Annotated in this window: 61 protein-coding genes (1 of these 61 running past the window's edge); 11 read left to right on the forward strand and 50 right to left on the reverse strand. The window is 44.3% G+C overall.

Annotated features, from left to right (window positions below; translation table 11 throughout):
- Positions 1 to 417: 417 nt before the first annotated feature.
- From B0E43_RS04195 to cysS, 5 genes are all read right to left on the reverse strand, one after another.
- Complete coding sequence (locus B0E43_RS04195) at positions 418 to 3,861, reverse strand: ThuA domain-containing protein (protein ID WP_077346969.1); 3,444 nt, start codon at positions 3,859 to 3,861, stop codon at positions 418 to 420.
- Between the two features lie 96 nt (positions 3,862 to 3,957).
- Complete coding sequence (gene galK / locus B0E43_RS04200; RefSeq protein ID WP_077346971.1) at positions 3,958 to 5,124, reverse strand: galactokinase; 1,167 nt, start codon at positions 5,122 to 5,124, stop codon at positions 3,958 to 3,960.
- A gap of 94 nt (positions 5,125 to 5,218) precedes the next feature.
- Positions 5,219 to 6,250 (reverse strand): LacI family DNA-binding transcriptional regulator, encoded by a 1,032-nt coding sequence (locus tag B0E43_RS04205; protein WP_077346973.1) that lies wholly within the window; start codon positions 6,248 to 6,250, stop codon positions 5,219 to 5,221.
- A 74-nt stretch (positions 6,251 to 6,324) separates the two neighbouring features.
- Entirely contained in the window at positions 6,325 to 7,305 is a 981-nt protein-coding gene (locus tag B0E43_RS04210) for a M28 family peptidase (protein WP_077346975.1), read from the reverse strand.
- Positions 7,295 to 8,788, reverse strand: coding sequence for a cysteine--tRNA ligase (cysS, locus tag B0E43_RS04215; RefSeq protein WP_077346977.1), 1,494 nt, complete (start codon positions 8,786 to 8,788; stop codon positions 7,295 to 7,297). Before cysS ends, B0E43_RS04210 begins: the two co-directional genes overlap by 11 nt.
- 167 nt (positions 8,789 to 8,955) lie before the next feature.
- Here cysS and B0E43_RS04220 point away from each other — a divergent pair, with 167 nt between their 5' ends.
- A complete protein-coding gene (locus B0E43_RS04220) occupies positions 8,956 to 10,494 on the forward strand; it encodes a family 43 glycosylhydrolase (protein WP_077346979.1) in 1,539 nt (512 codons plus the stop codon).
- Between the two features lie 29 nt (positions 10,495 to 10,523).
- On the opposite strand, the gene nudK is transcribed toward B0E43_RS04220, so the two are convergent.
- The 11 genes from nudK to B0E43_RS04280 all read right to left on the reverse strand — a co-directional run bounded on the left by nudK (position 10,524) and on the right by B0E43_RS04280 (position 18,275).
- The gene (nudK, locus tag B0E43_RS04225) at positions 10,524 to 11,162 is read right to left on the reverse strand and encodes a GDP-mannose pyrophosphatase NudK (RefSeq protein WP_217349135.1); all 639 of its coding nucleotides are present in this window, start codon (positions 11,160 to 11,162) and stop codon (positions 10,524 to 10,526) included.
- Positions 11,163 to 11,244: 82 nt separating this feature from the next.
- Entirely contained in the window at positions 11,245 to 11,463 is a 219-nt protein-coding gene (locus tag B0E43_RS04230) for a type II toxin-antitoxin system HicB family antitoxin (protein ID WP_077346983.1), read from the reverse strand.
- A 37-nt stretch (positions 11,464 to 11,500) separates the two neighbouring features.
- Entirely contained in the window at positions 11,501 to 11,755 is a 255-nt protein-coding gene (locus B0E43_RS04235) for a hypothetical protein (protein WP_217349136.1), read from the reverse strand.
- A 60-nt stretch (positions 11,756 to 11,815) separates the two neighbouring features.
- Entirely contained in the window at positions 11,816 to 13,342 is a 1,527-nt protein-coding gene (gene purH, locus B0E43_RS04240) for a bifunctional phosphoribosylaminoimidazolecarboxamide formyltransferase/IMP cyclohydrolase (protein ID WP_077347119.1), read from the reverse strand.
- 273 nt (positions 13,343 to 13,615) lie between these two features.
- On the reverse strand, positions 13,616 to 13,996 hold the full coding sequence (locus B0E43_RS04245) for a GNAT family N-acetyltransferase (protein ID WP_217349137.1): 381 nt from the start codon (positions 13,994 to 13,996) through the stop codon (positions 13,616 to 13,618).
- A 719-nt stretch (positions 13,997 to 14,715) separates the two neighbouring features.
- On the reverse strand, positions 14,716 to 15,297 hold the full coding sequence (locus B0E43_RS04255) for a YdeI family protein (RefSeq protein ID WP_077346989.1): 582 nt from the start codon (positions 15,295 to 15,297) through the stop codon (positions 14,716 to 14,718).
- Between the two features lie 67 nt (positions 15,298 to 15,364).
- The gene (locus B0E43_RS04260) at positions 15,365 to 15,769 is read right to left on the reverse strand and encodes a GNAT family N-acetyltransferase (RefSeq protein ID WP_077346991.1); all 405 of its coding nucleotides are present in this window, start codon (positions 15,767 to 15,769) and stop codon (positions 15,365 to 15,367) included.
- 144 nt (positions 15,770 to 15,913) lie between these two features.
- Positions 15,914 to 16,519: a glyoxalase superfamily protein gene (locus B0E43_RS04265; RefSeq protein ID WP_077346993.1), complete on the reverse strand. Its 606-nt coding sequence runs from the start codon at positions 16,517 to 16,519 to the stop codon at positions 15,914 to 15,916.
- The gene (gene purN, locus B0E43_RS04270) at positions 16,520 to 17,077 is read right to left on the reverse strand and encodes a phosphoribosylglycinamide formyltransferase (protein WP_077346995.1); all 558 of its coding nucleotides are present in this window, start codon (positions 17,075 to 17,077) and stop codon (positions 16,520 to 16,522) included.
- 139 nt (positions 17,078 to 17,216) lie between these two features.
- On the reverse strand, positions 17,217 to 17,648 hold the full coding sequence (locus B0E43_RS04275; protein WP_077346997.1) for a VOC family protein: 432 nt from the start codon (positions 17,646 to 17,648) through the stop codon (positions 17,217 to 17,219).
- A 24-nt stretch (positions 17,649 to 17,672) separates the two neighbouring features.
- Complete coding sequence (locus tag B0E43_RS04280) at positions 17,673 to 18,275, reverse strand: hypothetical protein (protein ID WP_077346999.1); 603 nt, start codon at positions 18,273 to 18,275, stop codon at positions 17,673 to 17,675.
- A gap of 167 nt (positions 18,276 to 18,442) precedes the next feature.
- Here B0E43_RS04280 and B0E43_RS04285 point away from each other — a divergent pair, with 167 nt between their 5' ends.
- Together B0E43_RS04285 and B0E43_RS04290 are read left to right on the forward strand one after the other, a co-directional pair.
- Positions 18,443 to 18,982, forward strand: coding sequence for a hypothetical protein (locus B0E43_RS04285; RefSeq protein WP_077347001.1), 540 nt, complete (start codon positions 18,443 to 18,445; stop codon positions 18,980 to 18,982).
- Positions 18,983 to 19,367: 385 nt separating this feature from the next.
- Positions 19,368 to 20,522 (forward strand): endo-1,4-beta-xylanase, encoded by a 1,155-nt coding sequence (locus B0E43_RS04290; RefSeq protein ID WP_077347003.1) that lies wholly within the window; start codon positions 19,368 to 19,370, stop codon positions 20,520 to 20,522.
- On the opposite strand, the gene B0E43_RS04295 is transcribed toward B0E43_RS04290, so the two are convergent.
- The 15 genes from B0E43_RS04295 to B0E43_RS04365 form a co-directional block, all read right to left on the reverse strand.
- Positions 20,473 to 20,757: a hypothetical protein gene (locus tag B0E43_RS04295; RefSeq protein ID WP_077347005.1), complete on the reverse strand. Its 285-nt coding sequence runs from the start codon at positions 20,755 to 20,757 to the stop codon at positions 20,473 to 20,475. The genes B0E43_RS04290 and B0E43_RS04295 overlap by 50 nt on opposite strands.
- 181 nt (positions 20,758 to 20,938) lie before the next feature.
- Positions 20,939 to 21,265, reverse strand: a complete 327-nt coding sequence (locus tag B0E43_RS04300; protein WP_077347007.1) for a multidrug efflux SMR transporter — start codon at positions 21,263 to 21,265, stop codon at positions 20,939 to 20,941.
- Between the two features lie 37 nt (positions 21,266 to 21,302).
- Positions 21,303 to 21,656 carry a DUF86 domain-containing protein gene (locus B0E43_RS04305; protein WP_077347009.1) on the reverse strand — a complete coding sequence of 118 codons (354 nt, stop codon included), beginning with the start codon at positions 21,654 to 21,656 and terminating at the stop codon, positions 21,303 to 21,305.
- Positions 21,646 to 21,939, reverse strand: coding sequence for a nucleotidyltransferase family protein (locus B0E43_RS04310; protein ID WP_077347011.1), 294 nt, complete (start codon positions 21,937 to 21,939; stop codon positions 21,646 to 21,648). Before B0E43_RS04310 ends, B0E43_RS04305 begins: the two co-directional genes overlap by 11 nt.
- 108 nt (positions 21,940 to 22,047) lie before the next feature.
- Positions 22,048 to 22,962, reverse strand: coding sequence for an alpha/beta fold hydrolase (locus tag B0E43_RS04315; RefSeq protein WP_077347013.1), 915 nt, complete (start codon positions 22,960 to 22,962; stop codon positions 22,048 to 22,050).
- Positions 22,959 to 23,309, reverse strand: a complete 351-nt coding sequence (locus B0E43_RS04320; protein WP_077347015.1) for an MmcQ/YjbR family DNA-binding protein — start codon at positions 23,307 to 23,309, stop codon at positions 22,959 to 22,961. The genes B0E43_RS04315 and B0E43_RS04320 overlap by 4 nt, the downstream gene beginning before the upstream one ends.
- A gap of 750 nt (positions 23,310 to 24,059) precedes the next feature.
- Entirely contained in the window at positions 24,060 to 25,781 is a 1,722-nt protein-coding gene (locus tag B0E43_RS04325; RefSeq protein WP_077347017.1) for an ATP-binding protein, read from the reverse strand.
- The gene (locus B0E43_RS04330; protein ID WP_077347019.1) at positions 25,782 to 26,906 is read right to left on the reverse strand and encodes a universal stress protein; all 1,125 of its coding nucleotides are present in this window, start codon (positions 26,904 to 26,906) and stop codon (positions 25,782 to 25,784) included.
- Positions 26,906 to 28,003 (reverse strand): porin, encoded by a 1,098-nt coding sequence (locus tag B0E43_RS04335; RefSeq protein ID WP_168171889.1) that lies wholly within the window; start codon positions 28,001 to 28,003, stop codon positions 26,906 to 26,908. The genes B0E43_RS04330 and B0E43_RS04335 overlap by 1 nt, the downstream gene beginning before the upstream one ends.
- Position 28,004: 1 nt before the next feature.
- Positions 28,005 to 28,565 (reverse strand): K(+)-transporting ATPase subunit C, encoded by a 561-nt coding sequence (locus B0E43_RS04340; RefSeq protein WP_077347021.1) that lies wholly within the window; start codon positions 28,563 to 28,565, stop codon positions 28,005 to 28,007.
- A 12-nt stretch (positions 28,566 to 28,577) separates the two neighbouring features.
- A complete protein-coding gene (kdpB, locus tag B0E43_RS04345; RefSeq protein ID WP_077347023.1) occupies positions 28,578 to 30,608 on the reverse strand; it encodes a potassium-transporting ATPase subunit KdpB in 2,031 nt (676 codons plus the stop codon).
- An 18-nt stretch (positions 30,609 to 30,626) separates the two neighbouring features.
- Entirely contained in the window at positions 30,627 to 32,312 is a 1,686-nt protein-coding gene (gene kdpA, locus B0E43_RS04350; protein WP_077347025.1) for a potassium-transporting ATPase subunit KdpA, read from the reverse strand.
- A gap of 118 nt (positions 32,313 to 32,430) precedes the next feature.
- The gene (kdpF, locus tag B0E43_RS31370) at positions 32,431 to 32,508 is read right to left on the reverse strand and encodes a K(+)-transporting ATPase subunit F (protein ID WP_077347123.1); all 78 of its coding nucleotides are present in this window, start codon (positions 32,506 to 32,508) and stop codon (positions 32,431 to 32,433) included.
- Position 32,509: 1 nt separating this feature from the next.
- A complete protein-coding gene (locus tag B0E43_RS04360; protein ID WP_077347027.1) occupies positions 32,510 to 32,848 on the reverse strand; it encodes a hypothetical protein in 339 nt (112 codons plus the stop codon).
- Positions 32,849 to 33,192: 344 nt separating this feature from the next.
- Positions 33,193 to 34,536 (reverse strand): sigma-54 dependent transcriptional regulator, encoded by a 1,344-nt coding sequence (locus tag B0E43_RS04365; protein WP_077347029.1) that lies wholly within the window; start codon positions 34,534 to 34,536, stop codon positions 33,193 to 33,195.
- Positions 34,537 to 34,764: 228 nt separating this feature from the next.
- On the opposite strand from B0E43_RS04365, the gene B0E43_RS04370 reads away from it, so the two are divergent.
- From B0E43_RS04370 to B0E43_RS04380, 3 genes are read left to right on the forward strand one after another with little or no spacing between them, the layout of a single operon-like run.
- Positions 34,765 to 35,301: a DUF2975 domain-containing protein gene (locus B0E43_RS04370; RefSeq protein ID WP_077347031.1), complete on the forward strand. Its 537-nt coding sequence runs from the start codon at positions 34,765 to 34,767 to the stop codon at positions 35,299 to 35,301.
- 3 nt (positions 35,302 to 35,304) lie between these two features.
- Positions 35,305 to 35,514 carry a helix-turn-helix transcriptional regulator gene (locus B0E43_RS04375; RefSeq protein ID WP_077347033.1) on the forward strand — a complete coding sequence of 70 codons (210 nt, stop codon included), beginning with the start codon at positions 35,305 to 35,307 and terminating at the stop codon, positions 35,512 to 35,514.
- Between the two features lie 43 nt (positions 35,515 to 35,557).
- A complete protein-coding gene (locus B0E43_RS04380) occupies positions 35,558 to 36,286 on the forward strand; it encodes a class I SAM-dependent methyltransferase (RefSeq protein WP_077347035.1) in 729 nt (242 codons plus the stop codon).
- Positions 36,287 to 36,498: 212 nt separating this feature from the next.
- On the opposite strand, the gene B0E43_RS04385 is transcribed toward B0E43_RS04380, so the two are convergent.
- From B0E43_RS04385 to B0E43_RS04405, 5 genes are all read right to left on the reverse strand, one after another.
- Positions 36,499 to 37,569: an alkaline phosphatase gene (locus B0E43_RS04385; RefSeq protein ID WP_077347037.1), complete on the reverse strand. Its 1,071-nt coding sequence runs from the start codon at positions 37,567 to 37,569 to the stop codon at positions 36,499 to 36,501.
- A gap of 167 nt (positions 37,570 to 37,736) precedes the next feature.
- Positions 37,737 to 38,030 carry a hypothetical protein gene (locus B0E43_RS04390; protein WP_077347039.1) on the reverse strand — a complete coding sequence of 98 codons (294 nt, stop codon included), beginning with the start codon at positions 38,028 to 38,030 and terminating at the stop codon, positions 37,737 to 37,739.
- Complete coding sequence (locus B0E43_RS04395; RefSeq protein ID WP_077347041.1) at positions 38,027 to 38,422, reverse strand: hypothetical protein; 396 nt, start codon at positions 38,420 to 38,422, stop codon at positions 38,027 to 38,029. The genes B0E43_RS04390 and B0E43_RS04395 overlap by 4 nt, the downstream gene beginning before the upstream one ends.
- A 107-nt stretch (positions 38,423 to 38,529) precedes the next feature.
- The gene (locus B0E43_RS04400; protein WP_077347043.1) at positions 38,530 to 39,033 is read right to left on the reverse strand and encodes a heme-binding domain-containing protein; all 504 of its coding nucleotides are present in this window, start codon (positions 39,031 to 39,033) and stop codon (positions 38,530 to 38,532) included.
- On the reverse strand, positions 39,033 to 39,428 hold the full coding sequence (locus B0E43_RS04405; RefSeq protein ID WP_077347045.1) for a heme-binding domain-containing protein: 396 nt from the start codon (positions 39,426 to 39,428) through the stop codon (positions 39,033 to 39,035). The genes B0E43_RS04400 and B0E43_RS04405 overlap by 1 nt, the downstream gene beginning before the upstream one ends.
- A gap of 751 nt (positions 39,429 to 40,179) precedes the next feature.
- On the opposite strand from B0E43_RS04405, the gene B0E43_RS04410 reads away from it, so the two are divergent.
- The 3 genes from B0E43_RS04410 to B0E43_RS04420 all read left to right on the forward strand — a co-directional run bounded on the left by B0E43_RS04410 (position 40,180) and on the right by B0E43_RS04420 (position 43,254).
- Entirely contained in the window at positions 40,180 to 40,863 is a 684-nt protein-coding gene (locus B0E43_RS04410; RefSeq protein WP_254423359.1) for a flavodoxin reductase, read from the forward strand.
- An 11-nt stretch (positions 40,864 to 40,874) separates the two neighbouring features.
- Positions 40,875 to 41,756, forward strand: a complete 882-nt coding sequence (locus tag B0E43_RS04415; RefSeq protein WP_077347047.1) for an alpha/beta fold hydrolase — start codon at positions 40,875 to 40,877, stop codon at positions 41,754 to 41,756.
- Positions 41,757 to 42,129: 373 nt separating this feature from the next.
- A complete protein-coding gene (locus B0E43_RS04420; protein ID WP_254423360.1) occupies positions 42,130 to 43,254 on the forward strand; it encodes an FAD-binding oxidoreductase in 1,125 nt (374 codons plus the stop codon).
- Between the two features lie 78 nt (positions 43,255 to 43,332).
- Here B0E43_RS04420 and B0E43_RS04425 read toward each other — a convergent pair whose 3' ends face one another.
- The 11 genes from B0E43_RS04425 to B0E43_RS04475 form a co-directional block, all read right to left on the reverse strand.
- Positions 43,333 to 44,094, reverse strand: coding sequence for a hypothetical protein (locus B0E43_RS04425; protein ID WP_077347051.1), 762 nt, complete (start codon positions 44,092 to 44,094; stop codon positions 43,333 to 43,335).
- Between the two features lie 117 nt (positions 44,095 to 44,211).
- Positions 44,212 to 44,673, reverse strand: coding sequence for an SRPBCC family protein (locus B0E43_RS04430; protein WP_077347053.1), 462 nt, complete (start codon positions 44,671 to 44,673; stop codon positions 44,212 to 44,214).
- A gap of 169 nt (positions 44,674 to 44,842) precedes the next feature.
- Entirely contained in the window at positions 44,843 to 45,232 is a 390-nt protein-coding gene (locus B0E43_RS04435; RefSeq protein ID WP_077347055.1) for a VOC family protein, read from the reverse strand.
- Positions 45,233 to 45,299: 67 nt separating this feature from the next.
- Complete coding sequence (gene arr / locus B0E43_RS04440; protein WP_077347057.1) at positions 45,300 to 45,710, reverse strand: NAD(+)--rifampin ADP-ribosyltransferase; 411 nt, start codon at positions 45,708 to 45,710, stop codon at positions 45,300 to 45,302.
- A gap of 50 nt (positions 45,711 to 45,760) precedes the next feature.
- Complete coding sequence (locus B0E43_RS04445; RefSeq protein WP_077347059.1) at positions 45,761 to 46,321, reverse strand: AraC family transcriptional regulator; 561 nt, start codon at positions 46,319 to 46,321, stop codon at positions 45,761 to 45,763.
- A 260-nt stretch (positions 46,322 to 46,581) separates the two neighbouring features.
- Complete coding sequence (locus B0E43_RS04450) at positions 46,582 to 47,199, reverse strand: DUF4142 domain-containing protein (protein WP_077347061.1); 618 nt, start codon at positions 47,197 to 47,199, stop codon at positions 46,582 to 46,584.
- Between the two features lie 72 nt (positions 47,200 to 47,271).
- Complete coding sequence (locus B0E43_RS04455) at positions 47,272 to 47,835, reverse strand: hypothetical protein (RefSeq protein ID WP_077347063.1); 564 nt, start codon at positions 47,833 to 47,835, stop codon at positions 47,272 to 47,274.
- A 259-nt stretch (positions 47,836 to 48,094) separates the two neighbouring features.
- A complete protein-coding gene (locus B0E43_RS04460) occupies positions 48,095 to 48,670 on the reverse strand; it encodes a ferritin-like domain-containing protein (RefSeq protein WP_077347065.1) in 576 nt (191 codons plus the stop codon).
- 60 nt (positions 48,671 to 48,730) lie between these two features.
- Entirely contained in the window at positions 48,731 to 49,714 is a 984-nt protein-coding gene (locus B0E43_RS04465) for a manganese catalase family protein (protein WP_077347067.1), read from the reverse strand.
- A gap of 519 nt (positions 49,715 to 50,233) precedes the next feature.
- The gene (locus tag B0E43_RS04470; RefSeq protein ID WP_077347069.1) at positions 50,234 to 50,599 is read right to left on the reverse strand and encodes a DUF2200 domain-containing protein; all 366 of its coding nucleotides are present in this window, start codon (positions 50,597 to 50,599) and stop codon (positions 50,234 to 50,236) included.
- Between the two features lie 21 nt (positions 50,600 to 50,620).
- Positions 50,621 to 51,013: a DUF1801 domain-containing protein gene (locus B0E43_RS04475; protein ID WP_077347071.1), complete on the reverse strand. Its 393-nt coding sequence runs from the start codon at positions 51,011 to 51,013 to the stop codon at positions 50,621 to 50,623.
- Between the two features lie 313 nt (positions 51,014 to 51,326).
- On the opposite strand from B0E43_RS04475, the gene B0E43_RS04480 reads away from it, so the two are divergent.
- Both B0E43_RS04480 and B0E43_RS04485 read left to right on the forward strand, forming a co-directional pair.
- Positions 51,327 to 52,367: an AraC family transcriptional regulator gene (locus B0E43_RS04480; RefSeq protein ID WP_077347073.1), complete on the forward strand. Its 1,041-nt coding sequence runs from the start codon at positions 51,327 to 51,329 to the stop codon at positions 52,365 to 52,367.
- Positions 52,368 to 52,450: 83 nt separating this feature from the next.
- A complete protein-coding gene (locus B0E43_RS04485) occupies positions 52,451 to 53,560 on the forward strand; it encodes a type 1 glutamine amidotransferase domain-containing protein (RefSeq protein WP_077347075.1) in 1,110 nt (369 codons plus the stop codon).
- Between the two features lie 9 nt (positions 53,561 to 53,569).
- Here B0E43_RS04485 and B0E43_RS04490 read toward each other — a convergent pair whose 3' ends face one another.
- The 3 genes from B0E43_RS04490 to B0E43_RS04500 form a co-directional block, all read right to left on the reverse strand.
- Positions 53,570 to 54,448: a hypothetical protein gene (locus B0E43_RS04490; protein ID WP_077347077.1), complete on the reverse strand. Its 879-nt coding sequence runs from the start codon at positions 54,446 to 54,448 to the stop codon at positions 53,570 to 53,572.
- A gap of 159 nt (positions 54,449 to 54,607) precedes the next feature.
- The gene (locus B0E43_RS04495) at positions 54,608 to 55,015 is read right to left on the reverse strand and encodes a hypothetical protein (RefSeq protein ID WP_077347079.1); all 408 of its coding nucleotides are present in this window, start codon (positions 55,013 to 55,015) and stop codon (positions 54,608 to 54,610) included.
- 26 nt (positions 55,016 to 55,041) lie between these two features.
- A protein-coding gene (locus B0E43_RS04500; protein WP_077347081.1) for an alpha/beta hydrolase crosses the window boundary here: on the reverse strand, positions 55,042 to 55,817 show its 3' portion. It continues 172 nt past the right edge of the window; 776 of the gene's 948 nt are visible here — the last part of the coding sequence; the start codon falls outside the window, past its right edge; its stop codon occupies positions 55,042 to 55,044.

A 55,817-nucleotide genomic window follows, 5' to 3' on the forward strand; every position in this document is an offset into this window, starting at 1 on the left:
AAAAAAAGAAATATGTTCTCAAGCTTGCAGCAGAAATGAATATGGAAGTATACCAGACAAAATAAACATTCGATAATTGAATAAAATCAAAATAAATATTATCTCGTCATTGGTAGCGGAGTCGAAGTCTTCGGTATTCGAGATTCATCATTCGATGTTCGATATTTGAAGAATTTGAATAGTGAAAGCATAGGGATGATGTTTAAAAGTTTAAGATAGGTCAACCCAAATCAGAGCTTGTAATTCCCTGTTCGAGATTCGATATTTTGCAAACCAGAAACTTATCGCCAACCCAATCGCAAGACAATTCAATCGTATTTCAAATCAGAAATCATATTTACTAAGTCCGAACCCGAATCAATAAAAAAGCCACCCCGAAATTTCGAGGTGGCTTTTGGCTTATAACACTTTCCCGAATTATCTCGGATTGAATGTCATGTTGGCAAGGATAAAGGTACCGGGATCGCCTTCCCCGTTTTGCTTGGAAACAAAGTAGAGGTTATGCAGCTTTCCGTCTGATTCACCGGTGATATTGATGGTGAATGGGGAATAGATCGGAGTGGCCTCATTCGGTCCGAGAGGTCTTTGTTTGAAAGTACCTTCACCAACTTTGGTACCGGTAGGGCTGTCCAAATAAACTTCAAATACAAATTCCTGTGTTACCGGAGCGATGGATACAGTGACCACTGATATTGAACTGATTCCAGTGAGGTCAATATTTGGAAGGGAGAAGCTTCCCTGTCCTTTTGGAACCATCACCAAATTAGCTCCATCGTAACTCATGGACGAGTATTCCGCAAAGTTGCCGGCATAGGTCATGTCCATGGAATTGTTGCTCAAGATAGTTGAACCTGAACCGGTCAACGGCTTGATGCTTTCACCGCCCTTATCTGTATAAGACGCTGACAGAACCAATACTCCGTTTGGAGCTGGAGCCTTGCCTTGGGTTGGATCCACAGTTCCTTTGGCTGGAAGAGAAGGCTTAGCCGCTTCTCTCAGTGAAAGGATATAAGTGACCAAAGCATTGGCGTCAGAGGCTTTCAGATCAGGATTTGCAGGCATAACCGTTTCTCCCCAAACTCCTCCGCCACCGGTTTTGATCTTGTTGAGCAGGTAATCACGGTCTCTTTCGCTGTACTTTTTAGCTACTTCAGTATAGGCTGGCCCGATTGAGACCTCTGCTTCTTTGTGGCAGGTTTTACAGGTCAATGATTGAACCAAGGCTTTTCCATTCATTGCCTCACTCATGATTTTGTGCCCCATGTCAGCCTCCGCTTTGTCCACTCCTTCGAGATAATCAGCAGATACAAACAGGGTGCTTAAGTCAGAGCCAGCATCAGGGTGATCCTCATCTGAAACGGATACCGAGTAAGCTACTTTTTTGCCTGGGAAATAGAAGGATTTATTTCCTTCGATCAGGAAAGTCACCACTGGGGCAACGTTGCCTGAATAGACCGATACCGGTGCACTGACACCAGTCAATCCAGCTTGGTCAGCAGCGGTTACCTTGATTTCATATTCTCCAACTCCGTTGAAGGTATGGGTCAAGGTTGGTTCTGTGGTGGATTTGGTTTCACCGTTGCCCAAATCCCAGGTATAGGTCAAGGATTCTTTTTCAGGATCGGAAGAAGTTGCTGTGAAAGTCACAGTCAGAGGATTGGTGCCCGAAGTTTTGTCAACTGCAAGTGCAGAAACCACTGGAGCACGATTGCCTCCATTGAAATCGATTCTGGATAGACCTGAATCCGGGTTTTTGGAAAACCATCCATTTCCGTATTCAAGAATGTAGATTTTTCCGTCAGGACCCATTTCCATATCAATCAGCGCATTGAATTTAGTGCCAGGCATAAACGGCTCCATCTTGTCAAAATCACCGTTTTCTTTCATAGTAACCACTTTGATCCAACCTCTGATCCATTCATAAATGAACAGTTTCCCATCAAAGTAATCCGGGAATCTGGTTTCGGTAGGATACATGTCGGAGTAATAAACCGGCCCAGCCATGGCATTTCTTCCTCCCGTTCCGACTTGAGGGAACTCAGGTGAAGCACCGTATGGATACCAAATAAATGCTGGCTGTACAGGAGGCAATTGCTTCAAACCTGTATTGTTTGGTGAATTGTTGACAGGTCCGGCCAGGTCAAAGGCAGGGCCGATTTCCCCGGTTTCGTAATTGAATTCACGGTATTGGTAATTGTTTCCGATGGTATATGGCCAGCCAAAGTGCCCTGCTTTTCTTGCCTGATTGACTTCGTCGTAGCCCATAGGCCCTTTAAGATCCAAGGAATCATTTCTTGCGTCGGGCCCGACTTCACCCCAATAGAGGTAATTATTTTTTTGATCGACAGAGATTCTGTATGGGTTTCTCAGACCCTGTACAAAAATCTCCGGACGTGTTCCTTCTGTTCCGGTAGGATAAAGGTTTCCTTCAGGGATGGTATAGGTACCGTCCTCGGCAACTTTGATTCGGATGATTTTTCCTCTCAGATCATTAGAGTTGCCGGAGCTTCTTCGGGCATCCCATTGCTTTCTACCTTCTCTTCCGTCTAATGGGGCATAGCCGCTGAGTCTAAATTGGGAGTCATTTTGGTTGAAAGGTGTCGAGTTGTCTCCTGTGGAAAGGAAAAGGTTTCCGTCTTTGTCAAAGGCAATTGATCCACCGGTGTGGCAGCAAATTCCTCTTTGGGAGTAAAGCTCCAAAATTACTTTCTCGGAAGCCATATCCCAGACTCCGTCCTTAAATACAAATCGGGAAAGTCTGTTGATCTCTTGGTCTCCAGTAGGAGCATAATAGGCAAACACAAAATTGTTGGTGGCATAATTTGGATCTTTCTGGATACCCAGGAGACCCTCTTCAGCATTGACGCCTTTTACGTCGGTTTTCCAATACACATCCAGCTTGGCGACCTCTTTCAATTCCTGGGTTTCGTTGTCAAAAAGGAGAATTTCACCTCTTCTTTGCGCAACTAATATGTCAAGATCCGGAAGGATTGTCATTTCAACCGGTTCAGTAAACTGTCCGTAAGAAAGTGTGGTTTTGGTAAATCTGTTCTCTTCAGGGACACGCTTGGACTTTGCCTTTGTGTAATCAAGTGCCTCATTTTCACCGATTGAATATTGGATTCCGGCAAGCAAATGCTTCAGGAAATCCTTTTCTTCAAAAGACTCATTGGTGTGGCCTCCACCGGTGTAATAAGCGCGGCCTCCGTCAAAATCATGATACCAGGCAATCGGGTGTTCGCCCATATCCATACCGCCCTGATAGGAAGCTTCGTCCAGCATCAGCAGTTTCTTGGTATCTGGGTTTACGTTTTTGTAGCTGTACCATTCGTCTGTCCTTTCCCAGCTGTCGGGCAAGAAGTCAACTGATGGATGTTTTTCACCAGTTTTGGTGATTTTTCCGGGCTGAACATTCGGATTCGGATCATTGATGCCCGGGTGGTCGGAGAAATAGCCACCGACCAGTCGGTTGTACCAACCCCATTCATATTCAGTATCAGCAGCGGCATGGATTCCCAAGAACCCCCCGCCGGACTGGATATAGCGCTCAAAATCAGCTTCCTGATATTGATTGAGGACATCTCCGGTAGTACTCAGGAAAATAACCGCAGCATACTGGGATAGATTTTCCTCGTTGATGTTTTCCGCATTTTTGGTGGTGTCCACCTCAAAGCCGTTTTCGGCTCCCAACTTCTGGATTGCGGCGATTCCAGCGGGAATTGATTCATGGTAAAATCCAGCTGTTTTGCTGAAAATCAGGACTTTTGGATTGCCTTCCCGCTTTTTTGAACAAGCAGAAAGGCCCAGTCCGATTACCAGCAACAACAGTAGCAGACTACGTAGGGTTTTGGGTAAATGCATATGGGTTTGAAATTTTTGGGAAAATAGGTAAAAATTGAAGACGCTAGGATAAGTGTCTGAAATTCGGATGTTTTTCAGGATGAATATTCTGAAAAACTAATCCGCTAATGATATTTCTTCTAAAATTGAACTGCCTGAGCCGATCTTTACAGGAATAAAATCGGGAATGATACCGAATTTTTCCAAGTAGGCAGCTTCAATTTTCTTTTCAAAAATTGCGATTTCGGATGTTTTCACCAAGTTGAGCGTGCAGCCTCCAAAGCCACCACCCATCATTCGCGAACCCAACACTCCGTCGATTTTCCAGGAAGTTTCAGCCAGAAAATCCAACTCCTCGCAACTCACTTCATAGTCTTTGCTCAGACTTGCATGTGAGGCTTTCAAAAGAGTGCCAAAGGTTTGCAGTTCACCTGATTTTAAAGCCTTGCCTGCCAAGTGAACCCTGGCGATCTCAGTGATCAGGTGTTTGGCTTTTGGATATAATTCTGCAGGCAACAGGTTTTCCACTTTTTCCAAGTCCTCCAAAGGGATGTCTCTGAGGGTTTTTATTCCTGGATAGTGTTTGGCTAAGATCCGAACACTTTCCTCGCAGGCTTCTCTTCGTTTGTTGTAGGCAGTATCCGCAAGGGAATGCTTCACTTTGGAATTCACCAGAATCAGCGAATATTCTCCAAATTCTGCCGGAACTTCCTCGTGGGAATTGCTACGGCAGTCGAGCAAAAGCGCTTTTCCCTTGACTCCAAAAGCAGAGGCATATTGATCCATGATACCGCATTTGACTCCGGCAAAAAGGTGTTCTGATTTTTGTCCGTATAGCGCGATCGATTTTTTGGGAACTTGGAATCCAAAGAGACCGGAAATGGAAGTGCCGATTGCTACTGATAGTGCTGCCGAGGAGGAAAGGCCCGAACCGACTGGAATATTCCCTCCGATGACCATATCAAACCCCGTGATTTGGTAACCGGCTTGCTGGAGCAAAGCCACCATACCCATGACGTAAGTCGCCCAATGTCCTTTTTTGGGAGAAAAAGCATCCAATTCAAATGAAAATTCCTGATCAAAATCCAATGAATAAAGTCTGCAAACAGTCAGCCCGTTTTTCTGAATTGCAACCCAAATTCCCTGCTCTACAGCTGCTGGAAAGACAAATCCCTCCTGATAATCCGTATGCTCACCGATCAGGTTGATCCGGCCGGGGGCAAAGGCAAGAAGTGGAACGGTCGAAAAATGAGATTGGAAAGTTTGGGTTATTGTAGTTTGCATATAAAAGAGGTACCGGTAAGTTGTTAGTAGTAAGTGGTAAAATGAGTTTGGATACTACTTACCACATATTATTTACTACTTACATTCATTAAAATCACTTTGTCTGAAAATGCTGCGAGGATCTGCGCGGCACAAGCGTAGTTTCGAGAACAATGGAGATAGGGTCTTCAGAGGCGATTCCGTCGAGCTGATCGAGCAGGTGACTCACAGCTAATTTTCCCATCTCATAGCCAGGCTGAGCCACCGTGGTGAGTGGGGGCTCCACAACTGCCGCGGTTGGGTTGTTTGTAAATCCAGCCAAAGCCATGTCTTCGGGGATTTTGATTCCCATGGATTTCCATTGGGTTAGCACATCCACGGCAACCGGATCTATCATACAAAAAACAGCATCCGGTCTAGGTCGCATTTCAACAATTTCTTTGGCTACTTTGATATTTCCTTCTGTGGTCAGATCGGTGAATTTGATCAGGGAATTATCCTGATGAACCCCAAATTCCGCCAGGGCATTTAAGTAGCCTTCTTTTCTTTTTTTGGAAATATAGAGGTCCTCCGGGCCTGACACATAGACAATGCGTCTGTTTTTCCCTTCGAGTAAATGCTTGACTACTTGATAGGCTCCCCCAACGTCATTGAAAGTGACTTTGGAAACGGGGATTTCCTCATTAACCCTGTCGAAAAGCACGAAGTTGATCTCTCTGTTGTAGAGTTCGTACAGGTGGTCAAACTGATTGGTCTCCCGGCTGAGTGAGATAAGGAGCCCGTCCACCTGGCTGGAAACCAATGCACGGATATTGGCTTTTTCCTGTTCCAGAGATTCGTTGGACTGGCAGATCATGACATTGTAGCCACGTTTGTTTGCAGCATCTTGGATTCCGCTTATACAGGATGCAAAAAAGTGGGAGGTGATTTCCGGTACGATCACCCCAAGGGTTTTTGAACGGCTGATCCGGAGACTTTGAGCCAAAAGATTGGGCTGGTAATTCATCTCCTTGGCCATCTCTACGATCTTTCGTTTGGTCTCAGGATGCAATTCCGGGGAATCTTTCAGTGCCCTGGAAATAGTAGAAACTGACACGCCAAGTTTTTTGGCGATTTCTTTCATCGTAATCTGATGACCTTTTTTCATGATAATGCTTATCCTTTTCTAAAGCCTGCAATCGTATGCATTTGCCCAAATTGCAAAATACTTTAGAATTATTGCTATTCCTGATAAACTGTAAATAAAACAGTTTCCCCGACTGCACGCAAAGTGCGCGGATCAATCAGTTCCATGTTGTCCTTGTGAGTGTGGTGATAATGTCCAAATCCGAAGTCAGGTGAAAACTCGATGATGTCGATCATGGGGATTCCTGCATTGGCATTGACAAATGCGTGATCATCCAAGATTTCAGGGGAATCTTTTTGGATGAAAAAGTCAGAAAATCCCAGGCTTGAGGCATTGGACCAAACTTTTGAAACAACCCCGCTGGCGTACTGCCTGGAATACCCTTCCCGGTAGAATTTGGCATTTTTTCCACCCACCAAATCCACCAAAATCCCATAATAGGCAGAGTAATTCGGAATGTGCTTGTTTTTGGACCAATACTGAGAACCATGGCACCACCAAAATTCCTGGGCGTTGTTTCGTGTCCTTGCTTTTTCCGGCTCACCGTCATCTTCTCCGTCAAAGAGGATGATGTCTATTCCCACATCAGGCTTGAGTTCCTGAGAGGCTATGGTTCTGGCTATTTCCAGTAAAACTCCCACTCCTGAACCTCCGTCATTTGCTCCGTCAATTGGATCATTGAGTCGTTCAGTGTCTTTGTCGGCGATTCTCCGGGTATCCCAATGTGCCGCCAAAAGTACTCGCTTGGTTGCTTGGGGATTGTAGGAAGCGATAACATTGCTCAGATCCCAAGTTAAACCATCGTAGGTTTTAGCCTGAAAGTCCTGGGTTTGCACACTCCATCCGTAGCTTTCCAACTTAGAAATCATCCAATTTTGGGTGTCGGAATGGCCTTTGGTACCGGGGACACGTGGACCAAAATCCACCTGCTTCTGAACAAAAGCGTAAGCGGAATCTGCATTGAACGCCGGATAGGGCTTGGTGACAACTTCCTCAACGACCGTTTCGGTGGCTTTTTCCCCAGAACAAGCCCAGGCAAAAACCAACAGCCCAACCAGCCAAAATCTATTCTTCATACGCCCAATCAATTTTTTCTTTCATGTCTTTGACCACAAAACCCATTTCCTTCAGTCCAGCCCTGATTTCATCCACTTTGGCATAATCACGGGCCGTTTTAGCTTCGGCATAGAGCTTCAGCAGCAAATCCAGCATGGTGTTTTGCACATCACTTTTCTCCTCAATCAAACCCAAAATATCCTCTACAAAAGTGATGAAAGTATCCTTCAGTTTGGCAAAAGCCTCTTGCCCCAACACTGCTGATGCCAGCTGTCCGGTGAAGATGGAGTTGATTTTTTTCAACAGGTTAAAGAGATGACCAATCGCCTGCGCGGTGTTGAAGTCATCATCCATTGCCCGATAGGCGGCAGTGATGCTTTGTTCGATCTGCTTGACCTGCTCGGTATCAATTGTTACTTCGGTATTTGGATTGAATTCCAAAGACTTGGCGATTCTCAATCCATTGATGAGTTTTTTATAGCCTTTTTGGGCAGCTTTCAAGGCTTCATTGGAGAAGTCCAAGGTGGATCGATAATGCGCAGTGAGCATAAAATATCGAATCGTCATCGGACTATAGGCCTGCTCCAGCAGCTTGTGGTTGCCGGTGAAAAGCTCCTGAAGATTGATGAAATTCCCCAATGACTTGCCCATCTTCTGCCCGTTGATGGTGATCATGTTGTTGTGCATCCAGTATTTGGCCGGATCGTGGTGATTGCAGGCATTACCCTGGGCGATTTCGGCTTCGTGATGGGGGAAAAGCAAATCCATTCCACCGCCGTGAATGTCGAAACTTGTTCCCAAATATTTGGAACTCATGGCTGTACACTCGATGTGCCAGCCCGGAAAACCCATTCCCCAGGGCGACTCCCACTTCATGAGATGCTCAGGAGATGCATTTTTCCAAAGGGCAAAATCAGCTGCGTTTCGCTTTTCATCCTGTCCATCCAATGCTCGGCTACCGCTCATCAAGTCATCCAATACCCGTCCGGAGAGCTTGCCGTAGTTGTAGGTCTCATTGTATTTGAGCACATCGAAGTACACCGAACCGTCCACCACGTAGGCTAATCCTTCCTTCAATATAGCCTCAGTCAGGGCAATCTGCTCAGGAATATGTCCTGTTGCCCGAGGTTCGATACTGGGTTTCCAAGTGTTCAGTAAAGCCATATCCCGGTGATAGGTGTCCGTGTATTGTTGGGCCACTTCCATGGGTTCGAGTTGCTCGAGCTTGGCCTTTTTGGCGATTTTGTCTTCTCCTTCATCCGCATCGCCTTGGAGGTGACCAACGTCGGTAATGTTTCGGACATACCTTACCCGATAACCCAAATGGGTAAGGTAGCGGTTGACCGTATCAAAAGTGACGGCAGGACGGCCGTGCCCAAGGTGTGCATCTCCATAGACGGTAGGTCCGCAGACATACATGCCCACAAAGGGCGGATTGATGGGTTGGAAATCTTCCTTCTGTCGGGAAAGGGTGTTGTATAGCTTGAGCTGATGAGATTTCATGGATAGAATCAAGACGCTAGAGTCAAGAACCTAGAACCGGAAATGTCCGGTTTGGGTTCGGACTGCAAAATAGGGGATTCGGGCGGGGAAATGAAAGGGTAGCGGGGATTAGCTTTTGGATGGAAATTTTATCTTTGACGACTAACCCATAACCTAAGTGGATTTTTATGATAAAAGTAATTCGCAGCTTCCACCTTTTGTTTTCTTTCGCGTTTTTGTTGGCCTTTGGTTTTGCCTGTTCCCAGCCAGAGAAAGTTGAAATTATCCAAGAGCAAGTCATTCCCGGCGAGCTTCCTGACCCAACACTTATTGAAGTTGATGGAGTCTACTATGCCAGCGGTTCTTCCAATGCCTGGGGGCCTTATTATCCGATTTACCAGTCCAAGGATTTGAAAAACTGGACTTTTGTGGATTATGTCTTTCGGGAAAAGCCGGACTGGACGATCAACAGCTTTTGGGCGCCCGAGCTTTTTTACAAGGACGGGACTTTCTATTGCTACTATACTGCGAAGCGAAAGGACGGAGTTTCCTGCATCGGTGTGGCTTCGACAAAGGATTTGAAAAAAGGGTTTGAGGACCATGGCGTGCTTATCGAATGGGGGAATGAGGCGATTGACGCCTTTGTCAACCAGCAAGGGGAGGATTTGTACATCACCTGGAAAGCCTATGGTTTGACCGAAGGGAAGCCCATTACACTTTTAGGTTCCAAGCTGAGCAAAGACGGACTATCGCTGGAAGGAGAGGCATTTGAAGTCTTGACAGCGGAAGCTGATACCTGGGAACAAGGCGGGATTGAGGGACAGACGATTCTGGAGCGGGATGGCTATCTCTACATGATTTATTCTGGAAACGCCTGTTGCGGTGCCAATTGCGATTATCAGGTCGGAGTCGCCCGAGCCAAAACCATGGAAGGTTCTTGGGAAAAATATGCCGGAAATCCGATTCTCAAAGGAAATGAAGATTGGAAATGTCCAGGTCATGGCACGGCGATTCAGACGGGAGACGACTGGTTTTACCTCTACCATGCTTATCCTACACAAGGATTTCCAAACCTGGGAAGATCGGCTTTGCTCAGCCAGATTGCTTGGGATGAGGAGACGGGCTGGCCTCAGTTCTCTGCCAATTCCCAGCTTGGGAGTGGAGAGATCATGGGAAGTGATTTTATCGATGAGTTCGATGGAAAAGCACTTGACCCGAACTGGAGATTTGATGTGGAGGCAGGCAATGCAACTGCGAAAATTGAAGGTGGGAACTTGATTTTGAGCTCGGATTCTTCGGCTTATCCGGCCTTCTTGGGAGTCAATCCAGAGAAAGCCGATGCAGAATTCCAAACTCAAGTTTCGGGTAAAAGTGATGTGCTACGAAGTTTGACTTTTTATGTGACCAAAGACAATAGCCTTGGCTTGGGAATTCAGGGAGATTCCCTGGTGCTTTGGAAAGTAACGAAAGGAGATTTTCAGATTTTAGGGAAACAAGCAGTTGGCACTTCATCCGGAATTCACCTGAAAGCCATGATGACTGACGGGAAGCAATTTCAGTTTTCCTTCAGTCTCGATGGGCAAACTTGGGAAAACATAGGCGCCGAAGTAAATGGAGACAATCTGGCTTGGTGGTCTTGGGGGATGAAGGCCGGGGTGTCCGTGAAATCGGATGGAATTTCAGCGGATCGAAAAAGCAGTTTTGGGGAGTTTTCGGTGAGGTATTAGGCAGATGAAATTGGATATTTTCTGGTGCATCAGACAATCCCATGCAGCTTGATGTATTGCAGCAGCAAGATAGTCTTGCCGTCTTTGATCTCTCCACTGTCGATCATCGCCAATGCGTCGTCCACTGCGATCTCCATCACTTCGATATTTTCTTCTTCGTCTTCTGCTCCGCCGCCCTCGCTTACCTTCATGTCGTTTCGGTATTCGGCAATGAAAAAGTGGAGGATCTCCGTGACCGAACCCGGTGACATGTATGCCTCAAAGATCTTCCGGACCTTGGAGATCTTGTAACCGGTTTCTTCTTCTGTTTCCCGTTTGATGCAATCCTCGGCGTTTTCGTTGTCCAAAAGTCCGGCACAGGCCTCGATGAGCATCCCGGATTCGTTGCCATTGACAAAAGTTGGCAGGCGAAATTGACGGGTGAGAATCACGGTTTTTTGCTCTGGATGGTACAGCAATATTGTGGCACCATTTCCCCGATCGTAGGCTTCCCGGGTTTGGGTCATTGCTTCCCCGTTTCTTTTGGTGTATTGATAGGTGATTTTTCGGAGGATGTACCAGTTGTCCGACAGGATTTTGGTGTCGAGGATTTTTACGTTTGTTATCACAGATTGCGGTAGTGTTTGGGATATGAGTATAGAAAAAAGCCCAACTCTAAGACGGCTCATGAAGGAAGTTTTGGGAAGGAAATCTGGAAAAAACCAGCTAAAAAACTCCCGAACTTAGAGACAGAATGACTCTCTTTTGGGTTTATGCAAAGCTCAATTTGCCCTTTGGCTTGGGAATGGGTCGATCAAGCTCATGAGCAGTTTCAATCCATTCCTGAATGACTCTTTCGGTGTTTTGCAACGCTTCACCATAAGTGGCTCCGTCGGCCATGCATCCTGCAAGTTCGGGAACCTCTGCGATGAAGGTTTTGTCTTCCTCACTCCAGTAAATAATGATTTCGTATTTGTAGTCAGGTCTCATCTTCACCTAGATTTAAACGGTATTTCAATATAAGGTTTCATACTTGTTTTACCTGATATGCTTTTGCTTTGCCCTGTGTCTCTTGGAGATTGATAATCTCCTCAACTTCCTTTTTATAGAAAATGTGATGGCTCCCTTTAACCCGTTCGGTAAAGCCAAATAGACCCAAAATGGTTCTGAATTCATCAAAACTGATATTGTGATCAGACCTTCCCTGAAGAATTTTGAGTAAGAGCTTTTCATACTTCCCCATAGCCCAATATACAAAAAGCCCTCCTGAAATTGCTTTCAAGAAGGCTTTCTTGGTTCGCCCTTCGACTCCGCTCAGGGTGACACCTCAAAGGTCTATCAATTAATGTTTGAAATGTCTCACTCCCGTCATTACCATTGCCATGCCGTGCGCATCACAGAAGGCAATGCTGTCCTGGTCTTTGATCGAACCGCCTGGCTGAACGACTGCTGTAATTCCAGCTTCGTGCGCGATCTCCACACAATCAGGGAAAGGAAAGAAAGCATCGGAAGCCATCACGGCGCCTTTCAGCTCAAAGCCAAATTCCTTCGCCTTGATAATGGCCTGTCTCAAAGCATCCACTCGGGAAGTTTGACCTACACCACTTGAGAAAAGCTGGGTATCATTGCTCAGAATGATTGTATTGGACTTGGTATGCTTACATACTTTGGCTGCAAAAACCAAAGCATCCAATTCTTTTTCGGTTGGTGCCACTTTCGTTACCACTTTGAAATCTGCCTTGCTTTCGGTAGCCAAATCCTTGTCTTGCTCGATCACGCCGTTCAGGAGCGTTTTGATCATCTTGGTTCCTGGCAAAGCCATCTTCTGACGAAGCAGGATTCTGTTTTTCTTGCCTTTCAGGACGGTCAAAGCCTCTTCGGTAAACTCCGGAGCAATCAAAACCTCGAAGAACAGCGAATGCATCTCTTCGGCGGCAGCTTGGTCCACGGTTTGGTTGGTGACCAAAACTCCGCCAAATGCAGAAGTGGTGTCCGCTTCAAACGCTTTCTTGTACGCTTCCTGCACGGTTGGAGCCAAGGCCACGCCACAGGCATTGGTATGTTTCAGGATTGCAAAGGCAGTTTCTCCTTCAAATTCAGCGATCAAATTCACCGCAGCATCGACGTCCACGAGGTTGTTGTAGGAAAGTTCTTTTCCGTTCAACTGATCAAAAAGTGCCTCCATGTCTCCATAGAAATGTGCTGCCTGATGGGGGTTTTCTCCATAACGCAAAGCTTTTGCTTTCGTCTCGGACACTTTCAGTGCAGGGATATTTTCTGCAATGTTGAAATAATTGAAAATATGAGTGTCGTAATTGGAAGAAACCTGGAAAGCCTGGGCGGCAAAATACCTGCGGTCTTCGATCGTAGTCCCGCCATCTTGTGCGGCAAGTTTTTGCTCCAATTCTCCGTATTGATCTTTGGAAGCGATGATCACCACATCTTTGAAGTTTTTGGCGGCTGCACGGATCAAAGAGATACCTCCGATATCGATTTTCTCAATAATGTCAGCTTCGGAAGCTCCTGAAGCCACAGTTTCTTCGAAAGGATACAAATCCACGATCACCAGATCTATAGCAGGAATGCCGTATTCAATCGCCTGACCCAAATCACCCTCGTGGTCGCGTCTCTGCAGGATTCCGCCGAAGATTTTTGGGTGGAGAGTCTTCACTCTTCCTCCGAAAATGGATGGATAACTGGTCAGATCTTCAACAGGAATTACTTCTGCGCCTTGCTCCTCAATAAACTTCTGGGTACCACCGGTGGAGTAGATTTTTACTCCGTGCTTTTTCAGCAGCGCAATGATGGGTTCGAGGTTGTCTTTGTAATAGACTGATACGAGGGCAGATTGAATTTTTTTGATTGCCATTTGGTGAATGGATTTGGATAAAATCGTTGGAAGGCGCAAAGGTATAAAAAATGAACGGGGGGAGAAATATGTAAATCGATTTACGAAGGGGTAGGGAAAAGTACGGACAACGAATGCATCCAGAAAGTACAATTTGCGCATTCTTGCGGAAGGTGCAAGGCTTGGAAAAAAGTCAAATGTTTCAAAGCTCCATAGTCAATACAAGCAAATGCTTCGCCTGGATTTCGTATTCAAAAATCGGATCAGGATAGTTTTGCAGGAAGAAATCTTTCTTTATTTCAGCCAGCTCAAATCCAAGCTTCTGATAGAGATAGAGCTGGACACACCGGAATTTGCCGTGCCAATACTGATCAGTTTATTCTTGCCGTTTCTAGCTATCTGAATCGCCTGTTCCAACAAAAAACTGCCAATTCCTTTTCCCTGAAAATCCGGTTTGACAGCCACGTTTTTGATTTCTACTGTTTCTGGATTTGACTGGAATACAACAATTTCCCCAATGATTTCCTCCCGAAACACTGCTGCAAATACCTCTGATTTTTCCAAATATTCAGCTATCAGATCCAGGGATGGATCAGCAAGGAGGAGCAAGTCAAAAGGCATTTTTTCTCCCTTTTCCAGCCTTTTGAATGAGATTTCCTGATCTTCAATTTTCATTTAAATGTTTTGGTTTTACTGATAGAATGATCTGATTCCTGGAAATGTATTCCAATTTGTTTTGGATTGCCGTATCCTTTTTTCAAGAGTCATTTGGAGTGTTTTAATTTACTTAGGAGAAAATGAAAAATCAAGGCCAGGATGGTCCAGTAAGTGGCAAACCCAATCAGAAAAAATGGGGGCGGAGTATCCGGATCTTGGTGCAGAAAGTTGATAAAAGGAATCAGAGGGCCCATCAGAATAATTTTCACAGGGGATAGAATTGTAGAAACAATAGATTTCCAAGTTTCTTGTGATTCCGATCCCAAAAAAGAAACCATAGGTTGATCCAAAACTAGGGTGGTGAAAAAAAGAAAGGAAATCACAAAAACGAGGAAGAGTGGAACGAATACAGTTCTTTGGGTTTTCACGGCTTACAGCTTTTTTGAGTGTTTTTTGAAAGTTTTGATCTGATGGTCTGACACTTTAGATTTCATAAATCCTGTCTTTCAAATGGATCATTTTATTTTAAAAGTACTTTGTAACTCAAAGTGAATAAAAAAATCTAATATTTCCAATTCCAGTTGAAAGTATTTGAAAATGATGTGTTAAGCTTTCCTGAAACGAGGAAACCCAAGGCAATCCAATATTTCAATTTTAAAAAATATCGAAGGCTCAAGACTGAATTTGGAACCCGGAAAACCGAAATGTTGGGAACCAGATTAAGGTAGTGACCATTTCTATCTCAAATGTTTTGGTTTAAGATTTTGGTCTGCACTTTCTATGATTTCAGCAATGCGTTTTTGTCTGGTTTCGGCTGTCTTGGCAAACACCAGCCAAGACAAGATTATCTTTCTTACAGATTTGCTTAAACTTAAAAAGAAGTCTTTTGAATCTGGTTTGTCAGCGAATTCGGCTTCCAAGTCTGCCGGAATCACTAATTCTTCCACCTCGTCCAGGATGGTCCAAGAGCCATTTTGCTTTGCGGTTTCGATGCATGCAAATCCGGCTTCCGTCATCAAACCCTGCTCTGTGAGTTTTTCAACCTTGTTTTTGTTGATTTTTGACCAAGTGCTTTTTGGTTTTCTCTTGCTGAAAAACTGGTGAGAGGTTTCTTTGTCTATTGAAATTTTCTTGCTGTCTATCCAGCCAAAACAAAGAGCAACATCTACTGCTTCACTCCAAGAAATAGATTTTATTTTTGAATTTTTGTTATAGAAAACCAGCCAAACAGCTTGTTTTGATACGTGGTTAGCTTCCAACCAATTTCTCCACGCTGTAAGGTTTGCCGGATAAAAAATTTCTATTGCATTTTCCTGCATGGTATTTTACTTCAGAATGTTGTTTTTTGTTTGTTGCCAGTCTTTTGTCAAGTATCAAAAAGTTGTTTTACTTCAACAGCTCCATTAAATTTTCTGGTTTTGCTATTTTTGAAAATCCAAATTGCTTATACAAACCATGAGCATCACTTGTCGCTAATCTCCAAATCTTAATATTTTTAAGTTTGTCAAACTCTAATATAAACTCTATTAATTTTTTTGAGTAACCATTGCCCCGACAATTCTCTTGGATGAATAAGTCCATTATATAGGCGAATTGTCCATAGTCGGTAACTACACGGGCAAAACCAACTTGCCTGTCGTGAAGATAAACACCAAAATTCAATGAGTTGTCTATACAGGTTTGCATTGTTTCTTTTGTCCTGCCTTTAGCCCAATAGGAATTTGAAATAAACTCACTTATAAAGTGAATGTTGAGCCGATTTTTGTCGGTACTTATTTCTATTTCGTCCATTCTCTTTTGAAAGTTTTACTGCCGATATATCCTGACTGTCAATGAAACTCGACTCCATATCATTTAGAAATCAAAGGTCACATGGAAATGTACTGCAAAATTCATTTTTCAAGAGTTTATCAAAATTGTCTGCTCAAATCAATCTTATCCTTTGGCTGTAAAACTGTCTTCGTGACCGGTTTCATAGGTTTCTAAGCAAACGAGTAGTTCGTTTCCGTCTGGGTCTTCAATTTGAAGTACATCGTATCCCCACCAAGATTTCTTTGTTGGAACGGAACGTTCGGTAACTTCTTTAAGCAGTTGTTCAACTCCATCGCGAGACAATTCTAGGAAGACACGAGATTGGCTACTGCGAGTAGTGTTCTGACATAAAATAATCTCGCAGCCCCCACGGTCGACTTGGCACACAGTACCTTTACCGTCTGCTTCGTGCCATTTCTTTATGAAACCCAGCTTGTCGACATAAAATCTGATTGCAGTCTGGAGATTCGATACGAAAAAAACAGGGCGCATGTACCACACATGTTCAAAAGCTTCTTTGTTAGATTCTTCCGAGTCCGTTTGCATTAGCTCTATATGTTTGTTTATAAATAAGTCCAGCGAAATTTTATCATTGGTTTGTGCAGTTCGAATCTCCATTCGCTCTGACTCAATGGTTGAAATTTTGAAGTTTTTCAGGTTTTTCGGTCCACTATTCAAAACCAAAAGAAAGATTTGAATTTCGAAGGCCGAAAGGTGATTTGTCAGCAATTAAAGAAGGCTGTCAATCACTTCCGGGAAATAGCGGTGCTCCAGGGCATGAACCTTTTGGGCGATGTCATCGGCAGTATCCTCAGGATGTACCGCGGTCGAAGCCTGAAAGACGATTTTGCCCTCGTCGTAGTGTTCGTTGACCAGATGGATGGTGATGCCGGTTTCGGTATCTCCGGCTGCCTTTACGGCTTCATGCACAAAGCTTCCGTACATGCCCTTACCTCCATAATTTGGCAGTAAGGCAGGATGGATATTAACCATCCGCTCGGGAAAAGAACGGATGAGTTGGTCCGGAATTTTCAGTAAAAAGCCTGCCAGAATCACCCAATCGATCTTTTCTTCCTGTAGTTTGGAGAGAAGTTCGCCTGCCTCCATTTCCTTTCGGGTAAAAGTGAAAGTCGAAACCCCAAACTTTTTGGCTCGCTCCAACACAAAGGCATCGGCCTTGTTGGAGGCAACCAAGGCCACTTGGGCTTTGGAAGAATGCTGGAAGTGTTCCATGATTTTTTCGGCATTGCTGCCACTACCGGAGGCGAGGATGGCCAGTCTGATCATCGGGTGTGAGTCGTTTGAAAAGGCAAATTAGAGGTGGGGAACACTCGAATCAAAACAGGAATTGAAATTTCGGATTTCAGATTTCGGATTTCGGATTGGACTTCATGCCCGAAATCCGAAATCCGACGTCCGAAATTGGCTACTCTTCTCCCTCTTTCAGGTCGTAATTGACCATCCAACCTATTCCATATTTGTCCTCGAAGCTTCCGAAATATGATCCCCAAAAGACTTTTTCATAAGGCATTTCGATTGTTCCTCCTTCAGAAAGGCCATTAAAAATCCGCTCTCCATCCTCCTTACTGTCAGGGTGGATCGAAACAATGTTGTGATTTCCTTTGATCCAGACATGCCCCATCGAAGAGATGGTATCACTGGCCATGATGTTGTTCTGATCGTCTATTTTCAGAGTGATGTGCATGACTTTGGTTTTTTCCTCTTCGGGAAGTTCCATTCCGGGGATTTCTCCAAAATAGTTGATGCCGCCTAAAAACTCGCCACCAAGTACCGACTTGTAAAAGTTCATTGCTTCCTCGGCTTTGCCGTCAAAATTGAGATAGGGATTGATTTTCATTGTGCTTTGGGTTTTTATGGATTTCTAATTTAAGGATTGTCTTTCTGTTTTTCCCAGCAAAATCAAATCAACTCTGAAACTTAACACTGCCAAAATCACTCCCAAAGCGGCCAGAGAAAACGCCAGCCAGAGATTTTGAAAGGAAACCGGAACGGAGAATAACTGAAGTGCCCAGCCGGCTAGCCAGCAGAGGTGGCCTTGTCCGGATCTTTTCTTACGAAGTCGGAGTTTACTGCCGTTTTCGCCCTCATTCACCAAAGGCCAAAAAAAGTCGCGGTATTGCCAAAGCAAGTACAAATCCATCATTAGGAGGACCGTAAGGACATAGGGAGTTCCCTGCCAATGCATCGATACAGTCACCATCAGTATATTCAAAATCATGGGCACCAACATGATCCCACCGAGTAATTTGTATCGTGTACTCAGCAGCATAAATCCGATGGTGATCTGGCAGACAGCGATAAATTCGGCATAGAGTCCCAAATCGTATTTCTGAAGTCGCTCCACCAGCCAGGGAGGACCGATCCAGCCAATAAACTGATGCCCTGCGTAAAGCTTGACCATGCCTGCGCCCCAGAAGGTGAAGCCCAGGAAAATGGAAATGCCTTGTGTAATCCAATTTTTCATAGGAAATAGTTAGCTGGGATTTAGTTCAAAGAAATGGAAATGAAAAGCAGATAAAAAATACGAGGATTATTTACCTGTTGCCGACTCATCTTAGAAAAAGTTTAAATCCTGCGCAGATTGGCAGCTTTCTTTTTATTTTGGGTTCTAAACGCAATTCAAAACCATTTATGTCAGCAAGCGAACTTGGAGTTGGAAGCCGGATCGGCCATCCCAAATTTGGATCAGGAGTAATTGTAGCAATTGATTCCACTTATTACAAAATCTATTTTTCGGCCTCAGAGGAAGTTAAAACACTCGCAAGGGATTACGAAGGTTTTACGGTTGAGGAAGCGAAACTGCCAGACTTTCCGATGCTCACCATGAAGGACGTGGAAAGGGCCATCCGGGAAGCATTGATTGCTACCTCTGAACGCGCACCTTTGATTCCTCTTGGAGGGAAGTGGATGGGAGGGACTTTGATCATTGAACCTTCGGACCGCAGTCTTCAGTCAAAGGAGATTCCAGTGGAGACCTTTTTTCACAAAATCGTCATGGTCCGTGAAAAACTCCGGGTGCTCGAGCAAAACATCAACAACCATCCCAAATTGGACGATGAAGATCGCGTCAATCTTCAGCAATACATCACCCGCTGTTATGGCTCCCTGACTACCTTTAATGTGCTTTTTGCCTATAAAGAAGATCAGTTTAAGGGGAGTGGAAAGGACTGACCGATTTCGGATTTTGGAATTGCGATTTCGGATTTTTGAGAAAAGGTTTAGGTCCATTTGAAACTTTGGTCGTCCTTTTTCAATTCATCTTTAACCAAGCCTGCTTCAAATGAGGCAGGATTTTCTATTTAATGAATTTCTGTTTTTGCACCTGTATCTGAAAATTGAGAATTGGTCTCGACAAGCTCGACCACCGAAACATTGATTTGGATAGGGGCGGAGGAGGAAATGCGGCGAAGCCGCATTTCCTCCTCCGCCCCCCCAGAGACCAACAGCTCCCAGATACCGAGCTTGTCGAGGTGTAATCAATATACTTGTACTTTGCTAGTCGAAGTATAATTTGGTCACTGGTATTATTGCGGACAATCATTTTCTATTTTTAGTTATGAAAAAATATCTATTTCTCCTCATTTTGATACCAGTCTTTGCTTTAGGCCAGACACTTAAGGAAGTAGGCCTAAAAGACAGGATGGGATCTGATTTTTTGATCGGGGCGGCGGTCAATCTTGGTCAAGTAACTGGGCAGGAGGCTGGGGCTGACTCACTTTTATCCCTCCATTTCAGTTCTATTACTTCCGAAAATGGTCTCAAATGGGGTCCTGTGCATCCCAAAGAAGGAGAATACCGATTTGAATACGGCGACGCCTATGTTGCTATGGGAGAAAAGATGGGGGCATTTGTGGTCGGACATACGCTGGTCTGGCATCAGCAGACCCCGGCCTGGGTTTTCCAGAATGCAAATGGTCAGCCTCTGAACCAAGGCGACTTGATTGCAAGAATGGAGGATCATATTTCCACAGTGGTGGGCAGATACAAAGGAAAAATTGACGGTTGGGATGTGGTGAATGAGGCCTTTGAGGATGACGGATCCTGGAGAAAAACACCTTGGTACAACATCACCGGCACTGAGTTTGTCAAAGCGGCCTTTCGGAAAGCTCAGGAAACTGATCCGGAAGCAGAGCTTTACTACAACGACTACAATGTCTGGATACCGGAAAAGCGAAAGGCCATTTTGGAAATGGCCAAAAACCTCCGGGCGGATGGAATTCGCATCGATGGGATCGGCATGCAGGGACATTATCGCCTTGGCTCCCCTTCCCTGGATCAAATCGAACAGGCCATTTTGGATATTCATGAAGCCGGATTTCAGGTACATGTCACTGAACTTGACGTAGATGTTTTGCCCCGACCAAGAAATACTGAGGGTGCGGATCTGAATATCAACTATGCCGAATCTCCGGAGTGGAATCCTTATGTAGCTAGTATTCCCCCCGCAGTCGAAAAGCAACTGGTAGACCGTTACGTTGCGCTTTTTCAGCTTTTTCAAAAACATTCCGACAAGATCAGCCGAGTGACCTTCTGGGGGCTTCATGACGGCAAAAGCTGGCTCAATAACTGGCCTGTACGGGGCAGAACCAATTATCCGCTGATTTTTGACCGCGAAATGAAGCTCAAATCCGGTTTTCTTGAAGCTCTGGAAAAAAATAAACCTAATTGCTTACCTGTAATTCTGTTTTCCTTCTTCTCTCCACAAAAGTGATCGGCACAAACTTGTCAGTAGGGGAGCCGATGTAATAAACCGTCCAATTGGGGTCGTGCTTTGCAAGAAGCTCAGCGATGCAATCCGCCCGATGACCTTGGGGGTTTTGGCAGTCATCCCAGTAAAAAAGCTCGACTTTGTAGTGAAGCGATTGCTTCTCGTTGTTGACAGTGACTTCGATCTGGATGTCCTGCTTCCCGGCCTCCCGGGGAATGGGTATAGCGATATAGCTCATAGCTGTGGAGATTGATGCTCAGACCAATACACCATTATTGTGCCAGTGAAAAACTGCCAAATTGCTTGAAATTCGTGGTTTTTAGATTGGATTTGCTTTTTTTAGCGAACGATTTTGTGCGTAAAGGGACAAATGGAGAATTTTGTGTCGAAATCAGTCCTGAGTAATTTTTTCCTTTTACCTAATGAGAGACCACTTTCAGCCCGACAATTGAGGCAATCAGCGTGGTGATAAAAAACACCCTCCAAAAATCCGCAGGTTCCTTGAAGACAAGAATTCCCACCAATACGGTCCCAACAGCACCAATCCCTGTCCAGACTGCATACGCTGTCCCGATTGGCAATTCACGGGTGGCCCGAATCAGTAGCATCATGCTGATCGTGAGGCAAACCAAAAAACCTGCATACCAATAAACGGCCGTCATTCCGCTTGCTTCTTTGGCTTTGCCCAGGCAGGTTGCAAAACCGACCTCAAATAACCCTGCGATAATCAGTATAATCCAGTTCATAATTGAAATTTCGCCTTTTTTATCTAAATGTTTTAATCTAGGAAAAGGAAGGGGATTCCAAAAGTCCAGAGATTTGTGATTTGAAATGTGGGATTTCTGTCTGGATTATTTCCCAAAGCACATGGTTGTCAATTCCGAAGTATTCAAGGACAAAAACGTTTCTCATCGCAATGATTTCAGACCAAGCTATTTCCAGGTCGAGTAGTTTGGTTTCTTCTGAAAGATGCTTTGCTGCTTCACCGATGATTTCCAACTGTTTGATAGATGCAAAACGCATCATGGAGTTTTCAAAAAAATGTGCTTTGGTATTTCCTGAGGTATAAGCTTCAATTTCCTTAATTGCCTCAAGAATATGAATCAGCCTGATTTTGTCACTGATTTTACCTCTCATAGATCAGTTGTTTTTCCTGATCGATTATCGGTTTGAAATGAGCCGAAAGAGCATTTGCGGAAATTAGATCAACTTTTTTTTGAAGAAGATTTTCCAAATCCATCTGCATTCGAATAAATCCCAATCCAATCACTTTGGAATAGTCCAATTCCACCAAAATATCGATATCGCTTTCAGCATTGGCCATTTCTCTCACATAAGAACCAAAAAGGTAAGCCTTCAAGACGGGTTTGGTCTCAAAATACTTTTTGATTTTTGACAGCTGTTTCGAGGCGAGTTTCATGACGATTCGAATATACGGATTAATCAAATTTGAGGAATAATTAAGGGATACAACATGTGTGATGCCTTAAAGAACAAAAATGCATTCTCTTCATTGAGCAAATAATTTTTAAACCCAATTTTCCAGCTCCCCGATTTTTTCCTTCAAATAAAGCATGCTTTCGGGAAGCGTCTCGACTCCATGACCAGCCGGGTACACCTGGATGTCCTTGAGGTTTTGGATCAGGTTTTTGGCATTGGAGATGGATTTTTCCACCGGAAAGAGCAAATCGTGGTCTCCCAGTACCAAATACACCGCCGATTTGACTTGTTTCAGTTCCTCATTCATGAAATAGGGCTTTTTGGTTTTGTCGATGTATCTGGTCAGGGCAAAACCCTCATAATCGACCAAAAGCTCCCAGGCTTTTGGAGAAAGATAATGGTCGGGCTGCAAGAAAATGGCCTTTTCCAGGAACTTTTCCACATTTTTTCGCTTGGGGCTGATGATGGGTAGCAGATTGTAGTATAGGTTTTTGAGTGAAAGCGAAAACGGCTGTAAGCAACCCGGATTGAATAGGAAGGCCGCTTTGATCTTTTCGGGATGGGTGATGCAGAGTTTTATGCAGATCAGTCCTCCAAAGGAAGCTCCGGCCACATAGCTACTTTGAAGTCCAAGCCTATCCATTACCTCTGCAGCCCAATGACCAAAGTCCTCGGATTTGATTTCAGGTGTATCGCCATCGCTCAGATTGGGAAGTCCGTTGGTTTCGACCAGGTAGATCCTGAAGCGGTCGAGGAGATGATCCAAATTACGGTCAAAATCCCAGATTAGGGCAGTCGTCCTCGCTCCCGGAAAAATCACCAAAGACTCCAGCGTCTTGTCTGAAGTCTGCAAACCGTAAACCATCGTTTTTCCCAATCCGGTATCTACCTCGATCTTTTCATAGGTTCTGTTATTGGTTTGCTCGAGTTGGCTTACCCAGTTTTTGAACCACAATCGATCCTCGGCGGGAGACTTAAATGAAGAAGAAAATTTGATTTTCACGGTTGGGTAGGGGGGAGGTTTGTTGGAGGTAATTTCAGTTTTTCGGGAGCCACTTGATTGTATGCTGCGCAAAGTAAATCCTTAATGACCTCCACTTCCAAATGATCGATTTTGGCGAAAGTCCAACCTTGTTTTCCCCACTTGTTTGGCACGGGGAAAATCACCTTTGAGTCGAATAGTGAAAAGAGATCCTGGTCTTTTTCGGAGAGTTTCAGACAGGCGAGTTTGGTCTGAAAATCGAAGGTTGCAAAGATCTTGTTTCTGACCCGAAAAGAAGTCTTTTCGAAGTGGGGTGCCTCGGTAGACTCGGGTAGGGAAAGGGAAAAGGAGCGAAAAAAATCAAGCATGGAATTTGGTGTCTTTTATCGAAACTAGGCAATATTCCACAGAGCACCTAGGATTGGATTTGCCTTTTTGATTTGGAAATACCGGGTAGTGACTAAGTAGTATTGGATGGGTTTCTAAGTAGCTAATTTGAGAAAGTTATCCGATACTGAAACTGATATTTGAGGTGTGTCGAAATATTTAGACAAGTCTAAAAATATAGGTTTAACTCTAGGAGAATTGACTTTTTGAATGGGAGGGAATTATCGATTTGCTCCCGGATTTTTCCCGGTAGAAATTCTTCATTTTTTTCTTACCAAATAATATTCTGGTTTTCGAAATAGCGGAAAGTTACCCAAGTATCCATTTATTTAAATATTTACAATATCATTAAAATCAATCAGTTATGTGATAGATTTTCTTGAACTTTGGTCTGGTTTTTTACACTTTTCTTTGGGGTGTTCAGTGAAAAATGGCTGATATGAATATTCAGAATTGCAATTCAATGCTATTCGGATTGAAGGCTTGAGCAGTTGGTTTTTTCCTGGATTTAAGCAACAAAACAAGCCTGCAAAATCAGGGGAGAACTGTTGAAAGCAAGCTGAACGAGTGTAATAGAATCAACCAAACCAGGTTCCCGATTGATTTAATATTTCTGATTTTAAATCCCCGATTAGATCCTTAAGTCAGACTATCTAAGTGGTCGATTTTGCATTTTGGTTTTCAATTCCTGAAACAGCGGATATGGGATTGTATCGCTGAAGTGGTGCCCCTCATTTGATCTTGTTTAAAGTAACTGTAAAGGTACTTCCTGCCCCAAATTCACTGTCCACGGAGATTTGCCCACCCTGAGCTTCTATGAATTCCTTGCTGATCGCCAAACCAAGACCTGTTCCTTCTTTACTGGAACCGGGTACCCGGAAGTAGCGGTCAAAAATTTTGTCCTTGTATTGAGGCGGAATGCCCTGTCCGGTGTCTCGAACTGAAATTTGAACCCGGTCTTCCTGGGGAGTGATGCTCAGGTGAATGGTGGAGTGGTCGTGGGAATAACGAATTGCATTGGAAATCAGGTTGGTCAAAACCCAGGCTGTTTTTTCGTGGTCTGCATGGACCCTGGGTAAAGTCGCCGGGCAAGAAATTTCAAATTTGATGTGTTTTTGATCCGCTTGCATTTTGGTGGAATTGACCGAATACCGGAGGATTTCTTGGGGATCGGCAGGGAGAATGGCGAGTTGAATGTTGCCGCTTTCGACTTGGGTCATGTTGAGGAGTTCTCCGGTAATTTTCAAAAGGCGAGCGGTATCCTCCTGGATGCTGTCGATTAGGTTTTGTTGTTCCTCATTGAGTTTGCCGATTTGTTCATTTTGGAGGAGCTGTAGGCTCAGCCTTATGGAGGAGATAGGAGTCTTAAATTCGTGGGAAACAGTGGCAATGAAGTTGGTTTTGGCAGAGTCGAGCTCTTTGTATTCGGTCACATTTCTCAAGATGATCATGTGTCCGACCAAGCGCTGGGTTTGTTCTCCTGTGGGAGGGAGAGAGATGTGGAGGGTTTCTTTTTCAAAATAGCCCTCTTTGTTGTCTGCGAAAATTTTGATGGGTTTGGGTTTTGCTCCACTGTCTGGTTGGTGGATGTCCTGGATCAGGGTCCGGATTAGGTCATTTTTTTCAGCCAATTCTGTGGCTGGGAAGCCGATAAGCCCGGATTCGGTTAGGCCGGAAATTTTAATGGCTTCGTGGTTGGCGAAAATGACCAGGAGGTTTTCATCCAATCCCAAGACAGGATCTTGCATGTTGTTAATGAGCGCTTCGATCCTTTTTTTCTCCATCATGAGTTTGGCCAGGTTGCTGTTGTTGTATTCTTCCAGCTTTTCAGCCATGGTGTTGAAGGATATTGCCAGCTGCCCAAATTCGCTGTCTCCCTCCAAGTGTACCCGCTCTGCGTAATTTTTTGCAGCAATCTGTCTGATCCCCCCAGTGAAGGTGGTAATGGTTTTTGCGATGTTGGAGGGAAGGTTCAGCAGCAGGATCAAGGCGATCAAAAAGCAAAGTGTCCCGGTGATCACTATCCAAAATATCGCATTGTCGGCGGTATTTTTGGCGATCTCGCTTTTTTCCTGGATGGCTTTCATGTTCATTTCCATGATCTTGAAGATCTCCTCCCGGATATTTTTCTTAAGAACTGGATTGTTTCTGTCGGATTTGAGCCGTTCCACGTATTGACTCAATTCTAACGTGGCTTCTTTTTCTCCAATTTCGGAAATGTTGTTTTTCTGTTTTTCAAGATTGGTATCAAACAGCTGCATGGCTTGATCGGAACCATCCTCCAGAGCAACCAGCATAGTTCTGGAATAGTGCAGGGTATTATAGTTGGCCGTCAGGATATTTTCGGTATCCTGCTTGAGTTCATTGATGTACCGGGTGCCGACGATACCCAATAATAGGATCAGAAGGAAAAGCAGCCCGATCCCCAGCCGTATTTTGGTTTTGATTTTCATTTAGGAAAGGATGACAAGGTCGATACCATTAGAGGATAATTTTTTAAGCAGTCCGTTGAGGACGTTGGTAGCCATGATTAACCGGATCAGGCTTAGGTGGGGTTTTCCAATGCAGATGGTGGTGATTTTGCGTTCTTCTGCCTGTTCGATGATGGATTTGGAGACACTCTTGTTTTTGGTTTTGATGATTTCGGCTCCCAGTTCGGTAGCAAGTTTGAGGTGGTTGATCAGGTGTCGCTGCTTGTCCAGCGGGATATTATCCCCGCTTTCCCTTGGGGTTTGGACATAGATGACGTACCATTTACTGTTGTAGTAGTTGGCCAGTCGTGCGGTTTTTCTGATAACCGTTTTTGCTGTTTTTTCATTGCTGCTGATGCAGGCCAAAAACCTCTCGTGTCTGAGTACCTGAGTGCTGGTGATTTCGGTTTCGATCTTTCGTTCGACCTGTGAGGCGACTTCTTTGAGTGCCAGCTCACGGAGTTGCAGGATATGTGAGCTTTTAAAGAAGTTTTTAAGTGCGGTATCAATTTTTTCAGCCTGATAGATTTTTCCTTCTTTCAGTCTGGAAATGAGTTCATCAGCAGTAAGATCGATATTGACTACCTCATCTGCCATAGCAAGAACGCTGTCTGGAATCCGCTCCTTGACTTCAATCCCGGTGATTAATTTGATTTCTTCATTGAGGCTTTCGATGTGCTGGATATTGACAGCGGAGATTACATTGATCCCTGCCGACAAAATATCTGACACATCCTGCCAGCGTTTTTCATTTTTGCTTCCTTCAATATTTGTGTGGGCAAGCTCGTCCACGATGACCACCTCAGGCCGGAGGTTGAGGATGGCAGAAAGGTCCATTTCCTCCAATTCTTTGCCTTTATAGAAAAGATTTCTACGCGGAATAACCGGAAGGCCATCCAGCAGTTCGCTGGTTTCCTTCCGGTTATGGGTTTCGATAAACCCTATTTTGACATCTATCCCGTTTTTTAGCAGGGTATGGGCTTCCTGAAGCATCCGGAAAGTTTTACCTACACCGGCACTCATGCCGATGTAGATTTTAAACTTTCCCCGCCTCGATTTTTGGATGAGCGAAAGGAAATGCTCCGCAGACTTTTCTTTTTCTGACATCAAAACCAGACGGTGAAGTTAGTGGTCAGCATGCTACTGGTGGTTGTGTTTTGACCATCCCGGAAATAGACTTCATCATCTGAAAAGAATACCCTTCCTTCTGTTCTGAACATGAAGTTTTCGGCTACCCGATAGTTGATTCCCAAGGAACTGCCATATGCGCTGAATCCTTCCACTGAGGTGATTGGGACAATTTGCACACTTTTTTCGTCATCGAAATACTCTATTCTGGAAACTACAGAGAGCTTTTCGGTCAGGCTATATTGGGCAATCAGATTGGCGTTCCACCATACTGCCTTCCCTCCGGCTTGTTCCTGACTGCCTACGTAGACATCTCCTGTCATGGCCCATCGGTTTTTGGTGTAGATAAAATAGGCATCGGTGAAAAGTCTTTGTCCAACGAAGGTTGGCTCTGAGGCACTGCTTTCCTTGCCGACATAGGTGTTCCAGTTGATCAGCCAGGAGTTATTTGGACGATATTCGATCTGAGTGGAAAAGGCTTTGTTGGAGTTTTGATCTTTGATTTGTTGCCAGCCATTGAGCGCATAGAGGTAAAGGTTCACTTTTTGGGAAAGTGGGAGCGTCAGCTTTGCTCCTGACATGTAGTAAGGGACATACTCCGGTGCAAAGGATCGTGTGTAAGCAAGGTGGTCTTTGGAAATGGCACTTTCGTTGGTAAATGGCGAACCAAATACTCCAAAATCCAACCAGATGTTTTTATTGGCAAATATCTTAAGTCCAGCATTGGCTTCGACGATGTTTTTCAAAGTTCCTTCTTCAGCGGCATAATTACTGTTCATATAACTACCAAACCCCGGGACAAAGCGGGCTCGAAGTCTGGTAGAGGAATATTTAATGTCTATGTAAGCAAGGTTTACATTGACCTCATTGTGTCGACCCATGGAAACAAAATAAGGTCTGTTGCCATCGGCAGGCTTGTTGAAATCATAGGAATAATAGGTGTCAATATAGCCGCCGATTGTGACTTTGCCCTGGTGGTTCATAGAAGTGGAATCCATCACAGCGGTATTGACGATTTGGCCATGGGCCGTATTGAGAATTGCAAAGAAGATTGCTAAGAATAATAAAGGTTTCATTTTACTGTAGTTGGTCTAATGCTAAATTGAGTTGGAGTACATTTATTTTTTCGGTTCCTGCGAATCCAAGCAGGGGACTTTCGGTATGGTTTTGAATCAGGTTGGTCAGGTCAGTTTCGCTCAGGTTACGCTTTTTGGCGATTCGTTTGACCTGAACCAGAGCAGCCTGCACTGAGATATGGGGATCCAATCCACTACCACTGGCTGTCACCAGATCAGAGGGGATTTGAGCCAAGTCAATTTCTGGATTATGCACCAAAAACGTGTCAATTCTGGCCTGAACCTCGGCAAGGTAATCAGGGTTGGTTGGGCCTTTGTTGCTTCCTGACGAACCTGCTGAATTGTAGGATGCTGCTGAAGGTCTGGACCAGAAATACTGATCCGAAGTGAAATTCTGCCCCAGGTTGGAATAATAAGTTTTACCGTCCTGAGTGATGGTTTGGCCTTTTCCGCCTCCGGAAGAAACCTGGGCCACGCCCCAAATTATTGCTGTGTAAATGCCACAGAAAAACACCAAACAAACCAATGTCAATCTGATAGCGGGAAGGATATTATTTTTCATTTTATTGATATTTTAAATGAATATTGAGACAAACAGGTCAATGGCCTTGATGCCGATGAAAGGCACTATTACACCCCCTAAACCGTAAACGAACAGGTTTCTGCGAAGCAAGGCACTTGCGCCAATTGGCTTATAGGCTACCCCTTTCAAGGCCAATGGGATGAGGAGAGGGATGATGATTGCATTGAAGATTACCGCTGAAAGAATGGCGCTTTCAGGGCTGTGCAGATTCATGATGTTTAAGCTTTGCAGGGAAGGAATCGCTACGATGAACAAAGCCGGGATAATGGCAAAGTATTTCGCCACGTCGTTTGCAATACTGAAGGTAGTCAGTGTACCACGGGTCATCAGAAGCTGCTTGCCGATTTCCACCACTTCAATCAGTTTGGTAGGGTCGTTGTCCAAATCCACCATATTGCCGGCTTCTTTGGCTGCCTGAGTACCGCTGTTCATAGCGACTCCCACATCTGCCTGTGCCAAAGCCGGAGCGTCGTTGGTCCCGTCTCCCATCATGGCAACCAGTCGGCCTGCGGCTTGTTCCTTTTTGATGTAGTTCATTTTGTCCTCAGGCTTGGCTTCGGCGATGAAATCATCCACACCTGCTTTTTCGGCAATGAATTTTGCGGTCAAAGGGTTGTCACCGGTTACCATTACGGTTTTGATGCCCATTTTTCGAAGGCGTTCGAAGCGTTCCTGAATGCCTGGTTTGATGATGTCTTGCAGTTCAATTACTCCGAGCACTTTTTCGTTTTCAGAAACCACCAAAGGTGTACCGCCATTGCTTGAAATCTTGACAACCCGCTCTGCAGTTTCCATTGGAAAGGCGTTGCCTGCCTTCTCACATAATGCCTTAATGGCATCGGTTGCGCCTTTTCGAATTCGGGTGTTTTCAGTACCCGCCTGTCCGGCCGGTAGGTCGATTCCGGAAGATCTGGTTTCGGCGGTAAATTTGATGAAGCGGGCATCCTTAACCTGAAAACTCTGTGGGTTGATCGCTGCCAGTTCAATGATGGATTTGCCTTCCGGGGTTTCGTCTGCCATGGAAGCCAATGCCACAGATTTGACAAAGTGTTTTTCGTCGATGCCGTTGGCAGGGTAGAAGTTGGTTGCCTTTCGGTTACCGATAGTGATTGTTCCGGTCTTATCCAGCAGCAAAACATCAATGTCGCCTGCAGTTTCCACCGCTTTGCCGCTTTTGGTAATGACGTTGGCTCTCAAGGCTCTGTCCATTCCTGCAATCCCGATTGCCGAAAGCAAACCGCCGATGGTGGTAGGAATCAAACAAACAAAAAGAGAAATGAATGCTGCAATTGTGATCGGTGAATTGGCATAGTCCGCAAAGGGTTTGAGTGTCACCGTTACGATGATGAACACCAGGGTAAAACCAGCCAACAAAATGGTCAGGGCAATTTCATTGGGTGTTTTTTGGCGGCTTGCACCTTCAACCAATGCAATCATTTTATCAAGGAAACTTTCCCCTTGTGCAGTTGTCACCTTGACGATGATCTTGTCCGAAAGCACTTTCGTGCCGCCTGTTACCGAGCTTTTGTCTCCCCCGGATTCGCGGATGACAGGTGCGCTCTCCCCGGTAATGGCACTTTCGTCAATGGAGGCCAAGCCTTCTATGATTTCTCCGTCGGCAGGGATGATGTCCCCGGCCTCACAGACAAATAAATCTCCTTTTTTCAATTGGGAGGAAGAAACGGTGACGCCGCTTTTCAGTTTTGCAGGGGTCTCCTCTCTTGTTTTACGCAAGCTGTCTGCTTGTGCTTTGCCTCTTGCTTCGGCGATTGCTTCGGCAAAATTCGCAAACACTAGGGTGAGTAATAGCAACAGGAATACGGTGAAGTTGTAGCCAAATGATCCTTGCGAATCACTGGTCAGGGAATACAATGCTACGATCAGCATTACTATCGTTCCGATTTCCACGGTAAACATAACCGGGTTGCGAAACATGATTTTTGGATTGAGCTTTACGAAAGACTCTTTGAGTGCATCCTGCACCAGTTCTTTCTGAAATAGACTCGTGTTATTATTTTTCATTTTTTTCAGAATTATCGATTAGTACAATGAAAAGTATTCGGCCAATGGCCCCAGGGTCAGGGCAGGAAAGAAAGCCAAGGCGGCAATCAGGGCAATCACTGCAAATACCATCATACCAAAGGTGGTGGTGTCGGTTTTGAGTGTGCCATTGCCTTCAGGGATGTACTTTTTATTGGCCAGAATACCTGCTATAGCGATCGGACCGATGATTGGAAGAAAGCGCCCTAACAGCATCACTATCCCGGTGGAGATGTTCCAGAAGAGGGTGTTGTCCCCCAGACCTTCCATACCGCTACCATTGTTGGCACTGGAGGAGGTGAACTCATACAGCATTTGGCCAAATCCGTGGAACCCAGGATTGCTGATCGAGGCGGTGGCGTCTGGGCTGGATGCGGCAATTGCAGTTCCCACCAGGATGAGGAATGGGTGGAGCAAGGCAACGATCATGGCAATCTTCATCTCTTGTGCACCGATCTTTTTCCCCAGGAATTCCGGGGTACGTCCCACCATCAGGCCACTGATAAATACCGCCAGGATGATGAACACGTAGAAGTTGAGCATACCCACACCGACCCCTCCGTAGAAGGCGTTGATCATCATCCCAAGGAGTTGGTTCATATTACTGAGTGGGGTAAAACTGTCGTGCATCGCATTGACACTTCCGGTGGAAATGACCGTGGTGGCGATGCTCCAGTAACCGGAAGCAGCAGCTCCGAATCGGACTTCTTTGCCCTCCATGCTGCCCATGTCCTGAGCAATTCCCATTTGGGTGATTTTGGGATTACCGTTCATTTCGAACATTACCGTAGATACGGCCAGCAGGAGAAAACCAAGAGTCATCACTCCAAAAATCATTTTGGAAAGTCTGGGTCTATTGATCACATAGCCCATTGCGAAAATCAAGGCAATAGGGATGATCATCTGGGTCACCATTTCGGTGATGTTGGTCAAATAGTTGGGGTTTTCAAAAGGGTGTGCGGAGTTGGTCCCGAAATATCCCCCACCATTGGTGCCCAAGTGCTTGATGGCCGTAAACGCCGCTACCGGACCGGTACTTACTTCCACAGTTTCCCCTTCAAGGGTTTCCTGGGTGCCTTTTCCTTCCCAAGTCATCGGAGTACCGTTGAATGCCAGAATGCTGGCCACAACTACGGCGATCGGGAATAGAATTCGGGTACAGCTTCTTACAAAGAAGGAGTAGAAGTTACCCAGCTTAGGAGCTGTTTTTTCTTTCATAGCCATGAATAGCACCGCTGCGATGGCAATGCCAGTGCCTGCACTTACAAATTGCCACAACATCAGGATCAGCTGTCCCAGATAGGAAATCCCAGTCTCACCGGAGTAGTGTTGCAGGTTGGTATTGCAGACAAAGCTGATCGAAGTATTGAAAGCCAAGTCAGGACTCATGGATGGATTGCCGTCTGGATTGAGCGGAAGCCAGGACATGTTGGTAAGAACCAGCATCGAAAGGACAAACCAGCTGCCGTTGATGGTCAGTAAAGCGACCAAATGAGCTTTCCAGCTCATATCCCTTGATGGATCAATCCCGCTTAGTTTGAAGAAGAGCTTGTCCAGGGGATTGAAGAGGGGATCGAGCCAGGTTCTTTCGTATTGAAAGACTTTGCCGATGTAGCGTCCTAACGGAATTGCCAGGGCAACTGTAGCGGCAAACATGAGGATGACTCCAAGAATTTCTGTGTTCATTTGAGATTTTATTAAGGTTGGTCGGGAAAATCAACTCAATGCTGGAGTCTTGAAAGCTGGAAATCGGCAGAATTTCTGAGGATTCCCAGCTATCTCAACAGGAGCGATGATTTGCCATTTAGAATTTTTCGGGGCGGACTAAAACGTAGAACATATAGCCAAACACACCGATAGAGAGGATAAGTAATGCAATCATTTTATTGAGTTTTTTTGGTTTCTATCAATACTTTGAGGTACACGGGGAGGAGGCTTTCAGGCATCACTTTCAGCTGATCCATCAGCTCGTCGGTGTCAAGCCGCATTGCCATGGTGGCCAGGAATTCATTTTCAATCGCATTGCAGAGGAAGAGATTTTCTCTTTGGTAAACTTTGGTGATCAGGGAGAGAATTTGTCTGGTCTCGCTAGATTCCCAATACTGGGCACACCGGTTTCCGAAATAGCGGAGCACCCGGTAAATCTGGTATTCGTCTTTTTCAAAATATTCCGGAAAAGCCTTCGGAAACCCTTCTTGAAGTTGTCGGATTAAGTTTTCCATAGCGTTCAGATGTTTTCAAAGGCATCAATCGCCCTGAAGAGGAGGGCAAACAAGACGATCCCAGTGAGATAAAGCAGTAGCGTCAACATTGGATTATGGGGTTGGATGATTTGATTGGAAGAGGTTACCGGATTCAGGTTCCGGTTTACTGATTTGGTAATTGACTGGAGTATTCATCGGGTATTTTACTTGATGTGAAACCCCATGTGCCAGTACCGTTCCCATTTTTATGGATATGATATAAAAAACTCAATAACAATAAGTTGTGATTTATTCGGAATATTAAAAAATAAAAAACCCTTTCGTTTTGAAAGGGTTTTCCTATTGTTTTGAAAGGGTGGAGCTTATTCAATGCCAAACTCGGAGAGCTTGCGGTAGAGTGTCGTAAGGGCTATGCCCAGTAATTCTGCGGTTTTGGTTTTGTTGCCGTTGGTGTAGTTGAGTACCTTTTGGATGTGCAGTTTTTCAGCGCTTGCCAATTCGAAGGCAGACATGAATGGCCTGGTGTCTTTGGCAGTGTTCCGCCTCATCTCCAGGGGCATTGCGTCCAGCACAATCTGATCACCGGATGTCAGGATCACAGCGCGTTCAATTGCATTTTTCAATTCCCGGATATTGCCGGGCCATGGATGGAGTTTCATGGCTTCCAGTGCATCTGGTGAGATGGATTTTATTTTCTTGTTGGTTTTTGTGGAAAATATGGCCAAAAAATAAGAGGCAAGTAATTCAATGTCTGCCACCCGATTCCGGAGTTGAGGCAACATGATCTGAAAAACAGAAATCCGGTAATACAAATCCTCCCGAAATGTCCCTTTTTTTATTTCCTCCAATAGGTCTCTGTTAGTGGCGGCAATGACGCGGACATCGACCTTAGTCGGTTTTGTTTCCCCTACTTTGAAAAACTCGCCAGACTCCAGCACTCTCAGCAGCTTAGCCTGCAGGTCAAGGGCCATTTCTCCGAGTTCATCCAGAAAGATAGTACCGTGGTTGGCTTCTTCAAACAGCCCTTTTTGGTCTTTGGTTGCTCCTGTAAATGCTCCAGCTTTGTGACCAAACATTTCACTTTCGAGCAAATCCTTGCTGAAAGCCGAGCAGTTGATGGCAACAAAATTTTTCTTGGCCCGCTTGCTTTCCTGATGAATCGCCTGGGCGAAAATTTCTTTTCCGGTGCCGGTTTCTCCCGTCAACAGGACGGAAGCATCGGTTTCGGCAACCATTTTGGCCAGATCTATTGCCTCTTGGATAGCTTTGGACTTACCGATGATTTTAGCGAAGGAATGTCTCTCTCCGAGTTGCTTTTCCAATTGCTGTACCCTTTTGGCAAGTTCCACTTTTTCAAGTGCCCGGTACATCAAAGGAATGATTTTGTTGTTGTCATCCCCTTTGGTGATGTAGTCAAATGCCCCGTTTTTGATGGCTTGAACCCCATCGGGAATGTTGCCATAGGCTGTCATCAGTATGATTTCAACCAAGGGAAACTTCTCCTTGATTTTTTTGGAAAAATCCACCCCATTGCCATCCGGGAGCTTGACATCGCACAGCACAACGTCAACCTCGTTTTGTTCCAGTTTTTTGATGGCAGATTTTAAGTCAGGTGCCTGGAGAACCTCAAAACCCTCCAAAGAGATGATCCGGGTCAGCAGAGTCCGGAGCTTTTCTTCATCATCGATGATCAGTACTTTTTTCAAATTTTCAGTTGAGTTTGGGTGCCAAATTAAACAAACAATCCGGGGAGGACCCAAATATCGCTTTTTTGGTGTTGGCAGTCCTGGGGGATTTTTCTGAGGGAGACCTTGAATCGAGCCCTATTTTGAAATCCAATGAGGATTAAATTATTGAAAAACATTTTAAAATTATTGTTTAACAATAAATAAATAGCGATTATTGAAAAATATTTTTATTTAAAACTATTTCTAATGGCAAAATCCAAAAAATCCCGGACTGCCACCATTCTTCAAGTCATGCAGGTGGTGACTTGGATCGTTTACATCGGCCTCTCCATCGAAGCCGGAGCGATTTTGGTGTCCTTTGGTGTAAGCTTATTCAATTTCCAAGCTGCCGAAGATTTACACCTTGGTTTAAGTCTGAAGCACCTTCTGGACTTTGACCGGAGACATTATATTGCCTATGTTTCACTTCTGATTGCTGTCCCTGTTCTCAAGGCAAGTCTCATGTATCAGGTGATTCAGATTCTTTCCAAAGTGAAGTTGGAGAGTCCTTTTACCCTGGATGTGGCAAAGATTTTGGAGAAAATGAGCATGACGCTAATAGGGGTTTGGATTGTCAGTCTGATCGGACACTCCTACGCCAAATGGCTTACAAAAAGAACCCCGGAGTCATTTAGTTTCGAGGTTTTGGATGAATATCTTCTCATCGCCGGACTGGTGTTTATCCTTTCCCAGGTTTTTCGAAGAGGGGTTGAAATCCAGGCTGAAAATGACCTAACCGTATAAGCCATGGCGATCATTGTTAACCTTGATGTGATGATGGCCAGGCGCAAAATGTCACTGAATGAGCTGTCGGAGAAAGTGGACATCACTCTAGCCAACCTTTCGATCCTCAAAACCGGGAAGGCCAAAGCGGTTCGATTCAGTACTCTGGAGGCAATTTGCAAAGCTCTGGACTGTCAGCCTGGGGACTTGTTGGAGTTTAGAAATGAAGAATAACTGGAATGTGGTAAATTGAAGAGTAAACCTTAAAAAGAATCCAATGCGAAATCCTGTTTTCTTCCATTTACTCGTGCTGGGTTTTTGCCTGAATATTTCCTGTCAGGCCCAAAACTCTTCCGAAAAGCAAGATGCCGTCTATTCCTTTAAAACTCCAGGTTCAGGAGGAACCGGTAAAGTATACATGGGACGAGAAATCGCCCATGTAATGGATTTCCAGGGGAAAGACTGGCTGGAGCGCCAAAGCCGGGAACAGGAGGAAAATACGATGCTTGCGATTGAAAAATTGCCTGTCACTGACAACAGTGTGGTGGCGGATATCGGTGCGGGTTCAGGTTTTTATACCTTTCGGATTGCCCCCAAAGTACCTCAGGGAAAAGTCTATGCCGTAGAAATCCAGGACGACGCCATCCAGTACCTTCAAAATCGGAGCAAGGAGCTGGGATTTGACCAGGTAATCCCGGTAAAGGGAAAGGTAGATTCCCCAAACCTCCCGGCCAATTCAATTGATCTGGCCATCATGGTCGATGTCTACCATGAACTGGAATTTCCGGTGGAAATGCTGGCAGAAATCCGGAAATCTCTCAAGCCGGAAGGCAAGCTTCTGCTGATCGAATACAGGGGCGAAGATCCTGCGGTGGCTATCAGAGCACTTCATAAAATGACCGTCCCTCAGATCGAAAAAGAACTGACAGCCAATGGCTTTATACTGGTTGAAAATGGACAATTTATGCGAATTCAACACTTTTTGGTTTTTGAAAGAGCTAAATGAGGGAGGAAATTTTATTGACTGGCTTGCAACGGGCAAGGTGAATTTTTCCCAAATGGAAAGCTGGTTTAATTATAGTTCAAGTATCGAGGGGAATAAACTTGGTGACGAAACCCTCCAAGGATAGGAAATACACAGAATAGGAAACAAAAAAGGGTGCAATCGTCGATTGCACCCTTTTGTTTTTTATTAGGCCGGAGGCCTTTGAATGAAAGTTATTTGAAATTGTAAGCTTTCAGCATTTTGTGGAAGATGTCGTTGTTTTCATAAATCCCCGCAAAAGCTTCTGAACCGGGACCGTATGCAAAGACCGGAATCATCACGCCGGTATGGCTTCCTGTCGTAAACTTACCTTCTACCATGCCGGTTTCGGTGCTACCCTTGTTGATGGTAAATCCACCGGTTTCGTGATCGGCAGTGATGATGACCAGGGTATTACCGTCTTTTTCTGCAAATTCCAGCACTTTTCCGATAGCATTGTCAAAATCAATCATCTCTTCAACGATATATTGGGTGTTGTTGCCATGGCCACCCCAGTCGATCTGGGACCCTTCGACCATCAGGAACATTCCCTTTTTATTTGATTTCAAAAGCTCCAGGGCCTTTTCAGTGGATTTGACCAATTCATCTCCGCGACCTTCTGAAAATCTCGGCTGTTGCTCATCTGCAAGAAATGCCGCCAACTTACCGGTTTTGATCTGCTGAACTTCCTCGATGGAGTTTGCAATCTGATAGCTTCGATTTTTCAGGGAATCGATCAGGTTGACACCGTCTGTGCGGTTGGCGAAAAACTTTCTCCCTCCTCCGATGAACACATCAATGTCGGTGCTGAGGAAATCCATGGCAATATTCTCATCCAATGACCTAGAGGCCTGATGGGAGATAAAACTTGCTGGAGTGGCGTGGGTAATCGAGCAGGTAGCGACCATTCCGGTTGCCAATCCGTTGTCTTCTGCGATTTCAAGTATAGTAGGGACAGCCTCACCATTTGCGTCAACTCCGATTGCTCCGTTGTAGGTTTTGACTCCGCATGAAAATGCCGTGGCACCTGCTGCAGAATCTGTAACAAAGGCATTGCTAGCCTGGTTTTTGTGAAATCCCACGACAGGAAAACGTTCAAGGTTGAGATGTCCGAAGTTTCCGGTCAGTCCGGCGTAGATTTGGGCAACTCCCATGCCGTCCCCCACCATCAAAATGATGTTTTTGGGATGTTTGGCTTTTTTCTGGGCCCAGGAAGGGCTGCAGCAAAGCGAAAGTGCAAGGAGGATTAGGTATCTTTTTTTCATGAAATGATGGGTTTTTTCGGGTGTAAAATAGAATTCAAAAGTTGAAAAGATCCTGTTCGTTCCATTTCTTAACCGATTCTTGATCTTTGGGGAATCTCCCTGCTATTCTACCTGATTTTTGGAAAAAAGGACCACTTCTTAAATAAACCCTGGTCGATTTTCAATTTTCAAGGCTTGAGTATTCGGTTGCTTTCGACTTGGTTCCAGAAATTATCCAAGGCCGATTTTGTTGGATTGATCCTTCTTAGAGGTGTTTGGTTTGTCGCCTCTTCAATTTGGAAAACCTCCATTTTTGAACAAGATAAAGAAGGCCAATCCCAAAGATGAGCAAGGGGGTAAAGAATCACAAACAGGATATAATTGATTTCATAGTAAGACAGTTTAAAAATATTTGCCAGGTTGATGACAAAGTCAGTGCAGTAATTGTATAACCAATAGGTAAGTTCTAGTATGGCATTCATGATTTTTTCATCTGGTTTATTCGATCCTGAATGTTGAGAGACTTAATTAAAAACATGTAAATCAGCAGTGGAAAAAAAATCACAAGTAGGAGAACATTGGCCAATCCATAATTACCAAGACTCCGCAGGGAAGCAATCATTCCAAAATACAGTGGATCAGTAACTCCAAAATATTCCGGGTTGAATTTCACGTGATGGGTTTTGCAATAGCTGGTGTCGTTGTGACAGGCCCAAGAGCATTTTTCAGGGATTTGGCTCCCGCTATTGATAGTCAGTTGGTTCCGGCTTTGGTAGTCTGTAGCCTCGAATTGAAGTCTGGAATATTCATTCACGATGACCATAAAGAACAATGGAAAGAGGAGAATCAAAGTGTTTCGAATGGTTTTTCTCATAGAACTAGTAAAGAACCATGTCCCGTTTGATTATAATGAAAAAGGGCAATCATTTTTGATTTGCCCTTTTTTAGTTTTCAAACAGAAGGTTTTTAGAATCATTCAATTTATTCCTCGTTTACTTCCTCTTCTTCGCTTTCTGCATCTTCCTCAGATTCTGCAATCACATCCATGGTAGCTTCAGCCCATTCGATGATCACTTTGCGCTGGGCATCGTCGAGTTTGGCCGATTGATGCACCAAAGTGTAAATACCCAAAGGCATCTTGCCAGCTTCGACTTCCAGGTAGATGTCATCCAATTTTTCCAACTGCTCGATCATGTCATAATCTTGCCATAATGAGAAATTGAGTTCTTCCCGCGCAATGCGGACATCCCGTGCCACAAGCCAGGAGGAGGGTGCCACATGAGAATACCAGGGATATTCCGTTTCATTGCTGTGGCAGTTGTAGCAAGAAGTTTTCAACATCTTTGTTACCTCCTCACTTACAATCCCGCTTGCTATGATATCACCGGAATTGTCGGTTTCTACAGCAGGTAATTCAGTGGGAACAAATTGAATGATCAAAAGCAATAAGGCCGGCCCTCCGAGAAGATAATGCCAGCGTTTCATTACTCAGTTTTTTTCTTTTTGCCGGCACTCCACTCCATCAAGGTCGCCAATTCGGCTTCAGACAATTTTCCCTCTGGCTTATTTTCAAGGAATTTGGCAGGAGGCATATCACCTTTTTCCAAAACTTCAGCAATTTTTCCTTTGGTGGCCATCTGTTTGGATTTTTTGGAAGCTTCAAAAGCATCCCAATCCAGTTTGGCTTTGCCTTTTTCATTTTTGGATTCCGCATTATGGCATCCGTAGCATTTTTGGTCTACGATCGCCTTGATGTTTTCAGGCATATCAGGAGACATGGCCAGGTGATTTGGAGCTGTTTCGACTTCGGGTTTTGTCGTTCCCTGAAAGAACAACAGCCCAACCATAGCGGCCATCGGAAGTAAGGTTAACTTTTTCATAGTGAGTTAGTAGGGTTAAAAAAGGAATTTCAAAAAGATTTCGCTATTGAGCAACAACTAATTTCAAAAAACTGAAAGTTTTTGGTAAATGATCAGTAGACTGGCAAATACCGGAGGGATGATTTTTGAAAATTAACCAATTTACAAGGGGATAGGATGTGGTTTAAGTTGAGCACCGGAGTCAAGTGGAATCAATCACCAAATTGGGAGATTTTGCCCCAGGATCGGCAAAGTTTGTTTGATCCAACTTTTTTTTTCTGTGATGAGGACAGGTGAAATCTGGAAGTGGACTCATTTTTATCCCTTCTATAATTTTCCTCCAGGAATCAACACCAGCTTATTTTTTTTGAAGTCGAGTAGATTGGGATTGAGGCCAAAATTGGGAATTCAGCCCGATACGGGGGATATTTTCAAGGTTCTATTTCTGTGAACAATTCAAAAAGCCGGGACTTTTTTGGTAGGTCTTTCCCTTTAAAACTTGGAAAGGTTGGGCCGATAGAAAAACGACTGATGACCCTTTAATGTTGAATTGAACCCCACTGGCTTGATTTGTGAACTTACCTATTGCAGAAAGTAGTGTGGACTTGGTGTAGAGCTAGTTGCACGACATGTTTGTGATTTTTTCAGGAGTAAATGAACCGGTACCGGTGCGCTATTCAAGCAGCAAAATGGGGATAGAAGGATTGTTTTTCAATTGCTCTTTCCTTACAAAACACCTGACACAGATCAATTTGCGATTGTCAAAATTTAAATGAGTATCACAATGGAAAAGCACATATTAAAAGTCAAGTCAATTCAGAAGATAACTCCCGATGTGTTGCGGATTACTACTGATAAACCTGAAGCAATCGACTTTGAGCCTGGTCAGGCTACCGAATTGTCCATAAAAAAAAGTGGATGGGAAGCGGAAAAAAGGCCATTTACCTTTTCAAGTCTTCCCGCTGAAAAAAGCCTTGAATTCACCATCAAAACCTATCCGGATCACAAAGGGATGACCAAGGAGCTGTTGGAATTGGAGAATAATGATGAATTGGTGGCACATGAGGTATTTGGAGCTATTCGATACAAAGGCAAGGGGGTATTTATCGCAGGAGGTGCTGGGATTACTCCGTTTATTTCCATTTTCAGAGACTTAAAAGCGAAAAATGAAATAGGCAAGAACCAATTGATTTTTGCCAACAAAACCAAAGCAGATATCATTCTGGAAAAGGAATTTGAGGCTCTATTGGGCGATGCATTTATCAATGTTTTATCTGAGGAGAATGCGATAGGATATCATTATGGAGTGATCACCAGAGAGTTTCTGGAAACGTACATTACTGATTTTAGGCAACAGTTTTATCTGTGTGGACCTCCTCCGATGATCAAAGCAGTGGAACAGCAATTGTCGGAATTGGGTGTGGATGAAAAATTAATCACAAAAGAAAAAATTTAAACCAACAAACTATGAACACTACAGCTAAAGGATATGATTTAATTATCCCAGTCAATACCATTAATCTCTCCTATGATGATTTGGGAGAGGGCAACATTCCGGTTATCTTTCTTCATGGCTTCCCATTTGATAAGTCCATGTGGAAGGGACAGCTTGAGTTTTTTGCAAGCTCCTATAGGGTGATTGCCCTCGATATCAGGGGATTTGGAAAATCCAAAGACGAAGAATCATCGCTGAGCATCGATTTGTTTGCAAACGATCTGATCCATTTTATGGATGCTTTAAATTTAGAAAAAGCGATTGTTTGCGGATTGTCAATGGGAGGATACATTCTGCTAAATGCACAGGAACGGTATCCGGATCGATTTGAAGCGTTGATCCTTTGTGATACCCAGTGCATTGCAGATTCAAATGTAGTCAAGGAAAAACGGCTTGAGGCAATTCAAAAAATTGAATCTCATGGGCCGGACAAGTTCAATGAAGGGTTTGTAAAAAGCGTTTTTCACAAAAATTCCCTGACTGAAAAGGAAGAATTGGTAGAAAATTTAAGCAAAGTTGTCTTTTCCAACTCTAAGCACATCATTGCTGAGGGATTGAGGGCGCTTTCGGGCCGATCTGAAACTTGCTCCACCCTGAGTGAAATTGCTGCTCCAACTCTAATTATTTGTGGCAGAGCTGATGAAGTTACTCCTCTTGCCCAATCTGAATCCATGCATCAGGTCATTGAAGGGTCCGAACTTAAGGTGATTGAAAATGCAGGGCATGTATCCAATCTGGAACAGCCCGAAGATTTTAACAGCCATTTGCAGAAATTCCTGGCTGGGATCACATTTGTCGGGGCAGAGTTAAATAATGAAAAAAAGACTCCGGATTCGGGGTATTACGGGAATTAAATTCATTGCCAAAAGACAAAAATGACTGAAACAAAACCTTGGGATTCCATGATTCCCGGGGTTTTTTTGAGGATTTTTTTACCCTCTGTTGATAGCATCTTTAAAACTATTCACAGACTTCAGCTTCATTTTTGACTGGGTTGTGTAAAGTGATATTCCTGCAAAAATTTACATTGAGTTTGATTTTTTGAGGAAGGGCAAGCCCAAAAACATCCTGATAACCAAAGTTTAAAATTCCTAACTTGACTACTGGGCAACCAGCATTTGTCTGATAACCACTTCACGATGGAACCCGATGCGCTTAAGGACTTTTGAATCATTTTGGCTGGTGAAAAATGGGATATTGTATAGTTATCCTTCACTTCAGACCGATATGAATACCGAAATTCTGGTAATCGGCGGTGGAATTACCGGCGCCTTAATCAGCCATGCCTTGGTAGAGGCTGGATACGAGGTGATGCTGATCGATCGCAGGGACATCGCCATGGGAAGCAGTTCTGCCACGACCAGCATGCTCCAATATGAAATTGATGTGCCGCTTTATCAACTAAGCGAAATGATCGGGGAAGCTGCTGCTGCTCTTTGCTACCGCTCCGGCGTCCAAGCCATTTTAGAACTGGAAAAGCTGGTGAAGGATCAAAAGATAGACTGTGGATTTCAGATGAAAGAAAGTCTGTACCTAGCGCACAGTAAAAAGGCTTCCATTTGGTTGAGGGAGGAATTTGAGATTCGAAATAAGCATCAGTTGGGTGTGAAATGGCTGGACGCTGCCGAGGTGAAGCGTAACTACGGCGTGATTTGCCATGGGGCCATTCTATCTGAAGTCGCGGCAAGTGTCGATGCATACAAGTTGGCCCACGAACTTATTCAGCTCAATGCAAAGCGGGGAATGAAGGTCTTTGACCAGACAGAAATTGCACGAATTGATACTTCGGGAATTGGACCAAAAGTCATCCTGGAAACCGGCCAGAGGATCCAAACCAAAAAAATCGTCTGCTGTACCGGATTTGAAAGCACCAAGTTGCTCAAAGAAAAAGTTGCTGACCTCTTTTATACCTATGCCACGGTCAGTGAGCAGGGAATTCAGTTGAATAGTGCCATCCAAAACACCCTGATTTGGGATACCGGCGAGCCGTACCTGTACATGCGAACCACAGACGACGGCCGCTTCCTGATCGGCGGAGAAGATTCGTTATTCAACTTTCAACTTTTTCAGCAGAAAATCAAAGAGCGAAAGGCAGGTAAACTGATCAGGAAACTGGAGAAGATTATTCCCGGAATCGAATTTATTGAGGATTTCAGTTGGGGAGGAACCTTTGGCACCACCAAAGACGGACTTCCCTATATCGGCAAGAGTCCCGAGTATGAAAACACCTATTTTGTTCTCGGATTTGGAGGAAACGGGATCACTTTTTCGGTTCAGGGAATGGGGATGATCCTGGATTTTCTAAAAGGGAAAGACCATAAATTGGCTCATTTTTACCGGTTTGGAAGGTGAAAGAGGTATGGCATATTTGCCTGTCTTGGAATAAAAACCTTCTCCGATTTTTCAGGACATCAAACGGAGCAGGGAAATTTATTCAACATAGTTTTTTCTATACCTGTCACAATACAACATGATCTCGCGGGCAATTTTATAGCTCTCATAATAATTGTCCGTCCAGGTGGATAAATCCTGATTCTGAAGTGTACCTCCCTTTTGAATGATGGGAATTTGGATTTCCCTTGCACTCTTCATGCTGCTGGAATGCCGGGAATTTTCAAGTTGAAGAAGCTTGGAGCTTAATTCCGACTCGAGAAAGGATGAAATCCTCCAAAGTTTGGCTATGTATTCCATGCATTGGGCTTCATGTGCAGCCATTGCTTCCAGCCAATTATAAGTTGGACCCAGGTTTCCTCCTTTAAACCCTCCGCTCATCGGCGCAAGGGCGGTGGGATTGATCCAGGTAAATTCACGTTCGACCAAAGCGAGTTCGACCGAATCGATATCCAAAATTGAAGGTAAGGTAGGATGGTGGACACTGTTGGAATAATAAGCCATTTGGAGAAAACCTGTTACCCCGTTTGCGGCTCCTTCAGCCCATCGGACAATTTCATTCGCATTGTTCCTTTTTCCGACAACTCTGGGAATCTCGGTGGACAAAACATAAAAAAGGTAACCGGCAATATTGGCAATGAGGATATTGTTTATGAAAATCCCCAATTCACCTGCTTTAGGAAAGAATTCGGGAATGCTGTCTAACCAAAGGAATTTCACGGTCAGTCCAATAAGGGAAATCAGGAACAGCCAGTTTAAAAACTTCGGGCAGGATTTGAAAGCAAGAATGAAAAGTCTCATGGTTAAACTTAAAAAAAATAATTCAAGTAGTTGATTTTAAGCAGTGTGAGGGTTTTGGAGACGGTGCTTTTGAATCCTAAAACATCTACTGCTTATCAAATTTCCTGTTCATCCTGCCTAAAGCCTGATTTTGGTCAATTCAATTTCAAGCCGGTCAAAATTTTCCTCGTTTTTGTCCACTGCAAAGGCCTTGACTTTTCTGCACTCTTCCGCTGAATTAAAGAGCATTTTGAAAACAACATTTGTATGGTTTTCCGAAACTGATTCAAAAGTTGCCAATACCTGAAAATGAGGCTTGGAATGGCGTTTCCAAGCTATCAGAGATGGACTTTCTATTTTGATAAACTCGCATTCATTGTGATAATGTCCCTTGTCCGGTCCGTGCATGACAAAGCGCCATCTTCCGCCAACCCTAAAATCAAACTCTTCAAAGGTGTTGGTAAAACCTGCTGGACCCCACCAATTTTTCAAATGGTCAGGATCAGACCAAGCACGAAAAAGTAATTCTCTGGAAGCCTCGAACGTTCTCGAACTCACAATTTCACAGTCGGGTGTGGTTTGCAGGATTTCTGTGGTCATATAGGATTTTTAACAGATTTGGAGCCGATTCAAAAGGAATTTCCCCGATTTGAAGGACAATTGCAAAAAAGAATTTTTGAGAGTTTGCATTTTCCTTTCCTCAGAAAATCTTCAGAAATGTTCAAGTAGGAGCTATCAAAAATTTGAGAATAAATATCCAAATGGCTACTCAGCTGATGTCTTGGCCAAAAACAAGTTCGTAGCCGTTGTTGTCAAGGATGGAAAAGTCGCGCATCAGATACTCCCGATCCTCAATGGGAGATTTAATGCTTGCCTTGTCTCTGACCGAATCCCAAAGCTTATCTACCTGGTCGGTCACTATAAAAATGCTGCCGGTCAATTGCGGTTTGGGAAAGAATTCCTCCGTGTTGTCTGGGCTTTTGCAATCTTCAGGTTCATCCTGTGGCACGATAAACATGAGTTCAATCCCATCTCTGGTCAATGTGACGAAGTTTGGGAAATGACTTTTGCCGCTAAATCCCAAGACAGATTCGTAAAATGAAATTGTCTCCTTTAGATCTTTTGTCCATAGGATGGGACTGAGTTTTTGGAGTTTCATCTTGGACCGAGGATTTTCTTAGTCAGCTTTTTTCTGAATTTACTTGTCATTGGGTGAAATGTCAATTCTAAATGGCTTCAATCCCAAGTTCCTTCAGCCGGTCCAAGTGGTCCTTCATGGCTTTGAGTTGTTCCGGAGAGTGGCCCTGCCAATCGAGGACTTCTCCTATGACCCGAATCGGATTCCGGGTGCGATAGGACTTGGTCGGATTTCCTGGGAACTTCTTGTCTGTCAGATTGGGATCATCTTCAATCGGCCCAGTTGGTTCTACGATGTAAATTCTGCCGGATCCTTCGCCCAAAGCAAGTTCGGCTCCCCAAACAGCCGCATCCAAGGTGGCTGTCAGGTAAACAAAAGCAGCCTGTTTCCTCTTTCCGTAGTTAGAATTAAATCCAGGTTCAATCAGGTCTCCAAACTTTAGATTTGCTTTGGTGCCATGATAATAGGGTAGGGAGTTAAGGTTAGGTATAGACTCCATGAACTGAAATTAGGTTTGGCGATTTAGTCTCCGAGTTGCGGTATTCTGATCTAAATGTTTTGAATAGAAATCCTTCTCTTTTCCTTCAAAGCTTTGAAATAGGAGGGAGTTAATCCGGTCACTTTTTTAAACTGCGAGGATAAATGAGCGATGCTGCTGTAATGAAGCTTATCTGCAATTTCGGAAAAGGTGTCCTCTCCAAAAATAATCAACTCCTTGATTCGCTCTACTTTCAATGCGATTAAATATTGCTCTATGGTAGTGGCTTCTACTTCAGAGAAAAAATTGGCTAAATAAGTGTAGCTGTGATTTAATTTTTCACTCAATAATACAGAGAACTTGTTATTGGGTTTCTCATCTGAATTGTAAACATAGTCGATTATGACCTTTCTGATTTTCTCTATCAAAATTCCCTGCTTTTTTTCTAGCAGTTCTAATCCCACTTTTTTGATTTTCTCATTGAGCTTCTTTTTATCTTCCTCAGTAATTTCCTCTTGGGTTTCAATTTCCCCCAATTCAACTTTTACAGGGGTGATGTCTAGTTCCTCTAAAGCTTCTTTAACTACAACCTTGCAACTTTCGCAGGCCATATTTCTTACATAGATTTTCATATCCGGATTCTTTTAATTGATAATTAGGAGTAGAAATGTTCCATATTAATCGTGACCCAGCCTTTTTATACCCAACCTGTTTTCCAGTTTAGAATTGGTGTAAAAGGTAAAAATGCAATGAACAACGTTCACTGCACTGTTAAAAAGTATAACCTTAAGCGCTGATTTGTTTCTTCGTTTTTTGTTTTGGCTATGGGTTTCCTGAAAATTTCATCTGCCTCACAAAGGTTTTTTGTAGTACTCAGAAATTTACTGATAGATTAGGTTGTCAGTTTATCGCTTTTCTCCTTACACGCTTTTGCATGATCCAGATGGGTCTTTAGGCCCGGAAGCTTATTGGTAGCCCATGTTTTGATTTCCGTATCTTCAGAATCAGTTGATGCTTTTTCAAACAATTTGATCGCATCCTCATGGTGCTTCACCATCATGTCACTGTAGGCCTTGTCAAACTCATTCCCAGCTTTTTCCTCAAGGGAAGTGTAGGCCTTTTTCGAGTCATCCGTGACCGAGGTAGGGATAGAAACTGATTTAGATTGCGCCAAAGCCGAAAGTTCAGTAAAGGATTTGGAATGGTCGGTTTCCATCATTTTTCCCATTTCTTTCACATGCGCAGATGTGCCTTTTTGTTGGGCCAATTTTCCCAAACTGATTTCTTCCAGTTGCAATTCAGCTACATCCATCAAAAATTTGGTACCGTTGTCATTGTCGATTACGACAATGGTTTCCTCATTATCAGCCAATTTTTCAATGTTTTCTTTTTCAGCTATCTCTTTTGAATCCATTTTTTTGTTTTCCGAACAAGAAGTGGCGAAGATTAGCGTGCCTGCCAAACAGCTAGTATAAAGCAGGATTGATTTTAAATTGATTAGATTTTTCATAGTCTTGTGGATTAGTTTTCAAAACATGCAAGGAACTCGCCAGAGCCCCTTGCATTTGACTTTATCGGAATCCTACCAGTGAATTTCTTCACCCCGGTTAGTCTTCCAGTTATTTTCCAAGTATTTGCCATCGTCTTCATTTTTCGGTGTAACCGAGATGACGACATTACCTTCTTTGATCCCGGATTCATATAATTTAGCCCGGGCTTCAGGAATGCCCGAACCCACCAAGGCTCCAATTACTCCTCCAGCAAATCCTCCGGCCCCGGCTCCTGCCAATCCTGCGGCGATCGGTCCGGCGATCAGTATTCCCAGTCCGGGAATGACCACACTCGTACCAATTGCAGCTACTACGCCGCCGATTGCGCCGATAGTACCGCCGATGGCAGATCCTTTGCCCGCATGTTCTGCTGCTTTGGTTCCGATTTCAGTTGATTCAAATTCATCCTCAGTGTAATGGGTTTTCCGTGTTTTATCGGACATGACCAAGTTGATGTCGTCTTTTGAATATCCTCTTTCGTGCAGGGCATTGTAGGCATTTTCGGTGCTTTCGCGATCACGAAACATTCCTGTCAGCACCCTTGGCTGTGAAGTTCTATTGCTTAGACCATCGTTTTCGACTCTTGAATTTTCCATTGTTTAGTTGGGTTAGTTGATTGATTTTGAACTGATTGATTTTAGGCGCATTGAGTGAGGAGCGCATAAATGATGACAAAGACAACTATTGTCCCGAGGCATCCGCCGCCCAGTTTGGAAGCGCCGTATCCCGCTATCAGTCCTTTGAATATGTTGTTCATGTGTTGAAATTTTTATCTACTTATGTCCACATGGAATCCCCATGATCCGTTCCACCTGCTTGGCGGTGCCAAGTCATGGGGATTTCGTTTCTTATTAATTATGCAGCTTCTTCAGCGGCATCCACATTGATAGCATCCATTGCCACATCAGACAGTTTCAGGTCGGCTTCTTTTTCTTCCTGAAGCGTGGTGGCCAGCAAAGCTTCCACCTCTGTCATATCCATTGTTTCAGCAAACTGTCGTAGTGTACCGTAGGTAGCAATTTCATAGTGCTCCATTTTTTGCACTGCGGCGATTATGCCGGCGTCACGCATAGAGCCTTCCTCACAGGTCTCGGTGATGTCATGGGTTTCTTTGATTAGGCCTTCCATGGCGACACATTTTTCACCTTGAGCTTTAATTTTAATCAAGCCGAATACCTTATCCAATCGGCTGATATGTCCTTTGGTCTCTTCCAAATGTGCAGTCAGAGCGTCTTTCAGATCATCTGAAGTGGACTTTTCGACCATTTTTGGAATCGCTTTTAGTGTGGCGTTTTCTGCCCAATAGATGTCTTTCAATCCATGTTCAAACAATTCCATCAATTGCGACGACTTCATGGAAGCCTTTTTACTGAAGTTGGACTTGTCTGATCCTGAAGTGGACTTTTGCGAAGTGGTTTTTGAATTTTCCATTTTGTGAGTTATTGGTTTAGGTTAAAATTTGAATTTTGATTGTGCGAGTAAGCCTTTCTCTTACCTAGTGGCAGGGATATTTTCTTTCACTTTAGGTTTTTCATTATTCTGATAAAATGACCAACTGATTATCCCGTTCTTGGGAGCAGTTGCTTTGTCCACCTCGTCTTTTCTTTTGGCACTCAATTTTTTATTGGCAGTTTGGACGGATTTTTCAGAACGGTCAGTACCCCTTGATTTTTCCTCAAGCAGGCCATTGGTATCTTTTACATGCTGAATTGGATCTTGAATGACCTTCCACTCTTCCCCCATGAGCGGGCTAACGCCTTCATTCCACGGACCTTTGTAATCTTCACCTTGGGACATGTTGAAGTATTTGTTGCTGTACCGGGGATCGCTTTGCAAAATTCCGGGAGGAAAGTTGGGCTGAATGGTGTCCAAAGCCGCCTGAAACATTTGCAAATGGGCAACTTCCCGAGTCATCAAATAGCGTAGGGACTCTTTGACATAGATATCGTCGGTGAATTTCATCAGGTTTTCATAGACCATTTTAGCACTCGTCTCCGCGCCGATGTTTAAGCGCAGATCAGCGGTCAAATCGCCCATTCCCATGATATAATTGGCACTCCAAGGATTGCCTACACTGTCAGTGAGGGTGGGAGTGCCGCCACTTACAATAAAAAAATGCGGATTGACCATGGCTTCGTGGATGTAATCTTCCTTGGCAGCTGTACCATCAAGAACCTTTGTCAAATCAGATTCATCAGCAGCATTTTTCAATTCTCCATTCACGCCCGTAAGCAACATCTGAATCGTGGCACCGACTATCTCCAGGTGACTAAACTCCTCCGTCGCGATGTCCATCAACATATCATACTTGTCAGGAGCGGTTTTTCTGCAACCAAATGCCTGGACAAAATATTGCATGGCAGCTTTCAATTCACCATTGGGACCACCAAACTGTTCCAGCAAAAGTTTGGCAAAACGCACATCGGGTTTAGATACCCTGGCATTAAATTGTAACTCTTTTACATGATGAAACATAGCCGGTGGATTAGTGTGAAAGTGAAATACAAAGTTGCGGAGAGTAGTTATTTTGACTATTATATAATTATTCAAATAAATTACATCATTCCCACATGTATCGATTGGTGAGTCTAAAACTATGCCATCGCTCTGGTTGCTTTGTAAGCTGGATATGCTATAAAAAGTGAAAATTATTGAGAAGAATTGACCTCACATTGGGGACAAATTGAGGGGGATTTAACCAATATGAATTGATGTCAAGCTCTGATAATCAATAAGGTTAGAGGGGAATCGAAAAAAATTAATTCTATTTGATTGATGTGAAAAAGACATGTTTCATCGGCTGGCTCAAAACCAAGAATACCTACTTCTAGGAATTATAGAAAAAGAAAGTGAGAAATAATTTGGCCGAAAATAACTTCCATTTTATCAAATGCCCTTCAAAAAATAGTGGGTTCTCCACTTAATCCAGAGGAGATCCATTAGGAAATTGACTATACAAATTTGAATGAAAATGGTAGGCTGAAATAAATGAATCTAGGCTACTCTCAGGATCTTTTCCATCTTTCGACCCATAGCCAACTCATCGACCAGTTTATCCAAATACCGGACTTGCTGAGTGAGTGTGTTGTCGATTTCCTCTATCCGATAGCCACAGATTAAGCCGGTAATAAGATGTGCATTGGGGTGGAGTTTTGCTTCCCGGAAGAAGGTTTCAAAAGTTGCTTTTTGTTCGATAAGTTCTTGGATCCTCCGGTCGCCAAATCCGGTTAGCCATTCGATCACCTGATGCAATTCTTCTTTGGTGCGGCCTTTTCTCTCCACTTTGGTGACATAGTGCGGATAGACTGAGGAGAAGGTCATTTTTGCCATCCGCTCATTGTGTTCGGGTGTGATTTTCATGACTAGTTTTTGATCTATGGATTATTTTAATCTGTCTAACCGACCTTTTCTTTTCACAATGTTTTTATAGTCCCATTGGATTTCTTTTGATTTTTTGAGCCAGGAAATCAGGTCATTGGTATCGATTTGTTCCAAAGAAGGGTAGAAAACGGAGGCATCTTTAAATTTTTTGCCAACGACATTTAATTTTTCTTCTTCAAAGCTTGCCCCACTCCAAAACATCAATCGCATACCGGCTTTCTGCTTGCTGTAACCCACAATCGGATTGCCGTCCAAAAACCATACAGGGTGGGCGTGCCAGATTTTGCTTTCAGCTTCGGTCAGTTCGCTGTCGATTGTCCGGGCAAGCAGGTCGCAGATTTCTTGGTCATCCCCTGTTTGTTTATTGTTATATGCCTGAATTTCCGGGTTCATCTGTAGCTGTTTTGAAAACCTTTTGGTTAAACAATTTAGAAAATTAACGACTAAGGCAAGTCTGTTTGTAGGCATATATAATCAAGGTTGAAAATTGCCCTTTAGGTACAAAATCCAGGCTAATTGCCTCCCATGTCTGTGATGCCTTGTTTAAGTGCATGATAGGGGAAAGCCAACGCCGCTTGGTTAATTGGCTTTTGCTGATTTTCTTGCAGCCGTTCCTTCACTGACCATCCAACCCAGAATGAGGCTTAGGTAGCCCAAAGAAGCAATTTTCGGATGTAACAGGAACAGTAAATCACTTAAAGAAAAAATGGAGGACCTTTCAATTTCCGGTATCGCCCTGGTTATAGTCAGCGGTTTGGGGGTAATTCATGGCCTTTTGCTCGCAGCATTTCTTTTCCTGCATCAAAGGGGAAACCGTCTTTCTAATCACTTACTCGGTTCCCTGCTCGTCGTGCTGTCCTTCAGAGTGGGTAAATCCGTGTTGCTGGAGTTTTCGGAAGACCTGAATGTGAAGCTCATCTTTATAGGCCTTGGTTCCATGCTCTTGATCGGACCTTTGTTTTACCTGTTCTCAAAATCATTATCCAAACGCGCATTTTCCCTCCGAGAGAGTCACCTTTTTCATTTTATCCCTGCGATTTTTGGAATTGGGTTTGGCTTTTGGATTCAAGAAAGCCACCTTAAGACTTATCCCATTTGGGTATTTGTCGCGGCTTACGCGACCTACTATGGACACTACCTCCTGTACCTGCTGGTTGGCTATCGGACGGCGATCAAAGCTGATGCTATCCAGCCCAGTAATGTCCGGTTGCTTAGACTGATCTTCTTCGGACTGTTGGCTGTTTGGTTCGTTTATTTTTTGAACCTTTTTGACGAAGATATCCCCTACATCATCGGGCCGGTTATGTATTCCGCAGTAGCCTATTCCATCAGCTTTGTCATTGTCAAAAACCGCTTTATCGATAAAGTGTATCACGAAAAATACAAGTCCACGCAGATTCCGGAGTCTCTCAGCGAGGAGATTTATTCTAGAATCCAAAAGCTGATGGTGGAGGAAAAGGCTTTTAAAAACCCCGACTTGTCTCTCAAATTGCTGAGTGAACAATTCCGTCAGAGTCCTCAGATTATTTCGATGGTAGTGAATCAAAAGAGTGGTAAAAATTTCAATGCCTACGTCAACCAATATCGAATTGAAGAAGCGACGAAACAGTTACGGAACCCAAAACTTGAACATTATACCATTTCTGCGATTGCCATGGAATCCGGATTCAACAGCATCTCCAGCTTCAATACAGCCTTCAAAAAGCAAACCGGACTAACCCCTCTGGCCTTTCGAAATAAGTCCTAAAATGATCAATTGCTCTTTCGGAATGATCATTTCGGGAGATTTGGACTCTTTGGCACCCCTTCTTTGTGCAAAAAAACATGCACATGTCAAAAGCTAAAAAATTGCTGAAGTGGTCACTGATTGCAGTGACGGTATCCCTCATTTTATTGGCCGGTTTCGGATGGTGGTTTATGGGGCTGTTACCTCCGTCGAATCCTTCTGCCGAAAATATCAAAGCTGTCCTGCCAAGTTCTTTGGTTTATCTGAATGAAAAACCCAGCCCAACCAGAGGTAAAATTTTGGCCGTGGTCACCAGTACCGATTCTATTGGAAGCTCGGGCAAGCGGACAGGGTACGAACTGACCGAGCTTGCTCAAGGCTACAGTGTTTTTGTGGCCAATGGATTTGAAGTGGACATTGCCAGTCCAAAGGGCGGAGAGCCTCCCCTGGTGCTCGATGAGGAAGATATGGGGGTCTATGATTATGCGTTTCTCAATGATCCCATTGCTCAAAGCAAACTAAAAGAAACCATCCTGATGGACCAGGTCCGGATCGAGGATTATGAGGCGATTTACCTGGTTGGGGGAAAAGGCGCCATGTTTGACTTTCCGGATCATCCGTCGATGCAGCTGTCCATTAGGGCTTTGCATGAGCGCGGGAAGGTAATCGGGGCAGTTTGCCATGGTCCCGCAGCTTTGGTAAATGTAAAATTGGCTGACGGCACCCCCTTTTTGAAAGACAGGAAGGTGTGTTCATTTACCAACAAGGAAGAGCTTTTTCTGATCCAGGATGCCCGAGAGCTATTTCCATTCCTTCTTCAGGATAAATTGGCAGAAAGTGGCGCCTCCTTTTCCGAAGGTCCTATGTATCTTGAAAATGTGGTGATTGACGGGACGCTGGTGACCGGGCAAAACCCCTGGTCCACCTGGACCACTGCCGAGGCGATGGTGAGGCAGTTGGGATTCGAACCCAAAAAGCGGGAAAAGTCAGCTGCTGAAAATACCGTTTCGATCTTGAATGCTTACGAAAAAGACGGGTATGCCAAAGCCAAACTGCTGATTGAAGGAATGAACCAGGGTGAAAAACAGGAGATCGACAGGAACCTGATGGCCATGCATGCCTTGGTGGCGGCGATGCAGTGGGAGATCTCAAGAGGGGTAGAACTCATCGGGCTCCTGCGCTATGCAGCCTCTTTTGTGGAAAAGAGCCAATAAACCGCATTGTCAATCCGGCTTGAGAATTTTCAGCTGTGCGGAGGCATTTTCATGCTTGGGTTCCAACGCGAGTACCCGCTGATAGGCAGTGATGGCGGCTTCTTTGTCTCCGCTGATCCGAAGTGCATCTCCAAAGCTGCTGAACACGCGGGGAGAATAGGGGTAAATCAAGGTGTTAAACTGAAAGGTCAGTAAAGCCTGAGGCATCCGGTCTGAATACTGGAATACATAACCCAGCGTATTCAGCTCCACTTCTTTTCCAACCAGGGAATAGACTTCCCCCAAGTGGTAATTGACGTTTTTCCAAACTGAATCCATCGGTTCCTTTTCGAACAGGTCGAGAAGGTAAGTTGCTGCCCGATAATTTGGCTCGGAGGCAAAGCCTACTGCAATCTGGGCCAAGTCTTTTTCCAGATCATTTCGGGGATATTCCACCATGCGTGCATATTCCTTGCCCTCACTTTTAAAGATAAAGGTGGGTACCCGATGGATTTGCTTTCCCTTCTCCTCGGCATTTGGACCTTGCTTATACTTTTCCTCGCCGTCATACAGGGCAGTGAATTTCAGTTGGTTTTCGTCTAAGCCCAGCTCATTCCAGAGTTTGACAAATTGGGGTACCCATCTTTTGCTGTCTCCGCACCAGGTTCCGATGTAGATTTCTACCTCAGTCTGCTCGAATGAGCTTTTCCAGGAGGTGTCTTCACCTTTAAGTTGAAACCGTGCATAATTGCTTTCAAACCAGCCGCTATACGTCGTATCCTTTCTAAGATCATCCAGTTCAAATGGCCCAGCAAGGTGTTTGTCTCCGTTTGAATTGATGTAGGTGAGGGGCGTTTGAGCGATCGCAACTTGCGAAACGAAGAAAAAAAGAATAAGAAAATATTTCATGTGTATGACTTAAAGTAGACGCAATTTATAGCTTGAACTTTTGAGGGAAAACAGAGATATCTCTGGGTTGTGTGAAAATTTCCCATCACTGGATAAGTAACTCGACCAGAGAGAACCAAATCGGCCTTTTATCCAAAAGGGATAAACTAAGTCATGGGTTTAATTTTTAATTGCCTTCGCGACTGCCAACTCTACATAAACCAACCCACATACGACCAGTATTTCCGTCAAAAAGTAAATCTTTCCGGCCAGGGTGATTTTGGAACCGGGAAGAAATACAAGTCCCAAGGTAACCATGCAATAGAGTAAGTTGGCGAAACTGATTGCCTTGATAAATGGAACCCAATTAGCCTTCAGGAATAAGAAACAGCTGGCTGAATAGATGCAGAATACCGCAGCAATTCCCGCCAGCAAAGACAGTGTCTCAACTGCCACACCAAAGAATTCATGGTAGGCTCTCAAGACTACAAACAAAAGAATGGCAGTCAGTAAAGCACCTAAACAATCGATTAGGAAAAGTTTTCGTGGCTCTTTTCCTAATCGATTTATGACATTTCCGAAAATCATTTTCTATTGAATGAATTTCGAAACCGCTATTTTTTAGCCAAAAACTTGTTGACTTCCAACCAGTAAATAAACGCATCAAACCAACGGTTGCTGGTGCGGTTTGGATTGCCGAGACCGAAACCGTGGCCGCCGTTTTGGTATAGATGAAATTCGACTGGCTTTCCGGCTTTGTACCAGGATTCGATCACTCCAATCTGACCCAAGAACAGAAAATCATCGCTGGCGATCACATTAAACATCGGAGGAGCATTCTCAGGCACTTCTACCGGACCCATGCCACCATAGATTGGTCCAATAAAGGCTAATTTCATCGTTTTTGAGTGGAGTGTAGAATGCATGGTCAGACCGGCACCTGCTGAAAAGCCGATCATGCCTATCCTTTCGGTATCCACTCCCCATTCTTTGGCATTTTTGACAATCATGGCATAGGCTGCTTCAGCATCTTCGAGCTGGTTGGAAAGGTCCCGCTGAGGCGGACGTGGGGGATTTGCAACCTGTGAACTATCGGAGGTTGGGGCCGGGGATGGTGCCGTTCGGGGACGGTTCATCCAGGCCGAAAAGTCTTCAAGCGCGGGAGGAGTAGGGTTGAGGCGGTACTTTAGCACGAAAGCGGCGATGCCTTGCTTGGCCAAAGCCTCTGCGACTTCCCAGCCTTCATTGCCCATCGAAAGCCAGCTGAAACCTCCGCCCGGCGCGACGATCACGGCAGTTCCGTTTGCCTTTCCAGGTTCCGGGAGGAAAGGAGTGAGTGTAGCGGTGGAGATATTTCTTGCCATTGGATCACCCCACTGACGAAACCAGG

Origin of the sequence: Algoriphagus sp. A40 (genome assembly GCF_002002735.1) — a bacterium.
In the GTDB taxonomy this organism is placed as follows: domain Bacteria; phylum Bacteroidota; class Bacteroidia; order Cytophagales; family Cyclobacteriaceae; genus Algoriphagus.

Bases quoted from the DNA above. Each gene is read 5' to 3' on its own strand.
- B0E43_RS04195 (WP_077346969.1), bottom strand. From the start codon at position 3,861: ATGCATTTACCCAAAACCCTACGTAGTCTGCTACTGTTGTTGCTGGTA.
- galK (WP_077346971.1), bottom strand. From the start codon at position 5,124: ATGCAAACTACAATAACCCAAACTTTCCAATCTCATTTTTCGACCGTT.
- B0E43_RS04205 (WP_077346973.1), bottom strand. From the start codon at position 6,250: ATGAAAAAAGGTCATCAGATTACGATGAAAGAAATCGCCAAAAAACTT.
- B0E43_RS04210 (WP_077346975.1), bottom strand. From the start codon at position 7,305: ATGAAGAATAGATTTTGGCTGGTTGGGCTGTTGGTTTTTGCCTGGGCT.
- cysS (WP_077346977.1), bottom strand. From the start codon at position 8,788: ATGAAATCTCATCAGCTCAAGCTATACAACACCCTTTCCCGACAGAAG.
- B0E43_RS04220 (WP_077346979.1), top strand. From the start codon at position 8,956: ATGATAAAAGTAATTCGCAGCTTCCACCTTTTGTTTTCTTTCGCGTTT.
- nudK (WP_217349135.1), bottom strand. From the start codon at position 11,162: ATGAGCCGTCTTAGAGTTGGGCTTTTTTCTATACTCATATCCCAAACA.
- B0E43_RS04230 (WP_077346983.1), bottom strand. From the start codon at position 11,463: ATGAGACCTGACTACAAATACGAAATCATTATTTACTGGAGTGAGGAA.
- purH (WP_077347119.1), bottom strand. From the start codon at position 13,342: ATGGCAATCAAAAAAATTCAATCTGCCCTCGTATCAGTCTATTACAAA.
- B0E43_RS04245 (WP_217349137.1), bottom strand. From the start codon at position 13,996: ATGAAAATTGAAGATCAGGAAATCTCATTCAAAAGGCTGGAAAAGGGA.
- B0E43_RS04255 (WP_077346989.1), bottom strand. From the start codon at position 15,297: ATGCAGGAAAATGCAATAGAAATTTTTTATCCGGCAAACCTTACAGCG.
- B0E43_RS04260 (WP_077346991.1), bottom strand. From the start codon at position 15,769: ATGGACGAAATAGAAATAAGTACCGACAAAAATCGGCTCAACATTCAC.
- purN (WP_077346995.1), bottom strand. From the start codon at position 17,077: ATGATCAGACTGGCCATCCTCGCCTCCGGTAGTGGCAGCAATGCCGAA.
- B0E43_RS04275 (WP_077346997.1), bottom strand. From the start codon at position 17,648: ATGAAAATCAATCCCTATCTCAATTTTGACGGCAAAGCCGAGGAAGCA.
- B0E43_RS04280 (WP_077346999.1), bottom strand. From the start codon at position 18,275: ATGAAAAATTGGATTACACAAGGCATTTCCATTTTCCTGGGCTTCACC.
- B0E43_RS04285 (WP_077347001.1), top strand. From the start codon at position 18,443: ATGTCAGCAAGCGAACTTGGAGTTGGAAGCCGGATCGGCCATCCCAAA.
- B0E43_RS04290 (WP_077347003.1), top strand. From the start codon at position 19,368: ATGAAAAAATATCTATTTCTCCTCATTTTGATACCAGTCTTTGCTTTA.
- B0E43_RS04295 (WP_077347005.1), bottom strand. From the start codon at position 20,757: ATGAGCTATATCGCTATACCCATTCCCCGGGAGGCCGGGAAGCAGGAC.
- B0E43_RS04300 (WP_077347007.1), bottom strand. From the start codon at position 21,265: ATGAACTGGATTATACTGATTATCGCAGGGTTATTTGAGGTCGGTTTT.
- B0E43_RS04305 (WP_077347009.1), bottom strand. From the start codon at position 21,656: ATGAGAGGTAAAATCAGTGACAAAATCAGGCTGATTCATATTCTTGAG.
- B0E43_RS04310 (WP_077347011.1), bottom strand. From the start codon at position 21,939: ATGAAACTCGCCTCGAAACAGCTGTCAAAAATCAAAAAGTATTTTGAG.
- B0E43_RS04320 (WP_077347015.1), bottom strand. From the start codon at position 23,309: ATGCTTGATTTTTTTCGCTCCTTTTCCCTTTCCCTACCCGAGTCTACC.
- B0E43_RS04325 (WP_077347017.1), bottom strand. From the start codon at position 25,781: ATGAAAATCAAAACCAAAATACGGCTGGGGATCGGGCTGCTTTTCCTT.
- B0E43_RS04330 (WP_077347019.1), bottom strand. From the start codon at position 26,906: ATGTCAGAAAAAGAAAAGTCTGCGGAGCATTTCCTTTCGCTCATCCAA.
- B0E43_RS04335 (WP_168171889.1), bottom strand. From the start codon at position 28,003: ATGAAACCTTTATTATTCTTAGCAATCTTCTTTGCAATTCTCAATACG.
- B0E43_RS04340 (WP_077347021.1), bottom strand. From the start codon at position 28,565: ATGAAAAATAATATCCTTCCCGCTATCAGATTGACATTGGTTTGTTTG.
- kdpB (WP_077347023.1), bottom strand. From the start codon at position 30,608: ATGAAAAATAATAACACGAGTCTATTTCAGAAAGAACTGGTGCAGGAT.
- kdpA (WP_077347025.1), bottom strand. From the start codon at position 32,312: ATGAACACAGAAATTCTTGGAGTCATCCTCATGTTTGCCGCTACAGTT.
- kdpF (WP_077347123.1), bottom strand. From the start codon at position 32,508: ATGATTGCATTACTTATCCTCTCTATCGGTGTGTTTGGCTATATGTTC.
- B0E43_RS04360 (WP_077347027.1), bottom strand. From the start codon at position 32,848: ATGGAAAACTTAATCCGACAACTTCAAGAAGGGTTTCCGAAGGCTTTT.
- B0E43_RS04370 (WP_077347031.1), top strand. From the start codon at position 34,765: ATGGCAAAATCCAAAAAATCCCGGACTGCCACCATTCTTCAAGTCATG.
- B0E43_RS04375 (WP_077347033.1), top strand. From the start codon at position 35,305: ATGGCGATCATTGTTAACCTTGATGTGATGATGGCCAGGCGCAAAATG.
- B0E43_RS04380 (WP_077347035.1), top strand. From the start codon at position 35,558: ATGCGAAATCCTGTTTTCTTCCATTTACTCGTGCTGGGTTTTTGCCTG.
- B0E43_RS04385 (WP_077347037.1), bottom strand. From the start codon at position 37,569: ATGAAAAAAAGATACCTAATCCTCCTTGCACTTTCGCTTTGCTGCAGC.
- B0E43_RS04390 (WP_077347039.1), bottom strand. From the start codon at position 38,030: ATGAATGCCATACTAGAACTTACCTATTGGTTATACAATTACTGCACT.
- B0E43_RS04395 (WP_077347041.1), bottom strand. From the start codon at position 38,422: ATGAGAAAAACCATTCGAAACACTTTGATTCTCCTCTTTCCATTGTTC.
- B0E43_RS04400 (WP_077347043.1), bottom strand. From the start codon at position 39,033: ATGAAACGCTGGCATTATCTTCTCGGAGGGCCGGCCTTATTGCTTTTG.
- B0E43_RS04405 (WP_077347045.1), bottom strand. From the start codon at position 39,428: ATGAAAAAGTTAACCTTACTTCCGATGGCCGCTATGGTTGGGCTGTTG.
- B0E43_RS04410 (WP_254423359.1), top strand. From the start codon at position 40,180: ATGAGTATCACAATGGAAAAGCACATATTAAAAGTCAAGTCAATTCAG.
- B0E43_RS04415 (WP_077347047.1), top strand. From the start codon at position 40,875: ATGAACACTACAGCTAAAGGATATGATTTAATTATCCCAGTCAATACC.
- B0E43_RS04420 (WP_254423360.1), top strand. From the start codon at position 42,130: ATGAATACCGAAATTCTGGTAATCGGCGGTGGAATTACCGGCGCCTTA.
- B0E43_RS04425 (WP_077347051.1), bottom strand. From the start codon at position 44,094: ATGAGACTTTTCATTCTTGCTTTCAAATCCTGCCCGAAGTTTTTAAAC.
- B0E43_RS04430 (WP_077347053.1), bottom strand. From the start codon at position 44,673: ATGACCACAGAAATCCTGCAAACCACACCCGACTGTGAAATTGTGAGT.
- B0E43_RS04435 (WP_077347055.1), bottom strand. From the start codon at position 45,232: ATGAAACTCCAAAAACTCAGTCCCATCCTATGGACAAAAGATCTAAAG.
- arr (WP_077347057.1), bottom strand. From the start codon at position 45,710: ATGGAGTCTATACCTAACCTTAACTCCCTACCCTATTATCATGGCACC.
- B0E43_RS04445 (WP_077347059.1), bottom strand. From the start codon at position 46,321: ATGAAAATCTATGTAAGAAATATGGCCTGCGAAAGTTGCAAGGTTGTA.
- B0E43_RS04450 (WP_077347061.1), bottom strand. From the start codon at position 47,199: ATGAAAAATCTAATCAATTTAAAATCAATCCTGCTTTATACTAGCTGT.
- B0E43_RS04455 (WP_077347063.1), bottom strand. From the start codon at position 47,835: ATGGAAAATTCAAGAGTCGAAAACGATGGTCTAAGCAATAGAACTTCA.
- B0E43_RS04460 (WP_077347065.1), bottom strand. From the start codon at position 48,670: ATGGAAAATTCAAAAACCACTTCGCAAAAGTCCACTTCAGGATCAGAC.
- B0E43_RS04465 (WP_077347067.1), bottom strand. From the start codon at position 49,714: ATGTTTCATCATGTAAAAGAGTTACAATTTAATGCCAGGGTATCTAAA.
- B0E43_RS04470 (WP_077347069.1), bottom strand. From the start codon at position 50,599: ATGAAAATCACACCCGAACACAATGAGCGGATGGCAAAAATGACCTTC.
- B0E43_RS04475 (WP_077347071.1), bottom strand. From the start codon at position 51,013: ATGAACCCGGAAATTCAGGCATATAACAATAAACAAACAGGGGATGAC.
- B0E43_RS04480 (WP_077347073.1), top strand. From the start codon at position 51,327: ATGGAGGACCTTTCAATTTCCGGTATCGCCCTGGTTATAGTCAGCGGT.
- B0E43_RS04485 (WP_077347075.1), top strand. From the start codon at position 52,451: ATGTCAAAAGCTAAAAAATTGCTGAAGTGGTCACTGATTGCAGTGACG.
- B0E43_RS04490 (WP_077347077.1), bottom strand. From the start codon at position 54,448: ATGAAATATTTTCTTATTCTTTTTTTCTTCGTTTCGCAAGTTGCGATC.
- B0E43_RS04495 (WP_077347079.1), bottom strand. From the start codon at position 55,015: ATGATTTTCGGAAATGTCATAAATCGATTAGGAAAAGAGCCACGAAAA.